At 28.6% G+C, this 56,682-nt stretch carries 59 protein-coding genes; 47 read left to right on the forward strand and 12 right to left on the reverse strand.

All coding sequences use genetic code 11. The features are described from left to right. Positions 1-305: 305 nt before the first annotated feature. Entirely contained in the window at positions 306-818 is a 513-nt protein-coding gene (locus ABDZ60_RS10760; protein WP_016207045.1) for a hypothetical protein, read from the forward strand. An 85-nt stretch (positions 819-903) separates the two neighbouring features. Continuing rightward, a complete protein-coding gene (locus ABDZ60_RS10765; RefSeq protein WP_172655004.1) occupies positions 904-1,056 on the forward strand; it encodes a glycine zipper domain-containing protein in 153 nt (50 codons plus the stop codon). 308 nt (positions 1,057-1,364) lie between these two features. On the opposite strand, the gene ABDZ60_RS10770 is transcribed toward ABDZ60_RS10765, so the two are convergent. After that, positions 1,365-3,269 (reverse strand): NAD(+) synthase, encoded by a 1,905-nt coding sequence (locus tag ABDZ60_RS10770; RefSeq protein WP_343778058.1) that lies wholly within the window; start codon positions 3,267-3,269, stop codon positions 1,365-1,367. Positions 3,270-3,593: 324 nt separating this feature from the next. Here ABDZ60_RS10770 and ABDZ60_RS10775 point away from each other — a divergent pair, with 324 nt between their 5' ends. The 5 genes from ABDZ60_RS10775 to ABDZ60_RS10795 all read left to right on the forward strand — a co-directional run bounded on the left by ABDZ60_RS10775 (position 3,594) and on the right by ABDZ60_RS10795 (position 7,375). Next, complete coding sequence (locus ABDZ60_RS10775) at positions 3,594-4,025, forward strand: NfeD family protein (protein WP_016207043.1); 432 nt, start codon at positions 3,594-3,596, stop codon at positions 4,023-4,025. Beyond that, a complete protein-coding gene (locus ABDZ60_RS10780) occupies positions 4,026-4,979 on the forward strand; it encodes an SPFH domain-containing protein (protein ID WP_016207042.1) in 954 nt (317 codons plus the stop codon). A 552-nt stretch (positions 4,980-5,531) separates the two neighbouring features. Then, on the forward strand, positions 5,532-6,470 hold the full coding sequence (locus ABDZ60_RS10785; protein ID WP_343778061.1) for an amidase domain-containing protein: 939 nt from the start codon (positions 5,532-5,534) through the stop codon (positions 6,468-6,470). Between the two features lie 304 nt (positions 6,471-6,774). Next, positions 6,775-6,930 (forward strand): zinc-ribbon domain-containing protein, encoded by a 156-nt coding sequence (locus tag ABDZ60_RS10790; protein ID WP_016207040.1) that lies wholly within the window; start codon positions 6,775-6,777, stop codon positions 6,928-6,930. Positions 6,931-7,219: 289 nt separating this feature from the next. Then, positions 7,220-7,375 (forward strand): zinc-ribbon domain-containing protein, encoded by a 156-nt coding sequence (locus ABDZ60_RS10795; RefSeq protein ID WP_016207039.1) that lies wholly within the window; start codon positions 7,220-7,222, stop codon positions 7,373-7,375. 81 nt (positions 7,376-7,456) lie between these two features. On the opposite strand, the gene ABDZ60_RS10800 is transcribed toward ABDZ60_RS10795, so the two are convergent. Then, entirely contained in the window at positions 7,457-7,651 is a 195-nt protein-coding gene (locus ABDZ60_RS10800) for a hypothetical protein (protein WP_047000486.1), read from the reverse strand. Positions 7,652-7,664: 13 nt separating this feature from the next. Continuing rightward, positions 7,665-7,853 carry a hypothetical protein gene (locus ABDZ60_RS10805; RefSeq protein ID WP_016207037.1) on the reverse strand — a complete coding sequence of 63 codons (189 nt, stop codon included), beginning with the start codon at positions 7,851-7,853 and terminating at the stop codon, positions 7,665-7,667. Positions 7,854-8,162: 309 nt separating this feature from the next. Between ABDZ60_RS10805 and ABDZ60_RS10810 the strand changes: the two genes are divergently transcribed. From ABDZ60_RS10810 to ABDZ60_RS10890, 17 genes are all read left to right on the forward strand, one after another. After that, positions 8,163-11,900: a phosphoribosylformylglycinamidine synthase gene (locus ABDZ60_RS10810; protein WP_343778064.1), complete on the forward strand. Its 3,738-nt coding sequence runs from the start codon at positions 8,163-8,165 to the stop codon at positions 11,898-11,900. Between the two features lie 279 nt (positions 11,901-12,179). Then, the gene (gene purE, locus ABDZ60_RS10815) at positions 12,180-12,659 is read left to right on the forward strand and encodes a 5-(carboxyamino)imidazole ribonucleotide mutase (RefSeq protein WP_343778066.1); all 480 of its coding nucleotides are present in this window, start codon (positions 12,180-12,182) and stop codon (positions 12,657-12,659) included. Further along, positions 12,659-13,363: a phosphoribosylaminoimidazolesuccinocarboxamide synthase gene (purC, locus tag ABDZ60_RS10820; RefSeq protein WP_343778068.1), complete on the forward strand. Its 705-nt coding sequence runs from the start codon at positions 12,659-12,661 to the stop codon at positions 13,361-13,363. The genes purE and purC overlap by 1 nt, the downstream gene beginning before the upstream one ends. A 20-nt stretch (positions 13,364-13,383) precedes the next feature. Next, the gene (gene purF, locus ABDZ60_RS10825) at positions 13,384-14,790 is read left to right on the forward strand and encodes an amidophosphoribosyltransferase (RefSeq protein WP_425544857.1); all 1,407 of its coding nucleotides are present in this window, start codon (positions 13,384-13,386) and stop codon (positions 14,788-14,790) included. Positions 14,791-14,812: 22 nt separating this feature from the next. Then, positions 14,813-15,814, forward strand: a complete 1,002-nt coding sequence (gene purM / locus ABDZ60_RS10830; protein ID WP_343778070.1) for a phosphoribosylformylglycinamidine cyclo-ligase — start codon at positions 14,813-14,815, stop codon at positions 15,812-15,814. Next, positions 15,802-16,422: a phosphoribosylglycinamide formyltransferase gene (gene purN, locus ABDZ60_RS10835; protein ID WP_343778072.1), complete on the forward strand. Its 621-nt coding sequence runs from the start codon at positions 15,802-15,804 to the stop codon at positions 16,420-16,422. Before purM ends, purN begins: the two co-directional genes overlap by 13 nt. A 147-nt stretch (positions 16,423-16,569) precedes the next feature. Then, entirely contained in the window at positions 16,570-18,072 is a 1,503-nt protein-coding gene (gene purH, locus ABDZ60_RS10840) for a bifunctional phosphoribosylaminoimidazolecarboxamide formyltransferase/IMP cyclohydrolase (protein WP_343778074.1), read from the forward strand. Positions 18,073-18,503: 431 nt separating this feature from the next. Continuing rightward, positions 18,504-19,751, forward strand: coding sequence for a phosphoribosylamine--glycine ligase (gene purD / locus ABDZ60_RS10845; RefSeq protein ID WP_343778076.1), 1,248 nt, complete (start codon positions 18,504-18,506; stop codon positions 19,749-19,751). A gap of 187 nt (positions 19,752-19,938) precedes the next feature. Beyond that, on the forward strand, positions 19,939-20,088 hold the full coding sequence (locus tag ABDZ60_RS10850) for a hypothetical protein (RefSeq protein ID WP_016207028.1): 150 nt from the start codon (positions 19,939-19,941) through the stop codon (positions 20,086-20,088). A 230-nt stretch (positions 20,089-20,318) separates the two neighbouring features. Beyond that, positions 20,319-20,876: a DUF3267 domain-containing protein gene (locus ABDZ60_RS10855; protein ID WP_343778078.1), complete on the forward strand. Its 558-nt coding sequence runs from the start codon at positions 20,319-20,321 to the stop codon at positions 20,874-20,876. Between the two features lie 234 nt (positions 20,877-21,110). Then, positions 21,111-21,491, forward strand: a complete 381-nt coding sequence (locus tag ABDZ60_RS10860; RefSeq protein ID WP_343778080.1) for a ribosomal maturation YjgA family protein — start codon at positions 21,111-21,113, stop codon at positions 21,489-21,491. Between the two features lie 250 nt (positions 21,492-21,741). Next, on the forward strand, positions 21,742-22,575 hold the full coding sequence (locus ABDZ60_RS10865; protein WP_016208628.1) for an Hsp33 family molecular chaperone HslO: 834 nt from the start codon (positions 21,742-21,744) through the stop codon (positions 22,573-22,575). Position 22,576: 1 nt separating this feature from the next. Further along, positions 22,577-23,290, forward strand: coding sequence for a MerR family transcriptional regulator (locus tag ABDZ60_RS10870; protein ID WP_343778083.1), 714 nt, complete (start codon positions 22,577-22,579; stop codon positions 23,288-23,290). Positions 23,291-23,333: 43 nt separating this feature from the next. Further along, positions 23,334-23,999 (forward strand): M55 family metallopeptidase, encoded by a 666-nt coding sequence (locus tag ABDZ60_RS10875; RefSeq protein WP_343778085.1) that lies wholly within the window; start codon positions 23,334-23,336, stop codon positions 23,997-23,999. Between the two features lie 26 nt (positions 24,000-24,025). Then, entirely contained in the window at positions 24,026-24,625 is a 600-nt protein-coding gene (locus ABDZ60_RS10880; RefSeq protein ID WP_343778087.1) for an N-acetylmuramoyl-L-alanine amidase family protein, read from the forward strand. Positions 24,626-24,792: 167 nt separating this feature from the next. Next, on the forward strand, positions 24,793-25,482 hold the full coding sequence (locus ABDZ60_RS10885) for a TetR/AcrR family transcriptional regulator (protein WP_343778089.1): 690 nt from the start codon (positions 24,793-24,795) through the stop codon (positions 25,480-25,482). 13 nt (positions 25,483-25,495) lie between these two features. Next, complete coding sequence (locus ABDZ60_RS10890) at positions 25,496-27,061, forward strand: N-acyl homoserine lactonase family protein (RefSeq protein ID WP_343778091.1); 1,566 nt, start codon at positions 25,496-25,498, stop codon at positions 27,059-27,061. Between the two features lie 51 nt (positions 27,062-27,112). On the opposite strand, the gene ABDZ60_RS10895 is transcribed toward ABDZ60_RS10890, so the two are convergent. Genes ABDZ60_RS10895 through ABDZ60_RS10915 form a run of 5 tightly spaced genes read right to left on the reverse strand, consistent with a single transcriptional unit; the run spans position 27,113 to position 31,139 of the window. Then, positions 27,113-27,721 carry a response regulator gene (locus ABDZ60_RS10895; RefSeq protein ID WP_343778093.1) on the reverse strand — a complete coding sequence of 203 codons (609 nt, stop codon included), beginning with the start codon at positions 27,719-27,721 and terminating at the stop codon, positions 27,113-27,115. A gap of 3 nt (positions 27,722-27,724) precedes the next feature. Further along, entirely contained in the window at positions 27,725-28,822 is a 1,098-nt protein-coding gene (locus ABDZ60_RS10900) for a sensor histidine kinase (protein WP_343778096.1), read from the reverse strand. After that, a complete protein-coding gene (locus tag ABDZ60_RS10905; RefSeq protein ID WP_343778098.1) occupies positions 28,823-29,500 on the reverse strand; it encodes an ABC transporter permease in 678 nt (225 codons plus the stop codon). It lies immediately after the preceding gene. Continuing rightward, positions 29,497-30,204, reverse strand: coding sequence for an ABC transporter permease (locus tag ABDZ60_RS10910; RefSeq protein ID WP_343778099.1), 708 nt, complete (start codon positions 30,202-30,204; stop codon positions 29,497-29,499). Before ABDZ60_RS10910 ends, ABDZ60_RS10905 begins: the two co-directional genes overlap by 4 nt. Then, a complete protein-coding gene (locus ABDZ60_RS10915; RefSeq protein ID WP_343778101.1) occupies positions 30,204-31,139 on the reverse strand; it encodes an ABC transporter ATP-binding protein in 936 nt (311 codons plus the stop codon). Before ABDZ60_RS10915 ends, ABDZ60_RS10910 begins: the two co-directional genes overlap by 1 nt. Before the next feature lie 206 nt (positions 31,140-31,345). On the opposite strand from ABDZ60_RS10915, the gene ABDZ60_RS10920 reads away from it, so the two are divergent. From ABDZ60_RS10920 to ABDZ60_RS10930, 3 genes are read left to right on the forward strand one after another with little or no spacing between them, the layout of a single operon-like run. Then, positions 31,346-32,128 carry a MerR family transcriptional regulator gene (locus ABDZ60_RS10920; protein WP_343778103.1) on the forward strand — a complete coding sequence of 261 codons (783 nt, stop codon included), beginning with the start codon at positions 31,346-31,348 and terminating at the stop codon, positions 32,126-32,128. Then, entirely contained in the window at positions 32,121-33,023 is a 903-nt protein-coding gene (locus ABDZ60_RS10925; RefSeq protein ID WP_343778105.1) for an ABC transporter ATP-binding protein, read from the forward strand. Before ABDZ60_RS10920 ends, ABDZ60_RS10925 begins: the two co-directional genes overlap by 8 nt. 29 nt (positions 33,024-33,052) lie before the next feature. Then, entirely contained in the window at positions 33,053-33,850 is a 798-nt protein-coding gene (locus ABDZ60_RS10930) for an ABC transporter permease (RefSeq protein ID WP_343778107.1), read from the forward strand. Positions 33,851-33,958: 108 nt separating this feature from the next. On the opposite strand, the gene ABDZ60_RS10935 is transcribed toward ABDZ60_RS10930, so the two are convergent. Beyond that, positions 33,959-34,387, reverse strand: a complete 429-nt coding sequence (locus tag ABDZ60_RS10935; protein WP_343778109.1) for a VOC family protein — start codon at positions 34,385-34,387, stop codon at positions 33,959-33,961. Between the two features lie 115 nt (positions 34,388-34,502). Here ABDZ60_RS10935 and ABDZ60_RS10940 point away from each other — a divergent pair, with 115 nt between their 5' ends. Continuing rightward, positions 34,503-35,438, forward strand: a complete 936-nt coding sequence (locus ABDZ60_RS10940; RefSeq protein ID WP_343778142.1) for a helix-turn-helix transcriptional regulator — start codon at positions 34,503-34,505, stop codon at positions 35,436-35,438. A 326-nt stretch (positions 35,439-35,764) separates the two neighbouring features. Here the strand turns inward: ABDZ60_RS10940 and ABDZ60_RS10945 are convergent, their stop codons facing one another. Then, entirely contained in the window at positions 35,765-36,412 is a 648-nt protein-coding gene (locus tag ABDZ60_RS10945) for a pentapeptide repeat-containing protein (protein WP_343778111.1), read from the reverse strand. A gap of 261 nt (positions 36,413-36,673) precedes the next feature. Here ABDZ60_RS10945 and ABDZ60_RS10950 point away from each other — a divergent pair, with 261 nt between their 5' ends. From ABDZ60_RS10950 to ABDZ60_RS10995, 10 genes are all read left to right on the forward strand, one after another. Further along, on the forward strand, positions 36,674-38,539 hold the full coding sequence (locus tag ABDZ60_RS10950; protein WP_343778113.1) for a BglG family transcription antiterminator: 1,866 nt from the start codon (positions 36,674-36,676) through the stop codon (positions 38,537-38,539). Between the two features lie 14 nt (positions 38,540-38,553). Next, positions 38,554-39,579, forward strand: a complete 1,026-nt coding sequence (gene ypdE / locus ABDZ60_RS10955; protein ID WP_343778115.1) for an aminopeptidase — start codon at positions 38,554-38,556, stop codon at positions 39,577-39,579. Positions 39,580-39,590: 11 nt separating this feature from the next. Further along, positions 39,591-39,917, forward strand: coding sequence for a PTS lactose/cellobiose transporter subunit IIA (locus ABDZ60_RS10960; RefSeq protein ID WP_016208612.1), 327 nt, complete (start codon positions 39,591-39,593; stop codon positions 39,915-39,917). Further along, a complete protein-coding gene (locus tag ABDZ60_RS10965; protein ID WP_047000515.1) occupies positions 39,914-40,252 on the forward strand; it encodes a PTS sugar transporter subunit IIB in 339 nt (112 codons plus the stop codon). Before ABDZ60_RS10960 ends, ABDZ60_RS10965 begins: the two co-directional genes overlap by 4 nt. Positions 40,253-40,281: 29 nt before the next feature. Then, positions 40,282-41,592 carry a PTS sugar transporter subunit IIC gene (locus ABDZ60_RS10970; protein WP_016208610.1) on the forward strand — a complete coding sequence of 437 codons (1,311 nt, stop codon included), beginning with the start codon at positions 40,282-40,284 and terminating at the stop codon, positions 41,590-41,592. Between the two features lie 48 nt (positions 41,593-41,640). Continuing rightward, positions 41,641-42,726, forward strand: coding sequence for a M24 family metallopeptidase (locus ABDZ60_RS10975; protein WP_343778118.1), 1,086 nt, complete (start codon positions 41,641-41,643; stop codon positions 42,724-42,726). A 1-nt stretch (position 42,727) separates the two neighbouring features. Further along, positions 42,728-43,912 carry a MalY/PatB family protein gene (locus tag ABDZ60_RS10980; protein WP_343778120.1) on the forward strand — a complete coding sequence of 395 codons (1,185 nt, stop codon included), beginning with the start codon at positions 42,728-42,730 and terminating at the stop codon, positions 43,910-43,912. Positions 43,913-44,124: 212 nt separating this feature from the next. Then, positions 44,125-45,000: a PH domain-containing protein gene (locus ABDZ60_RS10985; protein WP_343778123.1), complete on the forward strand. Its 876-nt coding sequence runs from the start codon at positions 44,125-44,127 to the stop codon at positions 44,998-45,000. Positions 45,001-45,256: 256 nt separating this feature from the next. Then, positions 45,257-46,273: an oxidoreductase gene (locus tag ABDZ60_RS10990; RefSeq protein ID WP_343778125.1), complete on the forward strand. Its 1,017-nt coding sequence runs from the start codon at positions 45,257-45,259 to the stop codon at positions 46,271-46,273. A 144-nt stretch (positions 46,274-46,417) separates the two neighbouring features. Next, positions 46,418-47,128: an SDR family oxidoreductase gene (locus ABDZ60_RS10995; protein WP_047000521.1), complete on the forward strand. Its 711-nt coding sequence runs from the start codon at positions 46,418-46,420 to the stop codon at positions 47,126-47,128. A gap of 222 nt (positions 47,129-47,350) precedes the next feature. Here the strand turns inward: ABDZ60_RS10995 and ABDZ60_RS11000 are convergent, their stop codons facing one another. Then, positions 47,351-47,815 carry a GreA/GreB family elongation factor gene (locus ABDZ60_RS11000; protein WP_343778128.1) on the reverse strand — a complete coding sequence of 155 codons (465 nt, stop codon included), beginning with the start codon at positions 47,813-47,815 and terminating at the stop codon, positions 47,351-47,353. A 172-nt stretch (positions 47,816-47,987) separates the two neighbouring features. Here ABDZ60_RS11000 and ABDZ60_RS11005 point away from each other — a divergent pair, with 172 nt between their 5' ends. Next, entirely contained in the window at positions 47,988-48,755 is a 768-nt protein-coding gene (locus ABDZ60_RS11005; protein WP_343778130.1) for an SDR family NAD(P)-dependent oxidoreductase, read from the forward strand. 84 nt (positions 48,756-48,839) lie between these two features. Here the strand turns inward: ABDZ60_RS11005 and ABDZ60_RS11010 are convergent, their stop codons facing one another. Continuing rightward, positions 48,840-49,163 carry a hypothetical protein gene (locus ABDZ60_RS11010; protein WP_016208601.1) on the reverse strand — a complete coding sequence of 108 codons (324 nt, stop codon included), beginning with the start codon at positions 49,161-49,163 and terminating at the stop codon, positions 48,840-48,842. 222 nt (positions 49,164-49,385) lie between these two features. Between ABDZ60_RS11010 and ABDZ60_RS11015 the strand changes: the two genes are divergently transcribed. The 8 genes from ABDZ60_RS11015 (at position 49,386) to ABDZ60_RS11050 (ending at position 56,475) form a co-directional block, all read left to right on the forward strand. After that, complete coding sequence (locus tag ABDZ60_RS11015) at positions 49,386-49,538, forward strand: hypothetical protein (RefSeq protein WP_425544858.1); 153 nt, start codon at positions 49,386-49,388, stop codon at positions 49,536-49,538. A gap of 137 nt (positions 49,539-49,675) precedes the next feature. After that, positions 49,676-50,020, forward strand: coding sequence for a hypothetical protein (locus ABDZ60_RS11020; RefSeq protein ID WP_016208599.1), 345 nt, complete (start codon positions 49,676-49,678; stop codon positions 50,018-50,020). A gap of 233 nt (positions 50,021-50,253) precedes the next feature. Next, positions 50,254-50,982, forward strand: a complete 729-nt coding sequence (locus ABDZ60_RS11025) for a M15 family metallopeptidase (RefSeq protein WP_343778133.1) — start codon at positions 50,254-50,256, stop codon at positions 50,980-50,982. Between the two features lie 20 nt (positions 50,983-51,002). Next, complete coding sequence (locus ABDZ60_RS11030; protein ID WP_016208597.1) at positions 51,003-51,695, forward strand: response regulator transcription factor; 693 nt, start codon at positions 51,003-51,005, stop codon at positions 51,693-51,695. Continuing rightward, positions 51,685-52,800 (forward strand): sensor histidine kinase, encoded by a 1,116-nt coding sequence (locus ABDZ60_RS11035; protein ID WP_016208596.1) that lies wholly within the window; start codon positions 51,685-51,687, stop codon positions 52,798-52,800. The genes ABDZ60_RS11030 and ABDZ60_RS11035 overlap by 11 nt, the downstream gene beginning before the upstream one ends. Before the next feature lie 14 nt (positions 52,801-52,814). Continuing rightward, positions 52,815-53,345, forward strand: a complete 531-nt coding sequence (locus ABDZ60_RS11040) for a VanZ family protein (RefSeq protein ID WP_343778136.1) — start codon at positions 52,815-52,817, stop codon at positions 53,343-53,345. Positions 53,346-53,660: 315 nt separating this feature from the next. Continuing rightward, positions 53,661-55,037 carry a Trk system potassium transporter TrkA gene (gene trkA, locus ABDZ60_RS11045; protein WP_016208594.1) on the forward strand — a complete coding sequence of 459 codons (1,377 nt, stop codon included), beginning with the start codon at positions 53,661-53,663 and terminating at the stop codon, positions 55,035-55,037. After that, positions 55,027-56,475, forward strand: coding sequence for a TrkH family potassium uptake protein (locus ABDZ60_RS11050; RefSeq protein WP_343778138.1), 1,449 nt, complete (start codon positions 55,027-55,029; stop codon positions 56,473-56,475). Before trkA ends, ABDZ60_RS11050 begins: the two co-directional genes overlap by 11 nt. The last annotated feature ends 207 nt before the right edge of the window (positions 56,476-56,682 follow it).

Consider the following 56,682-nt stretch of genomic DNA (forward strand, 5'->3'; position numbering starts at 1 on the left):
ATTGTACAAAAAAAGACCTTATATAGATAGACTCTTTTTATAAGTGTCTACTATATAGGGTCCATTTTAAATATGCAGTTCCTTTTTTATTATATTCATTAATGCTAGTAATAATATTCAGAGTATGTTTATTTATAAAATTTGCAGATACACTTTTTAATACAAGTTTTTAAAGTACATTTACATTAGCTTCTAGATAAAGAAAATTAATATTAAATAAATATAAGATTAAGCAAAGATGGTGAAAGAATAATTTGAGATGTATTGATAAAAAATAAGTAAAACTTAGAAAGTAGTGATTTATAGTGATAGGTAATCATATTATTAAAAATTTTCTATGCATACTTATGGTTTTTGATATTGTCAGTAATGTAAAAATAAAACAAGATAATCCAAGAATAATAGATGCATTTATTTTAGCTTATGATGCTATGTACACTTATGATATTATACATTATAAAAATGGGTATACAAAAGACTATATCATTTTAGATATGGAGTCAGCCGATTTTTCGGAAACTACTTATGATGATAGACAAAAGATGATAAACCATTTTAAAAGGTATAACAAGAAAATATTAAATGCATCTATTTTTAAATTAAAAGAAATTGGGTTAGCGGATGAAATGACTCAAATAGCGATAAATGGAGATATTTTAATGTTTACCTGTGTGAGACCGGATGAAAATAGTAATGGAATAATAATAAGTGGAATGAAGTATCATGGTCCAATATCGGCATATATCTATGAAATGAAACTAGATGTTATAGATAATGAATGGAAGTTGATAGAAATAAAAGAAAAAGGAGTAGCCTAGAGAGAATATAATTCCAAAATTATGTATAATAAGCATATAAGTTAATAAATAATCCAATTTTATTAAGGTAAATGGGGGGGATAAAATGAGTGAAAAAAAGGATAAAAAAGATAATGGCTACTACTTCGCACTTTGTTCTGGACTAGGGGTTACATTTGGTATAATATTTGACCAGTTAGCAATAGGATTATCTTTAGGCGTTGCATTTGGGATTATCTTGGATAGTAAAAGAAAATAATCTTAATAGCATATAAGCTAACATAATATAAATTTTAAATTATAAGATATGGCATATAATGATGAAATGTTTATTATTGCTGGGTTAGGTACCATATAACTAGTTTTATATAAAAGTAAAGATACTGTATGGAAAGTAGTATTATCATGAACTGCTGGAGTTTTATAATTCTATGTTTCAGAATACCGTTAAGAATTACTATTGTTTGAGCGTATGCGAGTTATAGTAATTTAGGTATTTTGAATAAATAGAATTATAAAAACTCCCAGTGAAATGATATTGGCTACTTGAAATACAGTATCTTTATTTTACTTAAAGGAGTTAAAAGAAGCATCAGAAGGCATTCGCCAATCTCCACGTGGACTTAATGAAATACTTCCAACCTTAGGGCCATCAGGAAGAGCGCTTCTTTTAAATTGTTGAGTAAAGAATCTATATATAAATTTATCAAGCCATTTTTCTATTTCTTCTTTACTATAATCATCTTTAAATGCTTGTTCTGCAAGGAATTGTATCCTTTCTTTAGAAGAACCATTTTTAATAAAATGATATAAGAAGAAATCATGTAATTCATAAGGTCCAACTATATCCTCAGTTTTTTGAGTGATTTCGCCTTTATCATTCTTAGGTAAAAGTTCAGGACTAACTGGAGTATCTAATATATCTAAAAGTGTATCTGAAACTTGAGGAGTAGACTCCTTTTCAGCTACATATCTAACTAAGTATCTAACTAAAGTTTTAGGAATAGATGGATTTACTGAATACATACTCATATGATCACCGTTATATGTACACCATCCAAGAGCTAATTCAGAAAGATCTCCTGTTCCAATTAATAAGCCACCCTCTTTATTAGCTAAGTCCATAAGAATTTGAGTTCTTTCTCTGGCTTGAACATTTTCATAAGTAACATCATGAATATTTTTATCGTGACCAATATCTTCAAAGTGCTGAAGAGCAGCTTTTACTATGTTAATTTCTCTTAAGTCACATCCTAATTCCTTACATAAGGTTAGAGCATTATTATAAGTTCTATCAGTAGTACCAAAGCCAGGCATTGTAATTGTAATTATATTTTTATTATCTAAGCCTAGTAGTTTAAAAGTTTTAACAACAACTAGTAAAGCTAAAGTTGAATCAAGACCACCAGAAATTCCAATAACTGCTTTCTTTAAGTTAGTATGCTCCATTCTCTTTGCTAGAGCAGAAGCCTGAATATTAAATATTTCCTTACATCTTTCTTCACGTAATTTAACATTAGAAGGGACAAAAGGATGTTTATCAACGAATCTATCAAAGTTAATTATTTTAGTATCTTTATAATCAAATTTTATTATTTCAGCTTCAAAAGGAACTATTCTTGAAGCGTCTCTATAACTTATATTTTTTAATCGCTCACTGTTTAATCTAAAAACGTCTATATATGAATAAATAATCTCATTAGCTCTTTGGAATCGCTCATTTTCTTCAAGCATAGTTCCGTTTTCTGCAATTAGCATATGTCCGCTAAATAAAAGATCGGTTGTGGATTCATGAACCCCGGCAGATGAGTAAATATATGCAGACATACATCTAGCACTTTGATTCGATATAAGAGCTTCTCTATAATCCTTTTTGCTTACAAGTTCATTAGAAGCAGAAAGATTTCCTATTATATTTGCACCAAGAAGTGATAGATATGAACTTGGAGGAACTGTAACCCAAAGATCTTCACAAATTTCAAATCCAAAACTATATCTTCCAGAAGTGAAAATTAAATTAGTTCCAAATGGAACATCTTTTTGAAAAGAAAAATCTACTTTTTCATCAATTATTCCAAGGCCTTCACTAAACCAACGTTTTTCATAAAATTCACTATAGTTTGGGATATATGATTTTGGAACTATTCCAAGAAGTTTTCCATTAAATATTATATAAGCACAATTAAATAGTACATTTTTGAAACTTAGAGGAGCTCCTATAGCAATTAACATATCTAGGCCTTTACTTTTTTTTATTAATTTTTCTATGGCAAGGTCAGATTTTTCCAACAAATTATATTGCATAAATAAATCACTGCAAGTATAAGATGTAATAGATAGCTCAGGAAAAACAATAGACTTAGCTTTATTTTTGTATGCTTCATCTAAACAAGTAAATATATTTTCTAAATTATAATCTATATCAGCTACACGAGTAACTGGACATGCAGCTGCGACTTTTATAAAATCCATAAAATCTCTCCATTCTAATTAAAATAATAGTATATGAATTATTGTAACTCTTTTTATATTTAAAATTCATAGTTATAAAAATACTTATATATAAACAAGTTTATATACATAGTTAAATAATAAAAGGAAAACAATAGAAAATCAATGATAATAGAAGAAATATGAATTAAAACAAAATAAAAAGGTATAATATACCCTTTAAAAAGATAAAAGATATATTGTAATAAGTTAGAAAGAATGTTATAATAAATTCATAAGTTGATGGAATTCAAATTTTTACTAAAAAATGTTATAATGGTATCAAAGAATAAAGGAGGGGAAATTATGAGTGCGGTAATTTTTTGGATTATAGTTGCAGCTGTAGTAATTGCTATAGACATAGCAACAAGCAATTTTTTATTTGCTTGGTTTGCTGTAGGTGCATTTGTTGCAATGATAGCTGATTTACTGGAAGTATCATTTGGAATACAAGTAGTACTTTTCTTAGTAGTAAATTTAATAACTATTTCGATAGGTTATCCATGGGCTAAACGGAAGTTTAAAGAAGGTGTTAAACGTACACCTCTAATGGAAGAAACTTATATAGGAAGAGTTATGAAAGCAGAAGAGGAGATAGTAGATAGAACTAAAATAAAAGTTGACGGAATATATTGGACTGTACTAAATTCAGGAGAAGTAATAAAAAAAGACGAAAGTTTTAAAATCACAGGTATAGACGGTATTAAATTAATAATTAAAAAAGAGGAGGAAGTTTAGATGGAAAATTTAATTGGATTAATAATTACAGGAGTAGTAGTACTTTTTGTATTAATAGTAATCTTATCATCAATTAAAATTGTAAATACAGGATACTTATATGTTGTAGAAAGGTTTGGCCAATATCATAAAACTTTAGAACCAGGATGGCACTTTTTAATTCCATTTGCAGATTTCGTTAGAAAGAAGGTTTCAACAAAACAACAAATTTTAGATGTACCACCACAATCAGTTATTACAAAGGACAATGTTAAAATATCTGTAGATAATGTTATATTTTATAAGTTATTAAATGCTAAAGATGCTGTTTATAATATTGAAGACTATAGATCAGGTATAGTATATTCAGCAACAACTAATATGAGAAATATCTTAGGTAACATGAGTTTAGATGAAATATTATCAGGAAGAGATAAAATAAATCAAGATCTTTTAAGTATTATAGATGAAGTTACAGATGCGTATGGTATAAAAATACTTTCTGTTGAAATTAAAAATATAATCCCTCCAACAGAAATTCAAGAAGCTATGGAAAAACAAATGAAAGCTGAAAGAAATAAGAGAGCTATGATTCTTGAAGCTGAAGGACAAAGACAATCTCAAATAGAAAAGGCAGAAGGAGAAAAAAGAGGTAAGATACTTGCAGCAGAAGCTGAAAAAGAAGCTAATATTAGAAGAGCTGAAGGTTTAAAGGAATCTCAATTACTTGAAGCTGAAGGTAAAGCTAAGGCTATAGAAGAAATAGCTATAGCAGAAGCAGAAGCTATAAGAAAAGTAAACCAAGCAATTATAGAATCAGGTACTAATGAAACAGTTATAGCTTTAAAGCAAGTTGAAGCTCTTAAAGAAATGGCTAATAACCCAGCTAATAAGCTTATATTACCAAATGAAACATTATCTTCACTTGGAAGTATTGCAGCTATAGGTGAAATGCTTAAAGGTAGCAAAGAATAATTTATCCAGCTTACAGTGCACAGTTCACAGTACGCAGTGCACAAGTCACAGTTGGTTTGAGTTTATAGTGAGAAGGTAACAAAAAACAAGTTAAAAATATATAATTAAAAATTAAAGACCATCTACTTTAGAAAAACTATAGTAGGTGGTTTTTTGTGTTAAATTGATTTAAATTGCGAAGCAATTTATATAGTTCACAGCGCACAATTCACAGTTCACAGTTTTTGGAATAAAGTAACAGGTAACAGGTTATGATATAAATTGCAAAGCAATTTATAAATTAAAGAATGAAAAAATTTAGGTTATTTTGCGGCACAAAACTAACTACTGTCCCTAAGCTTACCTTGAAGTAGATGTTTCTTAATTTTTAATTATAGTTTACTTCTAGTACTTGTTACCTGATACCTGTTACCTATAAAATCAAAACAACTGTAAACTGTGCCTTGTGAACTGTGAACTGAAAAATGCTTCGCATTTTATAACTATTGTGTAATAAAATTAATTTTATTTCAAAAGATATAATAAAGTTTAAAGTAGTCTGGAGAAATAAAAATGAAAAATTTAATTAAAAGAAAAATAAGTATAGTATTTATAATAGTTTTTGCTTTAGTTGAAATAAGTTTATATGTAAAGTCTGAATCAGCTGAAGCAAGTAATAAGAATTATAATAGGGAGTTAGCGGTAGAATATGCTCTAAAATGGGCTACTTCATCAAATAGTAAATATTATAACTATATTAAAGATGGAGGAGATTGCACTAATTTTGTATCACAAGTTTTAAGAGCAGGTGGAATGGAGTTTTTAGGATCTAGAGAAACGGCTACAAGTATTAAATCTTGGTTTTATTATTCGGCAAATTTACCCAATAGAAGCTCTACGTGGACTGCAGCACAACCATTTCATCTACATTTTGGAATAGAAAATAAAAGGGCTCATAAATATATTGAATATAAAATAATAGATGCATTGGTAAATTGGGATGAAATATATATGAATTTATTACCAGGAGATATAGTTCAATATTCAAGGCCCAATAATATAACTTTTCATTCACAAGTTATTACAGAATTAATGGATAGAAAAAGAACTATATATTTTTGTCAACATTCTAATTCCATAGAAAACTTTATAAAAAATGGGAATTTAAGATATTATTTAATGGGAAAACCTAATGATTATAATTTCTATATTTATAATATAAAAGGTCATAATGATAATATTTATAGAAATAGCAAAAGTAATAGTATGGAGATATGCAATGAAAATTTAACTGAAGATGAATATAGAAAGGAATTAGTAGAAGCTATATATATAATAAAAGTAAGTTTAAGCGATACTAGATTTAATAGTGAAGAGGATATTAGTGAAGAAACAGAAGAATTTATTAACAAGATGAATAAGCGAATAGAAGAAATAGAGTTTTATATGAATACAAGAGAAAAATCGTCAAAAGATTTATTAGATATTCTTTCTAGCAGGGAAGGGCTTTAAATACATATATCAATATATATTAATTGAAATATATATCAGAGAAGGAATAAAAAATATAAAATATGATAAGACTAAAAATAACCCGCTAGGGTTACGTAGGTTTCTTTGCCGGTAGTTAAAAGCTACCGGTACTTTTTTAAAAAATATTTAAAAAAAGAGTAGCTTTTTAAAAAAGAATATGTTATTATAAATAGGTAGTCAAAAAGACTAACAATATTTTGTTTAAAGATTTTGAAAGATAATGAGATTCTCCGTTATAGAGATTAGTAGTTACTTGAATAGTCTTTAGAATGGAGGATTTAAAATGGAAGATAGAAAATTAGTATGTAAAGATTGCGGTAAAGAATTCATATTCACAGTAGGAGAACAAGAATTCTACAAAGAAAAAGGATTCGATAACGATCCAGTAAGATGTGCTGATTGCAGAAGAGCAAGAAAAGCTCAAAACAACAGAAGATAATTATAAGTTATCTAAGCTATAGATTAATTTCTATAGCTTTTATTTTTGTAAAATTTTAAATTAATTCATATAAAAGTAGCAAATAAACATAGAATTTAATATTAATATACCATAATAACAATAAGGTAAATTATTAAAAAACTACTAGCAAAAAAAAATATTATATGATAAAATGATGAAGTAGGTCATAGAACCGAGAAATATTTGTTTAAAGATTGAATAGAAATTAGCTTTCTCCATTGTAGAGATTTGTTGATATTATATTGGTCTTTAGAATGGAGGATTTAAAATGGAAGATAAGAAAATAATATGTAAAGACTGCGGTAAGGAATTCATATTCACAGTAGGAGAACAAGAATTCTACAAAGAAAAAGGATTCGATAACGAACCAGTTAGATGTATTGATTGCAGAAGAGCAAGAAAAGCTCAAAATAACAGAAGATAGTTAATTGAAGACTGTAGGGTTACCTACAGTCTTTTTAAGTGATACCCTAAATCTATGATTTAAGTAAATATATTTCATTTCCTAATCTTTGAATCCATAAGTTGAGGTCCTTGTAGCATGTAATGCCTCATTAACATTTGCTAAAGTATCTTGAATAAGTTGTTTATTATCATCTTTTTCTACAGTTTTTATAGCATCATGCAACAATTTTTGTGCATGTGTAATATCAGAAAGAGCACACTTTAATTCATCTTTTGCATTTGTCTTATGACCCATATAAAATCTCCTCCTAATCTTTATAGTTTTTCAAAGTATCTTGAGCAGAATCAACAGCACTGCCAATAGCTTCAAGTGCAGTATGAATTTCACTTCTATTATGATTTTCTTCTGCATTTAAATAAGCAGTGTTTAGATGATTTTGGCAAGAGCAAAGCTCATCTAAAGCTAATCTTAAATTTTCTTTTGCGTTATGCTTCATATTAACACCACCTTAAATTGAATCTCTATTAGTTTGTGCAAAAATATTATTTAAATAACATATTTAATAAAAAAAATAATAGAATAAAAGGGAAATAACGGCACAACAATATACGAAATATATGATTATAAAAATACGAAATAATTCGCTATATGACGAATTATTTTTGTTTTTTACTGATAAAAAGTTGACAAATATAACTAACAATGATACCCTAGTCATATAAATACGAATTATATTGAATAAAACTTAAAAATAATTCGTGAGTATAATTAAAATCCATTAGTTTTGGAGGTATGTGAGTTTAAAATGAGATGTATATTTGTAGAGAAAAAAAAGGGCTTTGATATTGAAGGGAAAAGTTTACTTGAGGATTTTAGAAAAAATTTAGGAATTACTTCTCTTGAGGGAGTCAGACTTATAAATAAATATACTTTAGGGGAAATGAAAGAAGAAGATTATAAAAAAGCTCTTTATACGATATTTTCAGAAAGAAATGTAGATAATGTTTATGAAAATAAGCTAGAAGTAAAAGATCATGAAGTTGCCTTTGGAGTTGAATATTTACCAGGCCAATATGATCAAAGAGCAGATTCAGCTTCAGAATGTTATCAATTATTGACTTCAGGAGAAAAAATAGAAGTTAAATGGACAAAAATTATAATATTAAGAGGTGCTTTATCAAGTGATGAGGTAGAAAAAATTAAAAGTTATTATATAAACCCAGTTGACTCCAGAGAAGTAAATATAGATAACTTAGAACTATCATCAAAACTTCCAGAGCCGAAAAATGTAAAGATATTAAATGGATTTGTTAATAAAAGTGATAAAGAAATAAATGAGTTACATAGTAATATGAATCTTGCTATGAGCTTAGATGATATAAAACTAATAAGAGATTACTTTAAAGAAGAAAATAGAGATCCAAGCATTACAGAGATAAAAGTTATTGATACATATTGGTCAGATCATTGTAGACACACAACTTTTTCAACAGCTATAGAAAATATAGTTATTGAGGAAGGACTTTATTCAAGACCAATAATAAAATCTTATGAAGCATATTTAAAATCAAGAAATTTTGTTTATGGTGAAACTGATAGAGATGAAACATTAATGGATATAGCAGTTATAACAATGAAAGAAATGAGAAAAAGAGGTTTATTAGAAGATTTAGATGTATCAGATGAAATTAATGCTTGCTCAATTAATGTAAATATAGAAACTAATAATGGAATAGAAGAATATTTAGTCATGTTTAAAAATGAGACACACAATCATCCAACTGAAATAGAACCCTTTGGAGGTGCAGCTACATGTCTTGGTGGTGCTATTAGAGATCCGTTATCAGGCAGAACATATGTATATCAAGCCATGAGAGTTACAGGTGCCGCAGATCCAACTGTTGATATAGAAGAAACATTAAAAGGAAAACTTCCTCAAAGAACTATAACTTTAGGAGCAGCTCATGGATATAGTTCATATGGAAATCAAATAGGTCTTGCTACAGGACAAGTTGCTGAAATATATCATCCAAATTATGTTGCTAAAAGAATGGAAATTGGAGCTGTTATAGCAGCAGCACCTAAGAAAAATGTAGTTAGAGAAGAGCCTAAAGTAGGAGATGTTGTAATTCTTTTAGGTGGGAGAACAGGAAGAGATGGATTAGGCGGAGCAACAGGATCATCTAAAGAACATACAGAAGATTCAATTAATGAGTGTGGAGCAGAAGTTCAAAAAGGAAATCCTCCTACTGAAAGAAAGATTCAAAGGTTATTTAGAAACTTTGAAGTTTCAAAGATGATAAAAAGATGTAATGATTTTGGAGCAGGTGGAGTTTCAGTTGCAATTGGAGAATTAACAAGAGGCTTAGATATATATTTAGATAATGTTCCTAAAAAGTACGAAGGTTTAGATGGAACAGAAATTGCTATTTCAGAATCTCAAGAAAGAATGGCAGTTGTAATTAATAAAGAAGATGAACAAAAATTTATAACTCTATGTGCAGAAGAAAATTTAGAAGCTGTTAAAGTTGCAGATGTAACTGATAATGAAAGGCTTAGAATGTTCTGGAGAGGTATAAATATAGTAGACTTAAAAAGAGAATTCTTAGATACAAATGGGGCAAGACAAACAACAGAAGTAGAAGTGAAATCTCCCAAAGAATATCCATTTAAAATAAAAAATTTAGATATAAAAGAAGAATGGATTAATACATTAAGAAAATTAAATGTATCAATGCAAAAAGGATTAGTTGAGAGATTCGATTCAACTATAGGATCGGGAACTGTGCTTATGCCTTTTGGTGGAAAGTATCAAACAACACCAGCAGAAGGTATGGCGGCTAAGGTGCCAGTACTAAATGGAGAAAGTAATGATGCAACATTAATGACATATGGTTTCAATCCAGATATGGGGATGTGGAGTCCTTATCATATGGCATATTATTCAGTAATAGAAGCAGTAACTAAACTTTCAGCTATGGGTGGAAATTATAAAAAAGCAAGACTTACATTACAAGAGTATTTTGAGAGATTAGGAAAAGATAAAATTAAATGGGGCAAACCTTTTTCAGCATTACTTGGAGCCTATCAAGCACAAATGGATTTAGGAATACCAGCAATTGGTGGTAAGGACTCTATGTCAGGTACATTTGGAGACTTAGATGTACCTCCATCATTAGTAGCTTTTGCAGTTGATGTTGCTAAAGCTAAGGATATTATATCTCCAGAGTTTAAAAATAATAACTCTAAGATAGTACTTTTAATGGCTGAGAAAAATGAAGATATGACATTGAAAGTGGACGTATATAAAAATAACTTAGAAAAGTTACATGAACTTATTTTAGGTAGAAAAGTTATTTCAGCTTCATCAGTGAAATTTGGGGGAGTAGCAGAAGCATTAACTAAAATGAGCTTAGGAAATAGGATTGGGGTAGAGTTTGAAGGATTAAGCAAAGAAGAATTATTTGAACTCAATTATGGAAGCTTGATTTTAGAAGTTAAAAATGATGTTGAAATAGAAAAAGAATTAGAGGATTGCGCTTATAAAGTAATAGGTAATACAACAGAAAATAGGGCTATTGTTTGTAAAGAATATGATATTAATTTTGATATAGAATATTTAGAAAAGATACTTGAAGAGAAGTTATCAAAGGTATTTAAAATAAAGACAGAAGATAAAAAAGAAAAAATAACAACAGTTTTATATGAAGATAAAGAAATAAAAGCTCCTTTAATAAAGGTTGCAAAACCAAAAGTATTTATTCCAGTTTTTCCTGGTACAAACTGTGAATATGATTGTGCAAGAGCCTTTAAAAATGAAGGGGCAGAAGTTTCAGAACTTGTTCTAAACAATATGAACAAGGATTTATTAAATCAATCAATTTTAGAAATGGAAAAGAGCATAAGAAAAAGTCAAATAATTATGTTACCGGGCGGATTCTCTGCTGGAGATGAACCAGATGGATCAGGAAAATTTATAGCAACAGTATTTAGAAATGAAAGAATTAAAGATGCTGTAATGGATCTATTAAAGAATAGAGATGGCTTAATACTTGGTATATGCAATGGCTTCCAAGCACTAATAAAATTAGGATTAGTACCTTATGGTGAAATTGTAGATATAGAAGAAGATATGGCAACTTTAACTTACAATGAAATTAATAGACATATGAGCTCAATAGTTAGAACAGAAATAGTATCTAATAAATCACCATGGTTCAATGAAGTAAATCTTGGAGATATACATTCAATTGCAATATCTCATGGAGAAGGAAGATTTGTTGCTCCACAAGATTTAATAGAAAAGTTAAGAAAAAATGGACAAATAGCAACACAATATGTTGATTTAGATGGTGAAATATCTAGCGATATGCCTTTTAATCCAAATGGTTCAATGCTAGGAATAGAAGGAATTACAAGTCCAGATGGAAGAATACTTGGAAAAATGGGACATTCAGAAAGAATAGGAGAAAACCTATATAAAAATGTTCCGGGTAACTTTGATCAAAAGATATTTAAAGCAGGGGTTAAGTACTTTAAGTAAAAAATTGCAAAGCAATTTTCTAGTGCACAGTCTAAAAGTCACAGTTCACAGTTTCGTGGACAAAGTAAAAGGTAACAAGGAACAGGTAACAGATATTAAATCTTTTTTAGTGAAATAATGACTAAATATATAAGGAAAATCTTAATTATTAATTATAGTTTACACTTAGTACTTGATACCTGTTCGCTGTTACCTACAAAATGAAAACAACCGTGAACTGTGAATTGTGAACTGTGAACTGAATAAAATTGTAAAATTAAAAAAAACGGGGGTTTTTAGATGAAGGTAGCAATATTTTTTGGAAGTAAATCGGATACTGATGTTATGAAGGGAGCTGCTAATTGTTTAAGAGAATTTGGAGTAGAATTTAAAGCTTATGTATTATCAGCTCATAGGGTTCCTGAAAAGTTAACGGAAACTTTGATGGAAGCTGAAGAAAATGGATGTGAAGTTGTTATTGCAGGAGCTGGACTTGCAGCTCACTTACCTGGTGTTATAGCATCACAAACTACAATGCCTGTAATAGGGGTTCCTATAAAGGGAGCTGTTGAAGGACTAGATGCTTTATTTTCAATAGTTCAAATGCCAAAATCAATTCCAGTTGCTACAGTTGGAATTAATAATAGTTATAATGCAGGAATGCTTGCAGTACAAATGCTTGCTATAAAGGATAATTCATTAAGAGAAAAATTAAATAAGTTTAGATTAGATATGAAAAGTAAGTTTATAGAAGAAAATGGAGAAGGGATTGATTTATAATGGAAAAATTAGAAATGATGTATGAAGGAAAAGCAAAAAAAATATATTCTACAGATAAGGCAGAGGAAGTTGTTGTTTATTATAAGGATGATGCAACAGCATTTAACGGAGAAAAGAAAGGTCAAATTGAAGATAAGGGTACTTTAAATAATGCAATCACTTCAATGATTTTTGAAATGTTAAAAGAAAATGGAATAAAGACACACTTTATAGAAAAGTTAAATGAAAGAGAACAACTTTGTAAGAAAGTTGAAATAGTACCTTTAGAAGTAATAGTTAGAAACGTAGCAGCTGGATCAATGGCTAAAAGATTAGGATTAGAAGAAGGATTTGAACTTAAAACTACAGTATTTGAACTATCATATAAAGACGATTCATTAGGAGATCCATTAATAAATGATTATCATGCAGTAGGAATAGGTGCTACTACATTTGAAGAATTAAACAAAATTTATGAAATGACTGATAAAATAAATGAGTTATTAAAAGAGTTCTTTATAAAGCAAAATATAAGATTAATAGATTTCAAATTAGAATTTGGAAGATATAATGGAGAAATTTTATTAGCAGACGAAATTTCACCAGATACATGTAGATTTTGGGATGCAACAACAGGAGAAAAATTAGATAAAGATAGATTCAGAAGAGACCTTGGGAATGTAAAAGATGCTTATGTTGAGATATTAAACAGAATACAGAAATAATTAATATTGGGGGTGTTATTTTGAGTTCAAATTTAATTTTGGATCCAAGTAATGATAAATTCAAGGATGAATGTGGTGTTTTTGGTATTTATGTAAATAAGCCTATGGATGTTGCATCCATGACGTATTATGGATTATATGCACTTCAGCATAGGGGGCAAGAAAGTGCTGGAATAGCTGTAGCAAATGGCGAAAGTGTTGATATTCATAAAGGAATGGGGCTTATAACAGAAGCTTTTTCCAAAGATGATTTAAATAGGCTTAAGGGTTTTGCAGCAATAGGTCATGTTAGATATTCTACATGCGGAGATACTAGAATTGAGAATGCACAACCATTACTTAGCAAAACTAAACTTGGATCAATAGCAATGGCTCATAATGGTACTTTAGTAAATGCTGATGTAATAAGAGAACTTTTAGAGGACGGAGGACATGTCTTTCATACATCAATAGACTCAGAAGTTATAGCAAACCTTATTGCAAGAGGTGCTAAGAAGGGGATTGAAAAGGCGATATATGATGCCATTCAAGCAATAAGAGGATCTTTTGCAATGGTAATTTTGACAGAAGATAAACTTATAGGGGTTAGAGACCCACATGGTATTAGGCCGCTATGTTTAGGAAAGACAGCAGAAGGATATGTATTATCATCAGAAAGTTGTGCTTTAGATGCAATAAAAGCAGAACTAATTAGAGATATAGAACCAGGTGAAATAGTTATTATAGACGATAATGGAATCAAATCATACAAGTATTCAGAAAATACACAATGTCAAACTTGTGCTTTTGAATACATTTATTTTGCTAGACCAGATTCAACAATAGATGGCTTAGATGTTCATGAATCAAGGGTGAGAGCTGGAGAGCAATTATTTAGAGAATATAAAATAAATGCAGATGTGGTAGTTGCAGTTCCTGACTCTGGAATACCAGCAGCCATAGGATATTCAAAGGCTTCAGGAATACCATATGATACTGGATTTGTAAAAAATAGATATGTAGGACGAACTTTTATAACACCTTCCCAAGAAATTAGAGAAAGAGCCGTAGCAGTGAAATTAAATCCACTTAAAGTAAATATAAAAGGAAAAAGGGTTATATTAATTGATGACTCAATAGTTAGAGGAACAACATCAAAACATTTAGTTGATTCTCTAAGAAGAGCTGGAGCAGAAGAAGTACATTTTTTAGTAGCTTCACCAATAGTTAAATTTCCTTGCTACTTTGGAATAGATACCCCATATAGAAGTGAACTTATAGGAGCTAAAAAATCAATTGAAGAAATAAGAGAAGCAATAGGTTGTGATAGTTTAGGATATTTAAGTATGGAAGGTATGTATAGTTGCTTTAAAGAAAATTGTGGATATTGTGTTGGTTGCTTTAATGGAATATATCCAGTAGCAACACCTATAGAAGGAGCAAAATAAAAGCTGAAAGGTAGTGTGTTAAATGATAACTTATAAAGAAGCTGGAGTTAATATAGAAGAAGGATATAAATCAGTAAAGCTTATAAAAGAATATGCAAGTAAAACTATGAGTGAGTATGTATTAAATGGACTTGGAAGCTTTGCTGGAATGGTTGAGCTGCCAGAAGGATATAAAAAGCCAGTTTTAGTCTCAGGAACAGATGGAGTTGGAACTAAGCTTGATATAGCCTTTAAAACTAAGAAATACGATACTGTAGGAATAGATTGTGTTGCAATGTGTGTTAATGATATTTTATGTCATGGAGCAAAACCATTATTCTTCTTAGATTACATAGCCTGTGGAAAGCTAGAAGCAGAAGTTGCAGCAGATTTGGTAAAAGGTGTATCAGAAGGATGTCTTCAAGGAGAGTGTGCTTTAGTTGGAGGAGAAACTGCTGAAATGCCAGGTTTTTATAGAGATGGCGAATATGACATGGCAGGTTTTGCAGTAGGAATTGTAGATAAAGATAAAATAATAAATGGTAAGAAGATAAAAGAGGGAGACAAGCTTATAGGTGTTGCATCTTCAGGATTACATTCTAATGGTTATTCATTAGTTAGAAAGATATTTGAAGATTTAAATGAGGAACTAGATGGCAAAGAAGCTTGGAAAACATTAATAACCCCAACAAAAATTTATGTTAAACCAATTTTAAAACTACTTGAAAGCTTTGAAATAAAAGGAATGGCACATATTACTGGAGGCGGATTTATAGAAAATGTTCCAAGAATGTTTAATGGAGAAAAATTTACAGCAATAATAAAGAAAGACAGCTATCCATTACCATTAATATTTGAAAAAATAATAGAAAAAGGTGTAGATAAAGATCATATGTACAATACCTTTAATATGGGGATTGGGTTTGTGTTATGTGTTAATGAGTCAGATGCAGAGCCTGTTATAAAAGCTTTAATAGAGATGGGAGAAAAAGCTTATGAAATAGGTTATGTAACATCTGGAGGTGAAGGTGTTTGCTTAAAATAGCAGTACTTGCATCAGGAGGAGGTACAAACCTTCAATCAATAATAGATTCTATAGATGCTGGAAATTTAAATTGCAAAATAGAAATGGTTATAGGAAGTAAAGATGAAGTATTTGCTTTAGAAAGAGCTAAGAAAAAAGGAATAAAGACTTATGTAGTATCTAAAAAAGAATATAAAGATACTACATGTGATAAGATATTAGAATTAACAAAGGGGAAAGTTGATTTAATAGTTCTTGCTGGATACCTTTCAATACTTCAAGGAAATATCCTTAAAGAATTTAAAAATAAGATAATAAATATACACCCATCATTAATTCCAAGTTTTTGTGGACCAAGAATGTACGGGTTAAAGGTTCATGAAGCTGTTATAAACTCAGGAGTAAAATATTCAGGTTGTACAGTACACTTTGTAAATGAAGAAGTAGATGGAGGAGCAATAATACTTCAAGAAATAGTTCCAGTCTATTTTGAAGATACAAAGGAAATATTACAAAAAAGAGTTTTAGAAAAGGAACATAAGCTATTACCAAAAGCAATTGATTTAATTAGTAAAAATAAAGTTGAAATTATAAATGGAAAAACGAAAATAAATGAAATAATGAAATAATGAAGGAATGAAAGAATGAAAAAATTAAGGAAATAACTCAACATAGTTGAGTTATGAAATTAAATAAATTCCGTAGGAATTTGAACCATAATTCTTTCATTATTAATTTTTTCATTTTTCTCATTAATAAGAAAGGGGTTTTTTAAGTTGATAAAAAGAGCTTTAGTTAGTGTTTTTGATAAAGAAGGTATTTTGGAATTCTCTAATTTTTTGCAAAATAAAGGTGTTGAAATAATATCTACAGGTGGTACTTATAAACATCTTAAGGATAATGGTGTTAATGTTGTTGAAGTTAATGAAGTTACTAATTTTCCTGAAATGTTAGATGGAAGGGTTAAAACTCTTCATCCTATTATACATGCAGGGATACTTGCTATAAGAGATAATGATGAACATATGAAAACTATAAGAGAAAGAAATATTGCTCCTATAGATATTGTTATAGTAAATTTATATCCATTTTTCCAAAAGGTTAAAGAAGATTTAAGCTTTGATGAAAAGGTTGAATTTATAGATATTGGTGGTCCTACAATGCTTAGAGCTGCAGCCAAGAATTTTAAAGATGTAGTAGTAATTTCAGATAAGGAAGACTACAAAGCTGTTATGGAAGAAATATCTGAAAATGGTGATGTTTCAGTAAAGTTAAGAAAAAAACTTGCAGGAAAAGTATTTAATTTAATGAGTGCTTATGATGCAGCAATATCTAACTTTTTATTAGAAGACGAAGAATATCCTGAATACCTTTCAATATCATATAAGAAAAAGCAAAGCTTAAGATACGGAGAAAATCCACATCAAAGTGCAGCATACTATAGCTCAAATGAATTTGATGGAGCTATGAATAGTTTTGAAATATTAAATGGTAAAGAGTTATCTTATAATAATATAAAAGACTTGGATATAGCTTGGAAGGTTGCTTCTGAATTTGATGAAGTAGCTTGTTGTGGACTTAAACATAATACCCCTTGTGGAGTTGCAATAGGTGAAACTCCTTTTGAAGTTTATAAAAAAGCTTATGATGCAGATCCAACATCTATTTTTGGTGGAATAGTAGCAATAAATAGAAAAATAGATAAAAAAACAGCAGAAGAAATGGTAAAAATATTCTTAGAAGTAGTAGCAGCACCAGAATTTGATGAAGATGCTTTAGAAGTATTAAGAACTAAAAAGAATTTGAGAGTAATTAAGTGCAATAATGCTCCAAAAGATAAAAAATACATGGTTACAGTTGATGGCGGTATATTAGTACAGGAAGAAGACAAAAATTTAATTGATGAATTAAAAGTAGTAACAGAAAAATCACCAACTGAAGAAGAAATGAGAGACTTATTATTTGGCATGAAGGTAGTTAAGTATGTTAAATCTAATGCAATTGTTGCAATAAAAGATGGTGTAGCAATTGGAATTGGTGGAGGACAAGTTAATAGAATTTGGGCAACAGAAGAAGCTCTTCAAAGAGGTAAAGGTGCAACAGTTTTAGCTTCAGATGCATTCTTCCCATTTAGAGATGTAGTAGATGAATGTGCTAAAAATGGTATTAAAGCAATAATACAGCCAGGAGGATCAGTAAGAGATCAAGAATCTATTGATGCTTGTAATGAACATGGAATAGCTATGGTATTTACGGGGGTTAGACACTTTAAACATTAATTGTAACTAAGAAAAAAGAGAACCGATTACTTCAGTCTATTACACAATTTCGCTGGATATTTCTATTGTTGTTTTCATAATAATTGCAATTTTATAAGGAAACTACTACTCCAAAGTCGTAGCAGTAAGTTCGAAGAACTAAATCAGAGATTTAGATTCTCACTTAACTCGCATTCGCTCAGACAACTGAAATTATTACGCAACTATACCTCAAACAACAATGAAATAAAAACAGCTTATTGTGATATAGCCTTCCGCAATATGATCTCTTTTTTCTATATAGTAATAAATAAATGCTTTTGAGTTATATAGAAATAATTTTTAGTATGAACAAAAGTTATTGATGAGGTAGTAGATATCAAATAAATTTTTGGGTGTTATTGAAAAAAATTTCAGTATGAAGTAAGAATTACTGATGAGGGGGATTTTATATGAAGATTTTATTAATTGGATCTGGTGGTAGGGAGCATGCCTTGGCTTGGAAGCTTGCTAAGAATGAAAAGGTAGAGAAAATATTTGTTGCTCCTGGTAATGGGGGAACTGCTAGGGAAAGTAAGTGTGAAAATATAAATATAACTGAAATAGATGAGCTTTTGGAGTTTGCTTTGGAGCAGTGTATTGATTTGACTGTTGTAGGTCCTGAAGATCCTTTAACTAAGGGGATTGTTGATAAGTTCAAAATGAAGGGCCTTAAGATTTTTGGACCTAGTGAAAAAGCTGCAATGCTTGAAGGTAGTAAGAGTTTTTCTAAGGATTTTATGAAAAAGTATGGAGTGAAAACTGCAGAGTATGAAGTTTTTTATGATGTTGATAAAGCTTTAGCTTATTTAGAAAATTGTCTATATCCTACAGTAATTAAGGCTGATGGATTGGCTGCAGGAAAGGGCGTTGCTATTTGTGAGAATAAAAGGGAAGCTATAGATGCAGTAAAATCTTTTATGGTTGATGATATATTTAATGGAGCAGGACAAAAGATAGTTATAGAAGAGTTTTTAGAAGGAGTGGAGGCATCTATTCTTTCAATTACAGATGGAAAAACTATTATACCATTTATATCAGCAAAGGATCATAAGCAAATATTTGATGGTGGTAAAGGCCCAAATACAGGAGGAATGGGAGTTTTAGCCCCTAATCCATATGTAACAAAAGAAATTTTAAAGGATTTTGAAGAAAAAATAATGAATAGAACTTTAGCTGGAATAAAAGAAGAAGGTTTTGATTATAAGGGAATAATATTCTTTGGCCTTATGATAACTAAAAAAGGTTCATATCTTTTAGAATATAATGTAAGAATGGGAGATCCAGAAACTCAATCAGTACTTAATTTAATGGAAAGTGATTTATTAGATCTTATAGAAGCTTCATTAATCCAAAACTTAAAAAATACAGAAGTTAAATGGAAAAATGGTGCTTGTGTTAATGTAGTTTTAGCATCAAAAGGATATCCAGCAAGCTATCCTAAAGGATATGAAATTATTATAGAGGATGAAATAAAAGATAAAGTTTTCTTAGCAGGAGCAAAACTTGAAGATGATGTTTTGAAAACCAATGGAGGAAGAGTTCTTTCAGTAGTTGGAGTTGGAGAAACAGTAGAAAAAGCAAGAGAAGATGCTTATAAAGCTATAGAAAAAGTTGAATTTAAGGATAAATATTATAGAAGCGATATAGGGGTAATATAGTAGATTTAAATATATTATTATAAGGATGCTAAAATAGTATCCTTTTTGCATTATATGGAAATTTGAAAATGTTAAATTTATATATTTACTTTGAATGTAATAATTGATTTGATTTCTCCAAATAATAGTATAGTAAATAAAAATAAATTAAGTGAATTAAAGCTTAATAAAGTCTTGGAGGAAAAAGATGAATAGAGAAACAAAAAATCAAGTTTATTCAAAAGCAAAGGAAATGATGATAGCAGGTGAGTCTTGGGATAAAATAATGGAAGAAACAAGATTAAGACAAAAAGATTTGAAAAGAATTCAAATGACAGAGATAGATCCTAAGTTTTAACATATATTAGGATAATATTTAGATAGCATATTATAAAAAAGTGGATTTTGATAATCCACTTTTTTATGTGTACAGAATATGATATGGAGGTTGTTGTTTAAAATCTTATTTAAGCTATTTATATCTATCTAGGAAAATTAGTGGATTTTAACAGTATATGGGTTATAATTAAATGTAAAAGACAAGGAAAAGAAAATGAGTAAGAAATTTTATATATGGGGGTAACTACTGTGAAATTGATTTATAAGGGAAAATTCGATGGTAATTATGATAATCTACCATATCGTGAACACAAGCCTAATTATGTTAAGTTTAAAGAAGCTTCTAATGCAACTGAACTAGCAATAAAAGCTAATATTGTTGCTATAATACTGCTTATACTATTACTAGTAATTGCCTTTAAGCAAGGCAATTATCTTAATAATTGGGGGATATTATTATCTTTGCTATCACTCTTTCCACATGAATTCCTACATGCTATTTGTTTTAAAGAAGAAGTATATTTATATACTTTATTAAAAAAAGGAATATTATTTGTTGTAGGTAATGAAGATATGAGCAAGACACGCTTTATAATAATGTCATTATTGCCAAATATTATTTTTGGAATCGGTCCTTATATTATTGGATTAATTATTAAAAATAATGTATTAACAACACTAGGTATTTTTGCAACCAGTATGGGATGTGGAGATTTTATAAATGTTTATAATGCAATTACACAAATGCCTAAAGGTGCTAGAACATATTTGCATAAATTCAATTCATATTGGTATATGCCAAACTAATTAGATTTATTACTATTAATTTTATTTGCAACTTTTAATAATTAGTTTTAAGTTATTTTATTTAAATATTTATCTTCATTTAGTTTTGACATATTATTATAATTTTATTAATATCATGAAAATATGTATTATATAATTATAATATTTAACATGTTAAGGGAAGTGAGAGTATATTTAAGAGTGTAATTTTGACAGTATTAGAAGCCACAAAATATATATAGAAGAGGATACAATATGAGAATAAATAAAAAATATATAATATCTTTTTTTATTTTGTTTATAATAGAGGCATTAATAGCGTTTTTCGTGCATGATAACTTTATTAGACCATATATTGGTGATATATTAGTAATTATTTTAATGTACACCTTTATTAGAGGAGTTATAGATAAGAAAATTAAGATTTTACCTATTTATTTATTTTTATTTGCCTTATTTGTTGAAGTTATGCAGTATTTCAAGGTTATAGAGCTTTTGAACCTAGAAAATAACAAAGTTGCTTCAATAATTATGGGGACTTCCTTTGATATAAAAGATATTTTATGTTATTTCATTGGAAGTATGATTTTAATAATATATGAAAATATAAGTTTGCGAATTAATAAAACCTTTTAATATAATGTTTTAAATTGTGCATATGGCTAAGACGCCTGAGGTAATGGTGTGTACAGGGTTTTCTTATTCAAACAATCTAATATACTACCAATAAATGAGCTATGAAGAATTCTTCATAGCTTTTGCTTTGTCAAAATAGAACAAATAAATTAGTTAAGTTTAAAAGTCCAACTTCTAAATTAATTTGTAATTTCTTTATTGAACCTCACGTTACGTTATGATGTAGTATGTTCTTGAGGTGATAATTAAGATGAAGAATAATTTATTAAAACTACTAACAAATGATAATGAAGTTAGAATGTATATTACTGACGCAACAGATATAATAGAACACGGTAATATAAAAGATATAAAATCAGATTTTTCAAAAGAGCTTTACAGAAGGATATTTATATGTTGTTGCTTATTACGTGGTTTATTAACTGAAAGAGACCAACGTTTAGATATTAGTATAAGATTTAAGCCACAAGGATATTCGGTTTATTGTAATATAGATGGGGAAGGAAATATACATTGCACGTTCTCTTCTAAATTAAAAGTATTTACTGGAAAAATGGAGGATTTAGCAGGAAAAGGTGCAACTATGTCTATAAGCAGGGGAGGCTGGATGTCAGGAATGTTTACTGGTACAATAGAGTTAAGAGCTGATTCGATAGAAGGATGTTTTTCGGATTTTTATTGTAGAAGTGAACAGGTAGAAACAATTTTTAAAATTTTTATATGCAATGGAATAATGAGAGGTTGCATGATACAACCATTACCTTTTGTGGAAAGGAAAAATCTTGAGTATTTAACAGACTATATTAATAGTAATCAGAATACATTAACTTTACTAGAATGGGCTGATTTGCCAAATAAGCTTTCCTCATATGCAAGAGTCATAGAAGAATACAAAATACAAATAGAATGTAATTGTTCAAGAGAAATGTTTTTTGGTATTTTAATGTCAGTAGAAATGGATGAATTAAAGCAATCAATTCAATTAAATAAAAGCGAAGAATTAGAATGTGGTATATGTGGTAAAAAGTATTTATTTAATGGAGATGATCTAAAAGAAATTGTTAAAATAAAAGAGGGAATATAAATTGAGTGAATATATAAAAATTGGTGATTTAGCAAATATGACAGGTATAACTGTAAGAACGTTACATTATTATGATGAAATTGGCTTGTTAAAGCCATCTAGGGTAACAGAAAAAGGGCATAGATTGTATAATATGAAAAGTGTTACAGAATTATATCAAATTATATCAATGAAAGATATAGGCTTTAATCTTGATGAAATAAAAGAATTGCTTATATTTAAAAATGTTAATATTCTAGATTTAATTGAAATTCAAATTTCTAATTTGCAAGAGGAAATTGCACAAAAGCAGCAACTTTTCTGTAAGTTACTTAAATTAAAGGAAAATCTTAAAGATAATAAAAACTTATCTTCAGAAGATATTAAAGAAGTTATACCATTTATTAATTTGTCATCAGATAAATTTTTTACTAAGGAACAATTTAATGAATTAAAAGACAGGTTAATTAATTTTAATTCAGAAGCAGATGGTGCAGAAGAATGGGTTGCTTTTATTTCCAAATTGAAGCACTGCTATAGGAAGGGATTGTCTAAAATTGATATAAAAGCAATAGAATGTATCCGATATTGGAGAAATATAACTAATAGGATAGTAGGGGAAGATGAGAAAATGAAAGATTCAATTTCTTCATTCCATGCTTCTCAAGATAGTACCCAGTTAAGATATGGACTTACTGATGAATTGTATAAGTACTTAATGAGTTTAATGGAATAAAGGCTGATAAATATACTTGGATTTCAGATGAATACATAGGTTTTTGCTTTTCTATGAGGTTAATGCAGTAATCGAGGGAGCTATTGAGATTGGAGCAACAGAAATTGTTGTTAATGATTTACATGGAGCTGGAAATAATATACTTATAGAATCTTTAAATGATAAAGCACAATTAATTACAGGTCCATCCCCTAAGGGGGCTATGATGGAAGGATTAGATTCATCCTTTGACGCGGTAATATTAATAGGATATCATTCCAGAATGAATATGGGCGGGGTTTTGAGCCACTCTTTTCATGGAGGTGTGATTTCAAACATAAATATTAACAGTAAAGATGTTGGGGAATTTTATATGAATGCATGTGTTGCAGGTCACTTTAATGTTCCAGTTGTTTTGGTATCAGGCGACAACATTCTAGAAGAGAAAGTAAAGAAAGTGAATACTGAAATTGAAACAGTTGTAGTTAAAACATCATATGGAAGATATTCAGCAAAGTGTTTAACACCATCTGCAGCATTTGAAAAAATAAATGAAAAAGTAAAGTATGCATTAATAAATGCCAAGAATATTAATCCTATAAAACTACAAGAGCCTGCTGAAATGAAGGTTACTTTTTTAAATAGCGGTCAAGCTGAATATGCATCAATAATGCCTGGAACAGAATTAGTTGAACCAAATATTGTAACATATAGTAGTATATATCTATAAAATACTTCACGTAGAGAAATTAAAATTTGTATAAAATAGCTAGTAGGAGTATTAAGAATGAACAAGCTAATAATAAAAATTTCGGTGTAACAAAAGAAACATTTTTGGTAGTGATTGATCCTGGCCATGGTGGCATAGATGTGGGTGCAACAAGTGTAAGTGGTTTATATGAAAGGGATTTTACCTTTAGCTTATCAAAAAAAGTAAATGAAATATTGGAAAAAGAAGGAAGAATACAAATTTATATAATCAATGGATATATTGATTATAAAGATAGGCCTAGTTTTGCAAATGAATTAAATGCAGATTTATATATATCAATTCATGGAAATATATTTGAAACTCCGGATGTATCTGGTACAGAATCATATTATTATAATAATGAGTCTAAGATTTTGGCAGAAGTCATACATAATCATGTAGTTAGTACAACAGGGTTTAATGATCGAGGGGTTAAGAAGGAAGAACTATTTGTAGTTAGGGACACAGAGATGCCATCAGTTTTGTTGGAAGTTGGATATTTAACTAATCCTCAGGAAGAACAAATGATGTTTGATGATGGGTTTCAATATTTAATTGCAGAATCTATATGTGATGGAATTAAGAAATACTTAGAAATAGATTGATAAATTACAATATTGAAGAAGTAAATAAATTAATAACTCCTTCTAATTATAATACATAAAAGTTGTAATAGAAGGAGTTATTTTTTGCAAATAAATATTGACATAAGAGTAAATACTATATATTATATTAATATACCAACGGTCGGTTTATTAAAAGGAGTGATATTATGGCAAGAATAATAAAAAAAGATGAATATGATGCAAAACGTAATGAAATTCTTAATGCAGCTCAAAAGTTTGTTTATACAAAGGGCTATGAGCAGATGTCAATTCAAGATATCTTGACTGAATTAGGTATTTCTAAAGGAACTTTTTTTCATTATTTTAAATCAAAGCAGAATATGTTAGATGCACTTATTGAACGCTTTATGGATCAAGGAGAAGAACAGATAATTCCTATAGTGAAGGATGAAAGTCTACCAGCTATAGAAAAGTTAAACAAATACTTCACAGCAGCAGGAAATTGGAAGATTGGGCAAAGAGATTATTTAATTACTCTTATGAGGGTATGGTACAGCGATGATAATGCAATTATCCGTCAGAAAATGTTAAACAATTCAATTGAACGTATTTCTCCTCTCTTATCCTCCATGATTTTCCAGGGGATTAAAGAAGGAACTTTTAAGCCTTCTTTTCCAGAGCAGGCAGGAGAAGTTACCCTTTCTTTGATACAAAGTTTGTGGGATAGATTATCTTTGATGATTATAAATGATACAAAGGACAAAGGCTGCATTGACCAAATGAAAAATATACTAGCAGCTTATACAGATTCCATAGAAAAGGTATTAGGAGTTCCTGAATCTACTCTTAGTATTATTAATGATGAAACAATGAATCAATGGGTTAATTTTAAATAAAGGAGATGTGGACTTGACAATATTATTAAAAACACTTAAAAACATTGGAAAAGGGCTACTTTTAATAATAAGTTTATGGCTATTAGCTATTATGAGTGTCGTATTTTATATGAAGGGAATAAACACTGTATTACTGACCATATATGTTATTATATCACTTGCAGCAAATACTGGACTTCTTTGGCCAGGAATTTTCAGGCTTATTACTAATGGTGAGAAAAGCAGAAGAACAGTGCTAAAGTTCTTTGTGATACCTTCAACTTTATTATTTACTATTTTTTATGCAGCAGTTATATTCTACATTCAGGATATACCAGTAATCTTAGGAATTCTTTCAGGTATAACTATTATACTTATGATAATAGTTTTTAGGAGCCCAGAATTACTTTCGAAGTCTTTTGTGAAAAAAAGCAAAAACTTCCGACTTACTATATTTGGTGTACCAGCTATTATATTTTTGGCATTAATGTATATTTCGGTGCCAATAGTTGAAAATTATCGTACAAGCATCTTAAAGAAGGCTGAAGAGGAGCGTTTGCAGGCAATTGAATCTGTAGTTATAAAATCACCTTCTAAGGATGGAAAAGTTAAGGTTTATCCGCTTCACGTAGGAGACACAATTTTAACTTATGGACAATTTTACGGCGGTCTTGATGGATGGGAAGGACTTAGTGGATATTTTAAAACTCTTGTGAATAGAGATAACATTACAATACCTCTATACACATATCTTATTGATCATCCAAAGCATGGTCTTATGATGATTGATGCAGCTATAAGCTGGGAGCAGGCTAATGACCACGATGGATTCTATAATCACAATTATATGGTTTCACGTTTGTTAACAGTAAAAGATGAATACAAGCTGACCACAGAGCAGGATCTTCAAGTTCGGGTAGAGAAGCTGGGGTATAGGCTGGAAGATATAAAAACAGTATTTATGACTCATACACATGATGACCATGCTGGAGGACTTCGAAACCTGCCAAATGCCAAGGTAATATTAAGCAAAGAAGATTGGGAAAAGGGAACTTCTATTTACCCTTACTCATACGATTTGATAAAGGATAAGATGGACTTATTTACTTATAACTCTGGTGAGTATAAGAGCTTTTCTAACAGTTTAGACTATTTTGGTGATGGAAGTGTTATTCTTCTTCCTACTCCAGGTCATTCTCCTGGGCATACCTCTGTTTTGGTAAAGGCAGATGAATATGATCTTTTATTTATGGGGGATACACCATATACTCTAAATCATATGTCAATTGATGAGGTTAGACAAATTACTTTAGGCGGAGAAGAAACAGAAAAGCAATTAGATTCAACTCGAAAATTACAGCAATTAGTATATGCTAAAGCTGACACAGTAATGCTGTTTGCTCATGATTATACTAATTATCAAAAGGAATTAGTTGAACAATTTCTTGATGATGGATATTTTGCTGAAGAAGAACTTAAAAATATAAGAAATTATAGATTTAATCTTTTCAACAATGATTGGAAATTAAAACCGGGTAATATGCCTTACTATGTACCTGCATCAGAAAATGAGGAAACTGGACATGTAGGCTTTAACTAAATTGCAAAAAGTAGTATGACAAATCTTAGATTGTTATATTGCTTTTTTTTATTACATATCGGTTTTAGCTTGCCAATAATATATTGCTAATTGAGTTCTATCTCGTAATTCTAATTTTTCTAATATAGTTGAAATAGTATTTCTTACAGTTCCTTCGCTAATAAAGATCTGTTTGGAAATTTCCTTATTTGAAAGTCCATTAGCAATTAATTTTAAGATTTCATTTTCTCTTGCAGTTAAATTATTTTCGTCTTTTGATTCAGAAAAGCTCCTTAAGGCCTCTTCACTTATAATGGAAAGGCCAGAATATACAGTTTTAATAGTTATTATTTGTTTTTCTGTATCATCTGATTTTAATAAATATCCAGAGGCACCTGCTTGAAGTGATTGGTGAATGTTTTTATAATCATGAAAAGTTGTAAGCATGATAATTTTTATATCTTTATTAATTTTTTTAATAACTCTACAAGCACCAATTCCATCCATAAATGGCATTTGAATATCCATAAGAATAATATCTACAGGATTATTTTTGCAAAAGTCAATTGCTTCATTTCCGTTAGAAGCCTTTCCTATGATTTCTAGAGTTGGATCAGTAGATAAAAGAATATCAAGACTTTCGATAACCATTTCATCATCATCAACTATTAATATTTTCATATATTACTTACTCCTTTCAAATGGAATAAATATAATTAATTTAAAAGTACCTTGTCTTTGAATACTTAAACTGCCATTTACAGCTTCTAATCTATTACGCATATATCGTAACCCATTTCCAGATATCTCTCTAGGGTTATTTATTATTCCATCATTTTCAATAGTCATCCTAACAGAATAATCTGTTATTTTTAAAGATATATTCACTTTATTAGGGCGAGCATGTTTTGTAATGTTAGTTAAAGCTTCCCTTACAGACATTAAAATTAATTGCCATATATAAGGTTCTAATTTAAAAATATTCCCACTATGTACAAATTCAACTGGATAAATAAAATTATCACATAAATTAGTTATATCCAATAGCCCAATTTCTAAATTAGGTTCAATGCTTTTAACAGAGCTTTTTAATTGATGCAATGCATTTTCTAAACGTTTCTCTGACTTACTAAATGTTATATTGGCTCTTTCAAATTGTTTGGATTGTATTAGAGATTTATATGCTTTTAAGGATAGATGTGCAGCAGTAAGCTCGTGACCTAAACTATCGTGGAGTACCTCTGCAATTCGCTGTCTTTCTGTTAATCTTGATATTCTATCTGTGTCCTGATAATCTGATAATAGCTGAGACTGTACTAATTCCAGGTCATAAATATGTTGTCTTAGATGGTCCATTATATTCTTATTTGAAGTACTTTCTCTTTCCCAGTGATATAAAATTGTACCAAATAACAGCCCCTGTAATAGTAATAAATAATAGCTGCCTTCATTAACTATTAATCCTACAATAATTAATGGAAGGGTATAAATTAGTTTATTTTTATATGAAAAGTAATAGGCAAATACAAATAAATATATAGAAGCAGGGGGATAAAATGCAGCTGTTAATAGAAAGAATGTTAAATCAATTAACATATAGCATGGTTTTAGTTTTATTCTCCATCTTAAAACCATACTAAAAATTAATATTAAATAAAGCAAAAAAACCATTGGATTTAATAATTTATGAAAAATTATAATAAGCAATATTAAAAGTTGTATTACCATAATAAATGAATATATTATTTGTGGTCCAATGATAAAGTTCTTTTTTGCAATCATTTAATATCTCCTTTTGCTGCCTATTAATAGAAATATTCCTGAGTAAATTAATAATACAAGATGTGCTATTAATACATATTTAATATTACCATCATGCAGAGAATTTAGTCCATAGGGTAACCAGTATGTAGGTAAAACTACTATAAATTTTTTTATTTCTTCAGGGATTACTTGTAGAGGCATAGTTACACCACTAACTAAACACATAATAGATGCAAAGCCAGAAAATAATCCAAAAGAAAGATTATAGGACTTAAATAGTGAATTCCAGCATAATGAAAATGCAATTGACATTAGTATGTAAACAAAATTCAAACTAAATATATACCAATAGTTAATGTTAATATCTTTCCAATATAGATATATTCCTAATATAAATATTATATTTTGCACTACTAATATAGAAGTATAAGCCATTAAGTGAGAGCTAAGGTAACTAATATATTTAGTAGGTGTAGCTGAAATTCTAACTGTTATTTTATTAAGACGTTCCTCCACTATAGGCTTAGATAGTATAAAGGCAGAAAATAAGCTTAATAAGCCATATAGATAGATTCCATTTGGATAGCTGTTAGCTAAAGGGGGTACAAATATTATTCCTATTGGAAGTATAAGTGTAATTAATATACTAATAGGTTGTGCAAGACTACGTTTTAATGCATGTTTAAATATAATCATAGAATCACCTTCTTACTTAGGAGTTTTATTAATAAAAATAGTATTACGCTAAGTATTATTAATGGAATTATTCCTATAATAAAATTTTTTAAGTTATTATCAATAATACCCAAAATTGCAGTTTGAGCTAAGGCCATTGGTGTTAGATATTTTTCAAATAAATTAGTTATTATATTATCAGGAAGTGGAAAATATAGTCCTGTTAATATTGGAGCAGCAATACCATATAAAGTTGTAACAGAGTTAGCTGTTTTAACATTTTTACTTAAGAATAAAATAAGAGTACCAAATAGTTGATTAAATATTACTGAAATAAGCATTACAAGTAAAATTAAAAATAGGTTATTAAATTTTATATCTAGAATAGTAATTGAAAATATTAAAACAACAAAGGTTTGTAGGAAACTTACTATTATGCCAGAAAACAATATTGATAATACAACCTTTACAGGATTAACTGGTGTTGCTAATAATCTATTACGTATTGGCGATAAAAAATCTTGCCCTAAAGTTTCAAAACTAATAGCTGACCCATATATTTGAAATGTTAAAGCAAAACCTATAGTTAATACAGGGGTTATGACACCTATGTTGTAACTTGAATTAATATAGCTAAAAAAGCTTATTAATAAAATTGGTAAAAGTATCAAAATTAGATGGCCGAAAATATCCCTAGAGGATCTTAATATATAAAACTTAAGCATTAATTCACCTCATCTCTTAATTGTTTTCCTGTTAATGTTAGAAATACATCTTCAAGGGTTGGCTGTTTAGAATTCACATTAACTATACCTAAAGGAGCTAGAATTGAAACAATTTTATCAATTATTGATATACCTCCTGGTACAATGATGTGATATTGGTTATCCTTTATAACTACTTCTTTTACATCTGTTAGTGCTAAAAGCTCATCTTTTTTATCTTCCCTTGCTATTTTAACGTCAACTAATATGTGGGAATCACCTTTAATTCTTGCAATTAGTTCTTTTAATGTGCCTGAAGCTATTACATGGCCTTGATCCATTATGTATATTCTACTAGCTACGGCTTCAACTTCTTCAATATAGTGGGAAGTATAGATAACAGTTGTTCCTTCAGCAGCTATCTTTTTAACGAAATCTAAAATATAATTTCTAGATTGAGGGTCTATTCCAACTGTTGGCTCATCCATAATTAATAATTCAGGGTTATGTAAGATAGAGCAGCCAATATTTAAGCGTCTTTGCATTCCACCTGAGAAATGTTTAGGGCGGTCATTTAAACGATCTTCTAAACCAATAATTTTAGCTACTTTATTAATTCTACTTTCTAGTTCTGTCTTTTTTAAACCATATAAGCTTCCGAAAAAAGCTAAGTTTTCCTTTGCAGTCATATCTTCATAAATAGTAATTTCTTGTGTTACAAAACCAATCTTGCTTTTTATCTTTTGGTTCTTTCCGTCCTGTTTCATATCAAATACTATTATTTCTCCCTCATCAACGGAAAGTAGTCCTACAATGGATTTTATACATGTTGTTTTTCCAGCCCCATTAGGACCAAGTAAACCAATAACTTCTCCTTTATTCACTTCTAAAGATAAATAGTCTAACGCTAAGTGATTATTAAAGCGTTTTATTACATTTTCTATTTTTAAAATCATTTTTATCACCTCTGAGGTTATTATAAATAAATAGAAGATTTTTTAGTAGTTACATTTGTCATTTCTTTTTTCAAAGAACTTTTTTTAAAAATCTATTAATTTTAATAGGTTTGTTTTTATATTAGGATAATATTTATTAAAAATATTAAAAATACTATTGCATGTTACGTTACGTAATGTGATTAAATTACTATTGAGGAGGAGCTATGATGAATAAAAAAAGACGTTTTTCTATAGGGGAGATTGCAAATTTAACAGGTGTTACTATAAGAACTTTGCAATATTACGATAATATAGGGCTGGTTTCATTAAATAAAGAATCAACTAATGGACGTAGATATTATGAAGAAGCAGATATAACAAAGCTGCAGCAAGTTTTATTTTACAAATCATTAGGACTTCCTATTAAGGAAATTAAAGAACTTGTAGTAGAAGCTGTTACAATGGAGCAAGTTTCTGATGTACTTCAAAAGCAAAGACATATTTTTTATCAAAAATTAAATGATATGAGGATGAGTATATCGTTAATTGATGCAAGTTTGAAAAACTTAGAAAAAAATGAGGGACCAATCTCAGGTGAATTAGTTCAATTAATGATTTCATTAAATAAAGATATAATCTTTGAATATAAGGATGTTCATTATGATGAAAAAACTGAAGATGTTTTAACAAATCATTATGAAAATGCAGAAGAAGTAATTGAAGCATATTGGAAGTGGAAGTCTCTTATATTAGAGGCTGTTACACACATTATTAATGGTATTGATCCAGAAGGTAGCCAAGGCCAAGATTATGCTAGAAGATGGATTGAAATGGTGGGACAAATTACAGATGGAAAACTTGAATTAATGGAAGCCCATAAAACAGCTTATGAAAACCGTAATCAGTGGCCTGAAGAAGACAGAAGATTAATGGAATTTACAGATGAGTTTATCGATAAGTCTGTGGAAGGCTATTTAAAAGTTAAAAAGGAGGAAAAAAATGATTGAATTAAAAAGCTTAACAAAAGAATATAAAGATAAAGTTGCAGTAGATGATTTATCTTTTAATATTAAACCTGGTGTAGTTACAGGATTTTTAGGACCTAATGGTGCAGGAAAATCAACTACAATGCGTATGATTTTAAATTTAGTTAAACCATCTAAAGGAGAAGTAATTATTGATGGAGAACATTATATAAACCTAAATCAGCCAATTTTTAAAATAGGTGCATTAATTGATGCTGATGCTCTTAATCCAAAATTAACATCATTTCAACATTTACAATTGATAGCTACAGCAAGTGGTATTTCAAAAGATAGAGTAATTGAAATGCTTAAAAAGACAGGATTAGAAAAAGTAAAGAATAAGAAAATTGGAGAATATTCTTTAGGAATGAGGCAAAGGTTAGGTATTGCTGCTGCATTATTAGGAGATCCAGAAACCATTATATTAGATGAACCATTTAATGGGTTAGATGTAGATGGTATCAATTGGTTGAGATCTCTTATTAAAGACTTAGCGAAACAAGGAAAAGCTGTTTTGGTATCAAGTCATCTCATGAGTGAAGTAGAAGCAGTAGCAGAAAGAATTATAGTTTTAGCTCAAGGGAGGTTAATAGCTGATATGTCGGTAGAAGAAATATCAGAAAAAAGCTTTAGTGGATATTTAAGAATAAAAAGTGAAAATAATTCTAAATTAGAAGATATATTAAAGAAAAATAAAGCTTACATAAGTAAAGAGGGAGAAGATACTTTACAAGTTAGAAAGATAGAAGCTGAAAAAGCTGGAATTTTAGCAAAAGAAAATAATATTGCAATCTTCGAACTTACAAAGGTTCAGCCTTCCTTAGAACAGCTGTTTTTAGAGCTTACAGAAGGTAAAGTTGATTACAAATCTAATTAGGAAAGAATTAAAAGAAAGGAAGTTAAAAAATGAATATTAATAATAGAAAAAGTTCCTTAGGAAATTTAATTAAAGCAGAATATCAAAAAGTTGCATTTCTTAAATTTTCAAAAGTATTTTTAATATCTATAATTTTAGCAAGTTTAACACTTGGGTTGATTTTTTCATTAACAACTAGTGTAACACAGGGAAAGGCAATTAGTGAAATGTCATCTATTGACGTGATTTCTTCATGTATGCTAGGAGTTGATGTTACTGCAATTATGTTAATTATTTTTGCTGCTATTTCAAATGCAAAGGAATTTTCAACAAAGCAAATTCATGTTACATTAGCTGTAACTCCAAATAGAAAAAAACTATTTTTAAGCAAATTAATTACATACTTCTTACTAGCCATGATAGTAAGCTTTATTGTAACTGCATTGACATTTCTTGCAGGTCAGCTGATTCTTTTAATTAATGGAAGTTCAATGGCGTCTTTAGCAGACCTCTTCTTAAGACAGTTTATATTAGGAACTCTCTTTATGCCGGTGTTTTACTGTTTATTAACTGTAGCAGCAGTTTTTGTTTTTAGAAGTAGTGGGGGAGCAATTACTTTTTCTTTAGCTGTTATGTTTATTCCAGCTTTAATAAAAATGTTCTCTCAAAGTATTCAAAAAATAATATTACCTTTATTACCGCAAGAATCCTTACATAGTTTATCAGGTACAGTATCAGAAGGATCAATTGAAATATTAGGCATTGGTGCAAGTATTATTTTATTATTTATGTGGATAGGTATAACTTCATTAATAGGCACTTTTCAATTTGTAAGGAAAGACGTATAGGACATTTACATCAGAATGGATTTATTAAGTCTTATTATTAAACATAAACTTCCAGTTAATATTTTGACCTTTAAGGCCATAACAATAACTGGAAGTTATTGCTTGTTATTAGAAAGTATTCCCGTTGTCGTGGGTAAATTGCCAGCTGATACCGAACTTATCGGTTAAAGAGCCGTACAAGCTGCTCCAAAATGTTTCTTGAAGCTCCATGAACACTTGACCATTGTCATCCTTTAGATGGTTAAAAATACGAATCATTTCGTCCTTGTCCTTTGTGCTATAAGCCAGGCTAAAATTGTCACCTTGAGTAGCAGGCATTCCCGGTGGGCAATCGGAAAACATGACATCGTATCCGTTAATACTTAAGTAGGTGTGCATAACTTGATTTTTTTCTTCCTCGGACATATAAAAGTCTGATTCATTATGGAATTGTCCGAAGGTCATGATATTTTGTTTTTGGCAACTGAAAACTTCTGAATAGTATTCTACAGCTTGACGACAGTTGCCGTTGAATCTGATATACGCGTTTAATGACATTGAAAACACTCCTTTAATTTGTGATAGGATAATCATATCACACAGATGTTGACAACAGTATGTCATCATTTTATAATGAATTTAAGATTTTTTTAGGGGTTGATGTAGAGTGAAAATGAACAGGCTTATCTCCATTATCATGTTGCTCTTAGAGCGTAAAACTATAAGTGCAGCAGATCTTGCTAGAACATTTGAGGTATCCAAGCGCACAATTTACCGCGACATCGAAACCATAAACGAGGCGGGAATACCCATTATTACTTATCCCGGTAGTAAAGGCGGTATTGGTATTATGGAGAAGTTTAAGGTAGATAAGCGCTTGTTTTCTGAATCGGACTTGACAACGCTTTTAATCGGGCTTTCCGGTATGCATTCTGCACTTGACAACTCAGAAACAAAGCAGGTTATTAGTAAGCTAAAAGCGATTATCCCCAAGGAAAAGGAGAATGATATCGACGAGATCACAAGGAGAATCACTATTGATCTAAGCCCTTGGAAAAAAGATATTATACGTGAGGGCTATCTGCAAACCATCAATTCAGCTATTGTGGAGCGGAAAATTCTCAGCTTTGATTATTCCAATAGCAAGGGTGATGTTTCTTTTCGGCAAGTCGAGCCATATCGTTTGCTCCACAAGAGTAGTAGCTGGTATCTGCAAGGATTTTGCCTCTTACGTCAGGAAATGAGAACTTTTCGATTTTCTCGCATACGTAAGCTAATAGCTTCAGAGAGAGCCTTTATGCCAAGAGATATTGATTTTTCTACATTAAGCAAAGAAATTAATTACGATATGCCGAAAGTTATGGTCAAAATCAGGTTTGATGATACGCTTAAAGGGCAGCTTATGAGTTATTTGAGCGATATTGAAATAGTGCATGAAAATGGGAAAAACATTGCGACAATTCCTATATTAGACGGAGATATTGGAATACGGTTCTTGCTTTCACTTGGGGAGTCGTGCGAGTGTCTTGAACCTCAAAACGTAAGGGAAAAGCTAATTCAAAAGGTTGAGGCGGTACTTGGGGTTTATAAGAAGAACCTCGAGTCTTAAATGGCAAAACACCTCCTTCGGTCTAAATATCAATATTATTTTTCTATAAAAATTTCGGCTTAATTTTACCCTCAATATGTATATATTGAGGGTGATTTTTTTGCAAGATTACAAAATAAGGAATCAAAGCTAGTGTTGGTAATTGGGCTTTCTTTTACTATTCTAAGTATATAATAGGTTGGTAGAAGGTATATGAATTAAAATGTGGTAGTCATAAAAACGTCATTATAAGTATAGTAATTTTACTTATAATGACGTTTTTTATTTAAAAAGGAACTGTATTACAACCTTCATAAATTAAGTATTATATGTAACCCTAACGAAAATTAAGATATTGGCATATTTTTAATAAGTTTTATTATATAGCTTAGTGTATAGAAGTCTCTATCTACTTCAGTAGTGATAAAATTCAAGCCTTTAATTAATGTTTCTTCATCAAAATTTTCTAAAAGAATCATAATGTTTAAGTAATTAAGTGATCCATCTTTTGTATCTAGAAGCCTTGAAGATTTTATATACTTATTGTTGAAGGTAGCAAAAGCTGAATTTTTAAGATCTTCACTTATTTCTATTTTAGGCATTTCATCAAAAATTCTTATTTCAGGATTATTAATATCTAAATTTTTAGCTTTACTTATATCTGTTGATACAAATATAGTATTTACAAATTTTGCATCCTTAAAGTCAACATCTTGTAATTTAACAGAGTCAAATATGGTGTTTTCAAAGATTGCATTTTTAAAGTTACTCTTTCTAAAGTTTGTTCCTATAAATTCAGACCATTTAAAACTACATTTCATAAAGCTAGATGATTTGAAGTGTGCTCCCCTAAAATTTACATAATCAAAGTTTGAACCAGCAAAATTACAATTATAGCAATTGCTTCCTTCAAGATTTTGATACATAAAGTTTTTATCTTTCTTTTCTATATTATTATAATGAAAATTTCTTTTTGTTCTTTGGTTTACAGCCATTATTGCCTCCATCTAAATCCATTTGGATATCATAAAATTTATTTTATTTTTGTTTAGCATATTTAATATTAACATATTGTTCAGATTATTACTAATTAATATAAAACATATATTTTTTACTCTTGGGGTTGAAGCCATTTTCAGTTAGAATATAATTTGCACAATATGATGCAATTAATAATCTTTTGTATATTAATAAATTGTTGTATTCTTATATTGTGAAAACGATAACCCAATAAATTTAAAATAGGAGGTGTACTTATGAGAGAACTTAATATTATCAATGATTTGATAGAAGCTAATGGATATTTAACTATAGAATATTTCATTGATAAATATTCTGTTTCCAAAAGGACACTACAAAATGACTTTTCATACTTAACAAATATTTCATTAGAAAAAGGTTTTATACTAATGAAAAAAAGAGGAAAAGGATATCTTATAGAGATAACAAATGATGAAAAATTAAAAAATTTCATCAAAGATTTAGAAAGAATGGATAATAAACCAAAAGTAACTGTAGAAAATATATCAGCGTATATAGCATTAAAGGAAAGTTACATAACAATTGAAGAGATAGTTGAAGAATTTAATAGCAGTAAGTCTTTAATAAACAAATTTAAGGTAGATGTTGATAATTATCTAAAAGAATATAATCTTACAGTAGAAAGAAAAGCTCATTATGGAGTGAAAGTTAATGAATCTTTAGAAAAAAGAAAAGATTTAATTGTTAATCTTTATTTAAAAGAAAATGAAGTTATTAGGAAATATATTGATAAAATTATTGGGCAGGAATTTACTTATATAAAAAAAGCATTAATTGATGAAATAAAGAAAGAAAACTTAATAATTGATTATTCAGAACTAAAGGAAATATTAGCTTGGTTAAAAATAACGATATATATTAATTTGAAATATAAGAAGTTATTAATAAAAGATACACAGAACAACTTAGAGCTTGCCATGAAAGAAAAATATAATGTAGGATTTTTTGAAGAAGATAAAAAAGAACTTTATAAACTAATAAACATGAAGACTAAAAAAGAAAAAGAAGACTTTGAAGATTTAAAACAGTTACCATCTGATATATGTGAATTTTTGCAAGAGTTAGATGAAAAAAATAACACATCATTTAATAAGGATGAAGATTTTAAAAGATTGTTAACACTTCATATAAATTCACTAATAAACAGACTTAAATTTAAAGTGGCTTATACTAACCCAATTGTAGATGAACTATCTATAAAGTATGCTTCAATATTTAATATGGCAATTTCATTTGGAGAAATGCTAGAAAGAAAATATGGAATTAAACCAACACGAGATGAAATAGGCTTCATAACTACTCATTTTGCGGTGCATATGGAAAAAGAATTTACAAATAAGCTTAAAAAATATAATAAAATTGCAATTGTCTGTTCATCAGGAGGGGGAAGCGCGTATTTAACTAAACTCAAGTTAAGCAGTTTATTTAATATATCTAAAATAGAGACATTTTCAATAGTTCAATTAAAAGAACTAGAAGAATATAATCCAGATATCATATTTGCTACTATTGAGATTACCTCAAATCTTCAAGTGCCTTTAATATATATCAAAGAACTTTTAGATGATTATGATATTTTGAAAATAAAGCAATTAGTAAGTTTAGATAAAATAGATAAGGTATTTATAAGTAAAACTAAAGATTATTATATTAAACGCTTTTTTAATCCAAGTTACTTTATTATATCTGAAAATGAAAAAGATTATATAAAGACTATAGAAAGTATGGCTAAGAAAATTGAAGAAGATGGTGTTGGAGGAAAAAACTATACTGATTTAGTTTTAAGGAGAGAATCTTTTTCTTCAACAGTTTATTTAAATGGGGTTGCAATACCCCATCCAATTGAAATGATAGGAAATAAAGATATAGTTTTTATAAATATATTAAAGAATCCAATTAAAGTTAATAACAAAAAAATAAATGTAATATTTATGGTTTCTCTTCAAAAAGAAAATTTAGAGTTACATAAAGAAATTACAAGAGATTTATTTGAAATTATGAATGATAAAAAAATGATACAAGATATATTGAAAGTAAACAGCTTCAAGGAGTTTATAGCATTAATAAGCAAAAAGATGTAGGAGGTGATACACATTTGGATATAGATTTATTAAAAAGAATATGTGAGGTAGATTCAATAGCATCTAATGAACAAGAGATTAGAGATATACTTTCAAAAAATATTATAGGAGAAATATCTTATGATGGAATTGGAAGCATGATTGTAAATCACAAAGGAAATGGTCCTAAATTAATGTTTTGTGCACATATGGATGAAGTTGGCTTTATGGTAAAGAGTATTAGTGACATTGGTATGATAAATTTAATTTGCATTGGTGGAGTTAAAGATTCTGCAAAATCTTTTCAAAAGGTTATCATTACTAATGATGATGGAGTTAAAATTAAAGGTTTAATGAATTGCTCTTTTGATGAAAATCATAAGGTAAAAGACCTTTATGTTGATATTGGATTAAGCAGTAGAGAAGAAGTTTTAGATTTAGGAATAAATGTAGGGGATATGGTTACCTTTGATAGCAAAAGTGAAATGATAAATAAAAATATACTAATGGCAAAAGCTTTAGATGATAGAGTTGGATGTTATGTTTTAAAGGAGGTAGATAAAAAACTAAAGGATATTAATCATGAAAATGATATATATTTATGTTTTACAAGTTCAGAAGAAGTTGGTACAAGAGGTGGAAAGTGTTGTGCAGATAAAATAAATCCAGATATTATATTTGCAATTGATGTAGCTTGTGCACCAGATTTAGTCAGAAATTATACTAATCAACGCCAGATATCAAAGGGGTGTATGATAGTTCATTATGATAAAACAATGATACCAAATAAAAAATTACTTAGATGGATCAAAAAAATGGCAAAGGATAATAATATTGATTTTCAATGTGATATGTTTAGAGGTGGCGGTACAGATGCAGCTCAAGCACATTTAAGTAATGGAGGAAAACTTAGCATTGTACTTGGAATACCTTTAAGATATTGTCATGGAAGTTATTCAATGACTGATTTAAGAGATGTTGAAGGTTTAATAAATTTAATCATATATGTAATAAAAGCTTTTACAAAAGAAGAATATAGCAATATTTCAAGTTACGAATAGGAGGGGTAAAGATGAGTGAATTAGAAATGCAAATATTACAAATTATATCAGCAGCAGGAGATAGTAAAGCAAAGGCATTCCAAGCTTTTCAGAAAATCCAGGAGTCTGACTACGAAGGAGCAAGAGCTCTTTTAAAGGAAGCAAGAGATATTGATCTCGAGGCTCATAAAGCTCAGACTGAATTAATTAGAAAGGAGCTTTCACAAGATGATGGAGAAAAATTACCAGTAAGTTTACTTATGGTACACGCTCAAGATCATTATATGTCTTCACAACTTGTGAGAGATCTTATAGAAAAAATAATAGATGTATTTGAATCTAAGGAGGTTAAAAAATGAGAATAGTATTATGTTGCGCAGGTGGTTTTTCAACTACAATGTTAATGGACAGTATGAAAAAAACAGTAAGGGCAAGTAAAAAGTTAAATGAGGAGGATTTTGAATTTGTAGCAATTCCAGTAGATTTGTTAGAACATGAGGCAGATAATTGTGATGTAGTTGTGGTTGGGCCACAAATTGCACACAAACTAGATTATATCAAAAAGATTATTGATCCAAAAAAAATTCCGTATACAGTCATAGACCAAGATACTTACGGGAAAATGGATGGAGCAACAGCATTTAAGATGGCCTTACTTGCTTATAGAAAAGCTCAACTGGATAATAAACAATAATTTAATAAATAATAAAAGGGGAGAAAATTATGTTTAAAGCATTTGAAGCATTTATGAACAAATATCTAACTCCAATAGCAAGAAAAATGGATAAGCAACCACATCTAAATGCAATTAAAAAATCAATGGTAGCAATGACTCCGATATTAATTATAGGTAGCTTATGTTTGATTCCAGAAGCAATTGCTAATATGATTGGTGTAGAAACAGGTATAGGTAAATTCATAGTAAACAATATGGACAATTTCTACTTACCATTTTATCTTACAATAGGTATGATGGGCCTATATGTCTGTTTATGTATTACTTATTTCTTAGGTGAGCATTATAAATTATACGTTCCAGGATGTATGGTTTTAGGTGCCGTTGGATTTCTTTTACTTACATTTACTTTCACTGAAGATGGAGGTATGAGTATAAAGTATCTAGGAACTAAAGGGTTATTTATGGCAATGATCTCAGGTATTATAGCAGTTCAATTATATCATTGGTGTAAGAAGAAAAACTTCACAATACGTATGCCAGAAAATGTACCAGATTTTGTTTCAAGATCTTTTGAATTAATACCAACAACAGTAATTATAGTTGGAGTTTTTGCAGCAATCAGATTTACTAGTTTAGCAATTTTTGATGTATTACCTCCAGAAGTTTTAACAAGATTCTTAGCACCATTAGTTGGATCATTAGATAATCCATTTGTATTCGTATTCATTACTTTTCTTAGTTGTTTATTATTCTTTTTCGGAATACATCCATCAGTATTATCACCAATTACAGCACCAATAGCAGCTCAATTTTTAGCAGAAAATATTGAAGCTATGGCTAGTGGGCAAGCATTACCTCACTTTTATACAGGAGGTATGACTAGTGCTTTTGCAAACTTCACAGGTACAGGAGTTACCTTTGGTTTAGTATTTTGGTTCTTATTATCAAAAAACAAAGCATATAAACGTGTAGGACAAGTATCTATAATACCAGCTTTATTTGGTATAAATGAACCTATATTATTTGGAGCACCAATAGTACTTAATCCAACATTTTTCTTACCATATGTTATAGGTGGTACTATTTTAGGAACATTCCCAGCATTTTTAATGTGGGCTGGAATTTTAGCAAAACCATTTTTTAACCCTCCATATGTTGGAGTATTTTTAGAAGGCTTTTTAGTTAATGGAGACTGGGTAACAATAGTTGTAAATGCATTACAAATGATAGGATCAGTACTAATATGGTATCCATTCTTCAAGTTATATGAAAAACAAGAAACAGTAAGAGATTCAGTAGAAGAATCAAAAATATCAGAAGAAGATCAAGCACTTTTAGATGACTTAGATTTTTAAAAATAAAGGGGAAGTTAAGCTTCCCCTTTAAGATTAGAGGAGGATATTATGGCTAAACATATTAATAAAATAAAAGAGCTTCTTAATATACTAAATATTGATGCAGCTTTAATAAAATCCAAAACAATTAAGAAGTATTTAGATACCGTGACTGGTAGTGGGATACATCTCTTTATAACAAAAGATAAATCATACGCTATATTGGATGGAAGATATGTAGAGGAAGTAAAAGAAAAAGAAAGTGATTTTGAAATAATAGAGAACACACCAGCAAAATCTCAAAAGTCACATTTTGATATTATAAATAATATTATGAATGAACATAATTATAAGGTTTTAGGGATAGAAGCTAGCTCATATTCAATAACTGATTATGAAAAACTTAAGAACTATAACTTTAGTGTATTTCTTATTGAAGAAGAACTTAATGAGGTAAGAATTTTAAAAGATAAACATGAAATAGATGTAATAAAAAAGGCTTGTAAAATTACAGATGATATATTTTCCAAGGTTTTAAAGCATATTAAGGTTGGAGTTAGTGAAAGAGAAATCAATGCATGGATACAATATTACTCATTAATTTCAGGTGCTAATAAAATGTCTTTTGATACAATTGTTACATCAGGCCCTAGGACTGCACTTCCTCATGGAAGGCCTACAGATAGAAAAATAAATTCTAATGAACCAATAATGATAGACTTTGGAATAGAGTATGAGAACTACCAATCTGATATGACTAGAATGATATTTATAGGAGAACCAAGTGAGGAAATAAAAAACATATATGAAACTGTTAAGAGAGCTCAAAAGGCTGGGGTAGATGCAATTAAGACAGGTGCTTTATCTAGAGATGTAGATAAGGTAGCAAGAGATATAATTATTAATGCAGGGTATGGTGAATACTACAATCATGGACTTGGTCATGGAATAGGAATTGGGGATGGAGCAGAGCAACCATATTTAAATCAAAGTTCTAATGTTATCTTAAAAGACAATATGATAATGTCATGCGAACCAGGAATATATATACCGGGTTTAGGGGGAGTACGTATAGAGGATGATGTTTTAATTAAAGATGGGATAGGAGTTCCACTTAATAATACAACTAAAGAAATGATAATTTTGGAGGAATAATATGAAGCATAATTTTGATGAAGAAAATAATCGTCTAAATACATATTGTACTCAATGGGACTATATTCAAGATCGTTTTAATAAAAAGGATTTAATTCCTTTTTCTATATCAGATACTGATTTTAAGGTGCCATTACCAGTGTACCAAAAATTAAATAAAGTGTTAGAACATCAGATTTATGGATATTCTAGGTGGAATCATGATGACTTTAAGGGAGCTATAGCCAACCATTATATAAAAAAATTTAATTGTGATGTAAATCTAGATTGGATATTATACAGCCCTTCAGTTATGTATTCAGTAGCAGTATTAATTAGGATGTTATGCAAAGAAGGAGAAAAAATAGCAACATTTAATCCTATGTATGATGCATTTTTTAATGTCATTGAAGAAAATAAAAGGACATTAGTAAAAATTCAATTATATAATGATAATGGAAACCTTTATTTTAGTATAGATGAATTTGAAGATAAGATTAAAACTTGCAAGGTTTTATTATTATGTTCACCTCATAATCCAACAGGAAGAGTGTGGAAAGAAAATGAATTAAGCATTATAATAAATCTTTGTAAGAAATATAATGTAAAGATAATTAGTGATGAAATTCATAGTGATATAGTTTTTAAAGGAAATAAACATACACCTATTATTTCATATTTAAATGAATATAATGATGTATATTTAGTATCATCAGGAAGCAAAACATTCAATTATCCAGGCTTAATTGGATCTTACGCAATAATTCCAGATAAAAAAATATATGAACAATTTATCAAACAAACAAGAAGTAAAGACTTCTTGAATTCAGTAAGTATTCTTGGAATGTATGCTACAATGATTTCATATAATGAATGTGATTATTATGTAAAAGATCTTATTGAATATGTAGATAAAAATATGGAATATGTTAAGAATTTTATAGAAGAAAACTTTAAAGATATAGTTTTTACAAAACCAGAAGGCACATATTTAGCCTGGATAGATTGCAGAAAAGTTCCTTTTTCTAGTGATGAAATTCAAGAGGCTTTAGTAAATGTTGGTGGAGTTGGAATAATGAAGGGCGAAGTTTATGGAGGAGAAAAATACCTTCGTTTAAATTGTGGATGTACACTATCTAAGCTTAAAATTGGAATGGAAAGATTCAAAAAGAGTTTTGATTATCTTTATAATTTGAATAAATTATAAGAAAAGATATAAAGAAATATTTAGAAAAAACTGTTATATTAAAAATATAGCAGTTTTTTATTTTATTATAGTTATACTAGATAAAAATATAAATTAAGTTTTGCGTAATAAAATCATTGGAAAAGTTTACATAATGGAAGTTTGATGATAATATAAATTATAGAGTAAATAGAAGTTATATTAAAAAAATTATAAGGGTATGGTGGTTTAGAGTGAAAGAGTACAAGGGTTATGGAGGAAATAAAGTAACTATTGATGGAGAAAATATATTAATTAAACAAGCAGTACAAAAAGAGGAATGCAATTTTAATGATATTAAGAGTGTAAATTTTGTGGCACCAACATTATTCAAAAATGGAATGGTCATAATTACTACCCAAAAAGCTTCATATAAAGTTATATTTCTAAAAAAAAGTTTAAATGAATTTAAAGAATTATATGATTATATATACCAAAAAATATATATAAAAAGTAATGATTCTGCAGGATTTTCTAGCCAAGAGGATAATAAGAATGAAATTTCAAGAAATGCAAATGATATGTATCAATATTGTATAGATAATAACTACGGAATGGGACTAGATAAGAGTTGGTCATTAAAGCATTTTCAATTAATAGAAAATGCTTTAAGTTCAGATGAAAAAGTACTAATGTGTTTTATTGGTCTTCATAATTATGTTAGCAGTGGTAAACATGATTCTAATTTTGCCTATGCTGTTACTAATAAAAGAATTATCATGGCACAAAAGAAGATGGTTGGAGAAATAATTCAAACTATATCATTAAAAAATGTTAATGATATTACTATGACAACAGGTGCAATAACTGGTATTATTACTATAGATACTATAAAGGAAACTTTTAATGTTTCAATAAATAAAAGTGCAGTAAGAAAAATTAATGATAAAATACATGAATTACTTTTAGATATACAGGAATCTAAACCAAATTCATCAGCACAGACAACAACTTCAGAGAAGAATTGTAGTTCAGCAGATGAGATTTTAAAGTTTAAAAATTTATTGGACATGGGGGTTATTACCGAAGAGGAGTTTAATATTAAGAAAAAACAACTCCTAGGTATTTAATTGACCTATAGAACTATCGACCATATATAAGAATAATTTTATAATATTTATATTGCAAACCTAAAATAAACCCACGAGAATATACATAATAGATTCTCGTGGGTTTTAAGTTTTATTCTAGTAGTTGGAATTTAGAATATAATTCATTTAAATGGGATTATGAACTAGGAGGAAAGGTTATTAATATTTAAATATCTGCAATATTCTATAAATATGATATAATTTTTATAAAATATAAATTTTACGGGGGATAAATATGATTACAATTGGCTATATAGGAAATGGGAAAAGTACTAATAGATATCATTTGCCATTTGTTTTACAAAGAAAAAATATAAATATAAAGACAATATATCAAAGGAATCCTAAAAATGAATCTTGGGATAGAATAAATGGAGTAAAGTATACATCAGATTTAGATGAATTATTAAATGATAAGGATATACAATTAATAGTAGTTTGTACAAGACAAGATAGTCATTATGATTATGCAAAATTAGTATTAGAGCATAATAAGCATTGTTTAGTTGAAAAGCCATTTATGAAAACTTATGATGAAGCAAAAGAAATATTTGATTTAGCAAAGGAAAAAGGTCTAATAGTTCAAGCATATCAAAATAGAAGATTTGATAGTGACTTTTTAACGGCACAAAAGGTAATAGAAGAAGGAAAACTTGGAGAATTACTAGAACTTGAAATGCATTTTGATTATTATCGTCCAGAGGTACCAGAATCAACTAATAGTTTTTCACCATATGATTCATATTTTTATGGTCATGCTTGTCATACATTAGATCAAGTTATAAGCTATTTTGGTGAGCCTTATAAAATTAATTATGATGTTAGACAATTATTAGGAACAGGCAGAATGAACGATTATTTTGATTTAGATTTATATTATGGACAATTAAAAGTATCTGTAAAATCTAGTTATTTTAGAATAAAAGAAAGACCTAGTTTTGTTTTATATGGGAAAAAAGGATGTTTTGTAAAAGAAACTAAGGATCGTCAAGAAGAGCATTTAAAGATGTTTTATATGCCAACAAATAAGGACTTTGGAGTAGATTCTTTTAATCATTATGGAACATTAACATATATAGATGATGAAGGAACAATTCATGAGGAAAAAGTTAAATCTGTTAAAGGTGATTATGGAAGAGTATATGATGATTTATATGAAGTAATAGTGAATAATAAAAATAAAACTATAACAGATGAACAAACACTACTACAATTAAGGATATTGGAAGAAGGAATAAAGAATTTAAAGTAAGATAATCATTGTAGAGAGAGAGTTAAATTTATTATATTAAATATATTTTGACTTTAAATTTAATAGTATTGGTCTAGATGAATATGCTTATATTTTGATTTAGTACTATAAAGTTATGAAACTAATAGGGCGGTGTATTGGTATATGAAAGTTACATTAATTACGGGAGCTGCAAAGGGAATAGGATACCACTTAGCAAAAGGTTTTGCTGATAAAGGCTATAAAGTAATTGCAATTGATATTTTAGATGTTAAATACAATGATGAAAACATTGATTTTTATAGAGCTGATTTAAAAAATGAAAGTGAAGTAAAAGATGTTTTTTCTAAGGCTATTGAAAGATATGGGTCTATTCATATATTGATAAATAATGGAGCAATAAGCTCATATAGTAAATCTATATTTGATATAAATGTAGGAGAATTTGATAATGTTATAAATACCAATTTAAGAGGTAGCTTTATTTGTTGTAAAGAATTTGTAAAAGCAAATAAGGGAGAGAATTTTGGGCGAATTATAAATATAGCTTCAACTAGATATAATCAAAATGAAGCTGATTGGGAAGCATACGGAGCCTCAAAAGGTGGAATTGTTTCATTAACAAATAGTCTAGTTATATCTTTATCAAATACACCTATAACTGTAAATACTATAAGTCCAGGATGGATACAAGTAGATAATTATGAATACCTTAGAGAAATAGATCATAAGCAGCATCCATCAGGAAGGGTAGGAAAGCCAAGTGATATATTAAGAACGTGTTTATTTTTATGTGAAGAAGATAGTGATTTTATAAATGGTGCCAATATAATTGTAGATGGCGGAATGACTAAAAAGATGATCTATGAAGAATAATTGTAATAAAATGCGAAGCATTTTTCAGTTCACAGTTCACAAGGCACAGTGCACAGTTGTTTTAATTTTTTCATTCTTTCATTTATAAATTGCTTTGCAATTTATATCATAACCTGTTCCCTGTTACTTTATTCCAAAAACTGTGAACTGTGAACTGTGCGCTGTGAACTATATAAATTGCTTCGCAATTTAAAACTATTGTGCTATAGGTACTTTTCTGTATTATAAAATTTCTAATATTTCAACAGTATATTTGTCTTCAGGAGCAGCAACTTCAACAATGTCTCCAACTTTTCTGCCTTTTAGAGCTAAGCCTAAATCTGACTCTATGCTTATGCACATATTTTCAGGGTCTGAGTCCATAACAGTAACTAAAGTTATAACATCTTCAAAATCATCTTCAACAAATTTAATTTTAGCTTTACTATTAATTCCTAAAGCACATTTATCAATTTTTTCATCATCTACAACAGTTGCTGTTGAAATCATATTTAATAAGTATTGGATTCTATTATCATTTTCTCTATAATTTGCACAAGCTTCCTTATATTCAGCATTTTCTGATCTATCTCCATGTGCAGCTGCTATTGCCTTTTCCTTTGCAATTTCAGCTCTTTTCACTGTCATTCTATATTCTAATTCTTCTCTTAGCTTTTTTATGTTTTCCTCAGTTAATGTATTATTCATAAAATTAACCCCCTCAAAAGATATCATGCTAATATTATATAATATATATGTAAAAAGAAAAGATTATTTATAAAAAAAGAAATATTGATACAAACTGTAATTAAGACTTTTTTGCAAGAAGCAAATATATAATATAATGTACGAATAAATTTAAATTATGGGAGGTATAGATATGTTCGAATTAAAGGGGAAAATTGCAGTTGTTACGGGTGCTTCAAGTGGGCTTGGAAGAGATGCGGCATTGGCATATGCTAATGAAGGAGCAAATGTTTGTGTATTAGCAAGAAGAGTTGAAAAAATAGAAAGCTTAGCGAAGGAAATAAAAAACTTAGGGGTAGAGTCTATTGCTCTTAAATGCGATGTTACTAAGGAAGAAGAAATTAGAACAGCAGTAGAAGCTATTATTAATAGGTTTGGAAGAATTGATATTTTACTAAATAATGCAGGAATAGCTGTACGTGGTGGTGTAGATACTCTTAGTGAAGAAGATTGGGATAAGAGTATGGATACTAATGTAAAAGGTATTTATTTAGTTAGTAAGTATGTTATTCCAATTATGAAAAATCAAAATTACGGTAAAGTAGTTAATATAAGTTCTATTAATGCGTTATTAGCAGATAAAAGTGATATATTTATTAGACACTCTTATAATGCATCTAAAGCAGCCGTTTTAGGATTATCAAAAGGTATGGCTGCATCTTATGCGAAATTTGGAATAACAGTAAATTCTATCTGTCCAGGTTTATTTGAATCAGAAATGACAGAAGATACATTATTTAAATCTCAAGAATTTTTAAAGAGCTATAATATGCTTTGTCCAGCATCTAGACCTGCTAAAAAGGGTGAATTAAATGGAACTATTTTATATTTTTCTTCTGACGCATCCAGTTATGTTACAGGACAACATATTGTGGTAGATGGAGGATTATCAATAGTTTAAAGTAGATAAAAATTTACCTCTAACTATTTTTCTTTGAAAAATATAAGAAGGGCGATTAATCACCCTATATTTTCGTAATTTATCTTAGAATATTCTTTTGCAATTGAGGAATGAAAAAAGAGAAGTTCGTTCAACAGAAGAACCCCATTTCTTATCATAAATGCAGCTTATATCATCACCAATTAACTTTGCAGCTTTATATACTCCAGGTACATCGTAGTAAGACGCAACAACATAAAATATATTACTGATAGAATTATCCTGATAAAGTTGTAATCCTGCATAATATCTAGGATATTCCTTTAGAAGATATCTATTTAATGATTTACTAAAATCTATATAAGAAGATTCAAGTCCAGGTCTAACGACAATTCTATTTACATTATAGAAGAATTTTGTTGTTTTCATATTAAGCACCTCTTGAATAAAGTTGTTTTATTATAATTTATAATATGTAAAATGTTTGCTTAAAGTTCTTATTAGTTGAAATTTTATGTAACTATCTTCATTATTATAATAAATATATTTATTATAAATTTATTATAATAAGATAATATTATTAAAGAAATATCAATGGTATATACAATACTTGAAAATAATAAAGCTTATAGTATTAGGAAGGAGTTTGAGATGAAAAAGTTATTAGTGGTTATGTTTCAGTCACAATTTAGAAATGTAGAGATAGTAGTTGATGGAAGTCTTTGTGCTAGCTTTAATGAATCATTACATGAAAAGACTTTAGATGTAATAGAAGGATTACAGGGTAAGGTAGTAAATAGATAAATATAATGTTATAAAAATGACTAGTAAACTTATTAATTAGATAAGGGTATTAGTCATTTTTTAAAATATTTTATTACTATATGGGACAGTTAATCTTATAAATGAATACTATAAATACGAAAGGAGTTGGTTAAAAAGTGACTTTAGAAAGAATTGATTACTATAGAGACTTACAACCTTTATATGATCAATGTAAAAAAAATTTATATTATCATAGTATTCTAACAATGACAGATGGGAGTGTGGTGGATGGAATAATTGAAGATGTTGATAATGATAGTATTGTGGTTCTAGTGGGCGAAGATGTTATGGAGCAAGATGATAATGAACCTAACAATCAACAAAGAGATTTTTATAGACGTCCTAGAAGGAGATATAGGCGTTTTAGGAGAAGAAGATTTCCTCTTGGTAATTTAGCAGCATTATCATTATTAGCATATCCTTTCTATGCACCTCCATATCCATACTATCCTTATTACTAGATAAAATACTTATTGGATAAAGAATCTTGAAGGATTATTAATTAATAGTAAAAGGACTAATAATAACTGGAAGTTATCTTTTGTAAGATGATATCTCCAGTTATTATTTTGTAAAAAATCACTCCTCAAAATAATCTTTTACAAAACTTAAGGTTTCGTAAGAAATTTTTATAAGAGTTGTAAGGTGTGTAATTTAAAATTAGCACCATAAGGTTAGAAGAGGAGTGCGAAATATGAAAAGGAAATTAAAGAGATTTCTAATATTTATTTTAATAAGTTTTGGAGTGTTATATTTATCAAAAAATGATATTTTATCTATAAAGGATTTACTTTTTGATGGAAATAAAATTAGTTTAAATGAAAAAGATAATCTAGTAAATGGAAATAATATTAATACAAATAATTATGCTAATACAAATGATTATTTACTATTAGTAAATAAAAATCATGGGTTAAGTAAAAATTATAAACCTGAAAATTTAACTATTCCTAATATAAAATTTACCAATTTAGTAAATAATGAAGAAAAGCATGTTTCAGAAGTTATTATTAAACCATTAGAAAACTTAGTGAATGAAGCTAAGAATGAAGGTATAATATTATTAGGTAATTCTGGATATAGGTCATATAACTCACAAAAGAATCTTTTTAATAATAGAGTAAAATCTCAAGGATTAGAAAATGCTGAATCATATGTAGCTAAACCAGGATTCAGCGAGCATCAAACTGGGTTATGTATTGATATTACAAATGAAAATGAATTTTTAATTCAAGGAACTAAAGAAGGAGATTGGCTTGAAAATAATTGTCATAGATTTGGATTTGTTATAAGATATCCTTTAGGAAAGGAAGATATAACAGGGATTGAGTATGAGCCTTGGCACATAAGATATGTAGGGGAAGAGGCTGCTAAATATATATATGAAAATAAAATTACTTTAGAGGAATATTTAGAAAAGTAATTATTTAATATGGAGGATAAATGAATAATAATATTTTAGTAATAGATGATGAAAAGGAAATAAGAGATTTATTAGAAATAAATCTTAAGAATGAAGGTTATGAAGTTTTTAAAGCAAGTAGTGGAGAAATAGCTTTAGAAATATTAGATAAAGAGGAAATTCATTTAATGGTTCTAGATATAATGATGCCAGGAATGGATGGGTTAGAAGTTTGTAGGAAAGTAAGGCAAAAGTATAATATACCAATACTTATGTTAAGCGCTAAAACAGAAGATATGGATAAAATACAAGGAATTATGACAGGTGCTGATGATTATGTATGTAAGCCATTTAATCATTTAGAACTTACAGTTAGGATAAAAGCATTGCTTAGACGAGCATACTTTTTAAATACTAAGATTCAAAACTTGGAGAATATAATAAGAATCGAATCAATGGTTATAGATAAAAGTAAGCATAAGGTAACAATAGATGATAATGAAGTATCTTTAACAGCAAGAGAATTTGAAATTTTATATTTATTAGCAATAAATAGAGGAAGGGTTTTTAGTACAGAAGAAATATTTGAAAAGGTATGGAAAGAAAGATATTATCAATCTAACAATACTGTAATGGTACATATGAGTAGGCTTAGAGATAAGTTAGAGCAATATATGGAAGGAAATAAAATAATTCACACTGTATGGGGAGTTGGTTATAAAATTGAAAAATAATAAGATATATAGAGTAATACTATCTTCAGTAGCTGATATAATAATTTCTTTAATCCTAACTGCCTTAACGTTTTTTATCTTGAAAATAATATTAAATTATCTATATAAAAATACTGAATATGAATTTGTACAATATATTTGGGCCTTTTGGAGGTTCATAAAGTATAGGGTTTTTGATGGATTTATAGCTATAATCATAGGAGTGTCAATATTTATAATTTTTTATTTATTAATAACGTATAAAAAAACTAAAAGTTTAGTAGACATAATAGAGCAGACTGAAATAATAGCCAAAGGAGACTTAGATAAGTCAATAGAAGTTAATTTTAAAGGAGATATGAAAGTATTAGCGGAAAATATAAATAGTATTTCAACTAAGTTAAAAAATAGAACTGTAGAAGAAAGAATAGCACAAAAAACTAAAAACGACTTAATAACAAATGTTTCACACGACTTAAGAACACCATTAACTTCAATAATGGGATATTTAGAGATTATAGATAGTGATAAATATGGAGATGAGCTCAGGCTTAGATATTATGCTAATATAGCATATGAAAAATCAAAAAGCTTAAATTTACTTATAAACGATTTGTTTGAACTTACTAAAATGCAAAATAATACCATTAAACTAGATAAAAGTGATATTAATTTAGTTGAGCTGTTAGGTCAAGCGGTGGCTTATTTTGAGTGGCAATTTAAAAATTCAAATATGGAATCAAGAGTTGACTTTTCAAATGATAAGTTAATAGTTAATGCAGATGGAGAAAAATTAGTTAGAGCATTTGAAAACTTGCTTACTAATGCAATTAAATATGGTCATGACGGACATTATGTTGATATAGTTACAATGGCTGAAAAAGAGATGGCTATAATTCAAATTATAAATTATGGGCAATCTATACCATCAGTAGAGTTACCTTATATATTTGATAGATTTTATAGAATAGAAAAATCAAGAAATAGTAATATAGGAGGCTCTGGATTGGGCTTATCAATAACAAAAAATATTATAGAGCTTCATAATGGAACTATATCTGCATATAGTGATGATTATAAAACTATATTTGAAGTTAGATTACCAACAAAAGTACAAGAGGTATAAGGATGGAGGACAATATGAAAGATAATAATAAAATAAATAAGTTAACTAATATACTATTTATAATTTATTTGATTGCATTATTTTGGATTATAGTATTTAAATTTAATGTACAATTACCTCCTTTAAGAAATATGAGAAGTGTAAACTTAATTCCATTTAGTGAACCTTTAATATTAAATGGTAAACTTGCTTTTAGCGAAATTATTATGAATATAGTAATTTTTGTACCGTTTGGTATATATGCAGGAATTTTGTTTAAAAGATGGAGTACTGCAAAGAAAATTTTCTTGTTTTTCTTAATTAGTTTGATATGTGAAGTATTTCAATTTATATTGAATGTTGGAGCTTCTGATATTACGGATATAATTAACAACACTTTAGGTGGAATAATTGGAGTATTGATATATATAGGTATTGAAAAAATATTGAAAAACAGTGTTAAGGTAGACAAAGTTATAAATGTAATCGCAACAATAGGAACTATCTTAATGATTCTATTTTTATTAATACTAAAGATGAACAAACTATGGATATTTAGAAAATAAAACTGTATATATTACTAATAAATCACCCAAAAATCCTAGCAATAATTTGCTGGGATTTTTAATACAACAAACTATATAATTTATAGCTTGTAAAAAGTTTCATATTTTCATATTTTTATAAATTTACTTTTGATAAATTGAGATTTTAAATGCCTTTCTTTATTAAATGAAACTATATTTTACTATTTATATAAAAATACATAAAAATAGATTCTAATAATATTTTTTAATATCTTGATAAATATTATTTATAATGTATAATTGTGATATTATACATTATAAATAATATTATAAGAATTACAAGGGAGAAATAAAATGAATATCATTATAGTTGGTGCTGGTAAGGTAGGATATACTTTAGCTAAATATCTATCTATAGACGGGGACAATATAACTATTATAGACAATAAAGATATGGCGTTAGAACATATTAATAATAGTTTGGATGTAATGTGTGTTAAAGGCAACTGTACAAGTCTTAAAGTACTTAATGAGGCGGGGATAAGAGAAACAGATTTATTAATTTCTGTAACTGAGAGTGATGAGTTGAATATGCTTTGTTCCCTTGCATCAAAAAAGTTAGGAGTCAAACATACCATAGCAAGAGTGAGAACTCCGGGATATGATGAAGATATAACGCTACTAACAGCAGCAGTAGGCATAGATTTAGTTATAAATCCTGAAAAGGCTGCAGCAGTAGAAATAGCAAAATTAATAAAATATCCATCAGTTTGTAGTATAGATGATTTTTCAGATGGAAAAGTTAACTTGGTTGGATTTAAAGTATCAGATGATAGTGATCTTGAAGGAAAACAAATAAGTGATATAAGATTTATAAGAGGAAATGTTCTTTTTTGTGGAATTGAGAAAAATGATGAGTTCATAATGCCGAGAGGCGATTATATATTTGAAAAGGATGATAAGGTATACGTCATAGGAGAACATAAGGATATACAAAATTTCTTTAATAAGCTTGGGAAATATAAGAAAAAAGTAAAAAGAGCTATGATTGTAGGCGGAAGCAAAATAGGATATTATCTTGCAAAAATCATAACTGAAGCTGGGGTGAATTGTAAGATAATAGAAAGAGATGTTAAAATATGTGAACAACTTAATGATCTACTACCAAATTCTATAATAATAAATGGTGATGGTATGGATGAGGAGTTATTATTATCAGAAAACTTACTTGAAGTTGATAGTTTTATAACTTTAACTGGACGAGATGAAGACAATATAATAGCATCACTTTTAGCTTATAATAAATCAGTTGATAATGTAATAACAAAAATAACAAGAGATAATTATAAGGATATAGGAAAAGCTGTAGGAATAAATTCTATAGTAAATCCAAAGTTAGTTACTGCATATAAGATTTTAAGATACGTAAGAGCTTTAAAAAATAAGAAAAAAAGTTTCATAGAAAATATATATAGGATATGTAATGATAAAGCAGAAGCAATAGAATTTATAGTAAATAGTGATACTAAAAATATAGGAGAAAAATTTAAAGATATTAAATTTGGAAAAGATACATTGGTTGCAACAATTGTTAGGAATAATAAAATAATTATTCCAACTGGAGATGATTATTTAAAAGTTAACGATAGAGTTATCATAATAACTAAGAATATGAAGGTTTTAAATATTGATGATATCTTCTCTGGAGGTGATAAATGGTATGAACTATAAAATAGTTCTAAAAATTATAGGTAATGTATTAGTATATGAAGCATTACTTTTATTACTTCCATTTGCAATAGCTTTAACCTATTCAGGTGAAGATGCTAATTCATTTTTAATAACAATTGCAATTACACTAATTGTAGCTTTAGTGTTACGTAATATAAAAATTAAAGATAAAAGTATGTACGCAAAGGAAGGCTTTTTGACAGTTGGACTAGCATGGATAGCTATTGCAGCATTTGGTGCCTTACCATTTGTAATTAGTGGATCAATTCCATCATACATAGACGCCTTTTTTGAAACTGTATCAGGATTTACTACAACAGGAGCAACCATACTTACTGAAGTAGAATCTTTGCCAAAGGGAATATTATTTTGGAGAAGTTTAACTCATTGGATAGGTGGAATGGGTTTCCTGATTTTTGTATTAGCATTAGTGCCAACTATTGGATCTAATAGTATTCATTTATTAAAAGCGGAAAGTCCAGGACCTAATCCAGGAAAAATTGTTCCAAAGATAAGGGAAACAGCTAAAATACTATATATTATATATTTGGTGTTAACTATTATTCAAACTATACTGTTAATACTATCGGGTTTATCAGTATATGATTCTGTAATACATGCATTAGGAACAGCTGGAACTGGAGGCTTTTCTAATATGAATTTAAGTGTTGGAGCTTTTAATAATCCAGCAGCTGAATGGATTATTACAATATTTATGATAATATTTGGAGTGAACTTTTCACTGTATTTTCAATTAATAAAAGGAAATATCAAGGGATTCTTTAAAAATGAAGAATTAAAGTATTACTTGCTAATAGTTTTAGTATCTATCGTGTTTATAGCAATAAACATAATAGATTTTAATAATGGAAATATAGGATTGTCAATAAGGCAATCATCATTCCAAGTTGCATCTATTATTTCAACAACTGGATATGCAACAACAGATTTTAATTTGTGGCCATCTCTAAGTAAAACTATAATAATGATACTTATGATAGTGGGAGCAATGGCTGGTTCAACAGCTGGTGGAATAAAGACTATAAGATTAGTAATAATGCTAAAAGCTGTAAGACGTGGAATAGATAAAATACTTCATCCAAAAAGAATACAAAGTGTAAAAATAGATGGTAAAGTAGTAGATGAAGAAACAATATCAGGTGTATTATTATTTATAGCAGCGTATAGCGTAATATATTTAATAGCTTTATTTATAGTTTCTTTTAATGGTTTTGATTTAGTTACTAATATTACATCAGTATTGACTGCCATAAGTAATGTAGGACCTGGTCTAGAGATGGTAGGACCAATGGGGAACTTTTCTAATTTCTCAAAGTTAAGTAAAATTGTTTTATCTTTTTGCATGCTTGCAGGTAGATTAGAGATATATCCTATGTTAATTATGTTTAGTAAGTCAATTTGGAAAAGAACTTATTAAGAATAAAATCGTAGCATTCATTTTATTGAAAGCTACGATTTTTTATTCTTCATATATTTTTCATATTTCTCTGTTATTATGAAGTCTTAGAAAATATTATATATGATAATAACATTAAGAGTATTAGAATAATAATTTTGTAAGCGGTTCAGAAAATAGCGTATTTTAAAAATAAATAAATTACTATATAGTTAAAAGGAGCTCGCA

This window comes from Clostridium sartagoforme (assembly GCF_039521405.1).
GTDB lineage: Bacteria > Bacillota > Clostridia > Clostridiales > Clostridiaceae > Clostridium > Clostridium sartagoforme.

Coding starts and splice junctions, on each gene's coding strand:
- ABDZ60_RS10810 (WP_343778064.1), top strand. CDS start 8,163: ATGAGATGTATATTTGTAGAGAAAAAAAAGGGCTTTGATATTGAAGGG.
- ABDZ60_RS10775 (WP_016207043.1), top strand. CDS start 3,594: ATGAGTGCGGTAATTTTTTGGATTATAGTTGCAGCTGTAGTAATTGCT.
- ABDZ60_RS11025 (WP_343778133.1), top strand. CDS start 50,254: ATGAAAAGGAAATTAAAGAGATTTCTAATATTTATTTTAATAAGTTTT.
- ABDZ60_RS11040 (WP_343778136.1), top strand. CDS start 52,815: ATGAAAGATAATAATAAAATAAATAAGTTAACTAATATACTATTTATA.
- ABDZ60_RS11050 (WP_343778138.1), top strand. CDS start 55,027: ATGAACTATAAAATAGTTCTAAAAATTATAGGTAATGTATTAGTATAT.
- purM (WP_343778070.1), top strand. CDS start 14,813: ATGATAACTTATAAAGAAGCTGGAGTTAATATAGAAGAAGGATATAAA.
- ABDZ60_RS10970 (WP_016208610.1), top strand. CDS start 40,282: ATGTTTAAAGCATTTGAAGCATTTATGAACAAATATCTAACTCCAATA.
- ABDZ60_RS10865 (WP_016208628.1), top strand. CDS start 21,742: ATGAAGAATAATTTATTAAAACTACTAACAAATGATAATGAAGTTAGA.
- ABDZ60_RS10800 (WP_047000486.1), bottom strand. CDS start 7,651: ATGGGTCATAAGACAAATGCAAAAGATGAATTAAAGTGTGCTCTTTCT.
- ABDZ60_RS10965 (WP_047000515.1), top strand. CDS start 39,914: ATGAGAATAGTATTATGTTGCGCAGGTGGTTTTTCAACTACAATGTTA.
- purE (WP_343778066.1), top strand. CDS start 12,180: ATGAAGGTAGCAATATTTTTTGGAAGTAAATCGGATACTGATGTTATG.
- ABDZ60_RS10885 (WP_343778089.1), top strand. CDS start 24,793: ATGGCAAGAATAATAAAAAAAGATGAATATGATGCAAAACGTAATGAA.
- trkA (WP_016208594.1), top strand. CDS start 53,661: ATGAATATCATTATAGTTGGTGCTGGTAAGGTAGGATATACTTTAGCT.
- ABDZ60_RS10900 (WP_343778096.1), bottom strand. CDS start 28,822: ATGATTGCAAAAAAGAACTTTATCATTGGACCACAAATAATATATTCA.
- ABDZ60_RS11010 (WP_016208601.1), bottom strand. CDS start 49,163: ATGAAAACAACAAAATTCTTCTATAATGTAAATAGAATTGTCGTTAGA.
- ABDZ60_RS10910 (WP_343778099.1), bottom strand. CDS start 30,204: ATGCTTAAGTTTTATATATTAAGATCCTCTAGGGATATTTTCGGCCAT.
- ABDZ60_RS10905 (WP_343778098.1), bottom strand. CDS start 29,500: ATGATTATATTTAAACATGCATTAAAACGTAGTCTTGCACAACCTATT.
- ABDZ60_RS10960 (WP_016208612.1), top strand. CDS start 39,591: ATGAGTGAATTAGAAATGCAAATATTACAAATTATATCAGCAGCAGGA.
- ABDZ60_RS10920 (WP_343778103.1), top strand. CDS start 31,346: ATGATGAATAAAAAAAGACGTTTTTCTATAGGGGAGATTGCAAATTTA.
- ABDZ60_RS10915 (WP_343778101.1), bottom strand. CDS start 31,139: ATGATTTTAAAAATAGAAAATGTAATAAAACGCTTTAATAATCACTTA.
- ABDZ60_RS11030 (WP_016208597.1), top strand. CDS start 51,003: ATGAATAATAATATTTTAGTAATAGATGATGAAAAGGAAATAAGAGAT.
- ABDZ60_RS10895 (WP_343778093.1), bottom strand. CDS start 27,721: ATGAAAATATTAATAGTTGATGATGATGAAATGGTTATCGAAAGTCTT.
- ABDZ60_RS10980 (WP_343778120.1), top strand. CDS start 42,728: ATGAAGCATAATTTTGATGAAGAAAATAATCGTCTAAATACATATTGT.
- ABDZ60_RS10945 (WP_343778111.1), bottom strand. CDS start 36,412: ATGGCTGTAAACCAAAGAACAAAAAGAAATTTTCATTATAATAATATA.
- ABDZ60_RS11000 (WP_343778128.1), bottom strand. CDS start 47,815: ATGAATAATACATTAACTGAGGAAAACATAAAAAAGCTAAGAGAAGAA.
- ABDZ60_RS10785 (WP_343778061.1), top strand. CDS start 5,532: ATGAAAAATTTAATTAAAAGAAAAATAAGTATAGTATTTATAATAGTT.
- ABDZ60_RS10780 (WP_016207042.1), top strand. CDS start 4,026: ATGGAAAATTTAATTGGATTAATAATTACAGGAGTAGTAGTACTTTTT.
- ABDZ60_RS10805 (WP_016207037.1), bottom strand. CDS start 7,853: ATGAAGCATAACGCAAAAGAAAATTTAAGATTAGCTTTAGATGAGCTT.
- ABDZ60_RS10790 (WP_016207040.1), top strand. CDS start 6,775: ATGGAAGATAGAAAATTAGTATGTAAAGATTGCGGTAAAGAATTCATA.
- purD (WP_343778076.1), top strand. CDS start 18,504: ATGAAGATTTTATTAATTGGATCTGGTGGTAGGGAGCATGCCTTGGCT.
- ABDZ60_RS10950 (WP_343778113.1), top strand. CDS start 36,674: ATGAGAGAACTTAATATTATCAATGATTTGATAGAAGCTAATGGATAT.
- ABDZ60_RS10860 (WP_343778080.1), top strand. CDS start 21,111: ATGAGAATAAATAAAAAATATATAATATCTTTTTTTATTTTGTTTATA.
- ABDZ60_RS10850 (WP_016207028.1), top strand. CDS start 19,939: ATGAATAGAGAAACAAAAAATCAAGTTTATTCAAAAGCAAAGGAAATG.
- ABDZ60_RS10930 (WP_343778107.1), top strand. CDS start 33,053: ATGAATATTAATAATAGAAAAAGTTCCTTAGGAAATTTAATTAAAGCA.
- ABDZ60_RS10975 (WP_343778118.1), top strand. CDS start 41,641: ATGGCTAAACATATTAATAAAATAAAAGAGCTTCTTAATATACTAAAT.
- ABDZ60_RS10940 (WP_343778142.1), top strand. CDS start 34,503: ATGAACAGGCTTATCTCCATTATCATGTTGCTCTTAGAGCGTAAAACT.
- ABDZ60_RS11005 (WP_343778130.1), top strand. CDS start 47,988: ATGTTCGAATTAAAGGGGAAAATTGCAGTTGTTACGGGTGCTTCAAGT.
- ABDZ60_RS10935 (WP_343778109.1), bottom strand. CDS start 34,387: ATGTCATTAAACGCGTATATCAGATTCAACGGCAACTGTCGTCAAGCT.
- ABDZ60_RS10990 (WP_343778125.1), top strand. CDS start 45,257: ATGATTACAATTGGCTATATAGGAAATGGGAAAAGTACTAATAGATAT.
- ABDZ60_RS10770 (WP_343778058.1), bottom strand. CDS start 3,269: ATGGATTTTATAAAAGTCGCAGCTGCATGTCCAGTTACTCGTGTAGCT.
- ABDZ60_RS10995 (WP_047000521.1), top strand. CDS start 46,418: ATGAAAGTTACATTAATTACGGGAGCTGCAAAGGGAATAGGATACCAC.
- ABDZ60_RS10925 (WP_343778105.1), top strand. CDS start 32,121: ATGATTGAATTAAAAAGCTTAACAAAAGAATATAAAGATAAAGTTGCA.
- ABDZ60_RS11015 (WP_425544858.1), top strand. CDS start 49,386: ATGAAAAAGTTATTAGTGGTTATGTTTCAGTCACAATTTAGAAATGTA.
- ABDZ60_RS10765 (WP_172655004.1), top strand. CDS start 904: ATGAGTGAAAAAAAGGATAAAAAAGATAATGGCTACTACTTCGCACTT.
- ABDZ60_RS10795 (WP_016207039.1), top strand. CDS start 7,220: ATGGAAGATAAGAAAATAATATGTAAAGACTGCGGTAAGGAATTCATA.
- purC (WP_343778068.1), top strand. CDS start 12,659: ATGGAAAAATTAGAAATGATGTATGAAGGAAAAGCAAAAAAAATATAT.